Here is a 57,671-nt window from a genome sequence, read left to right as displayed (position 1 = left end):
CAACCAGTGGGGCATCATGCTGGAAGAGCTGATCACCGGTAGCCGCACTGACATCAAGGCGACGCTGAACGACCTAGAAGCCTTCGCAGCCAAACTCTGACGCCTCCCAAGCCGTCTGACGGGCGCGTCTGATGACGCGCCCCCTTTTCCCAATCCGAGGATCTGCCATGCGCCGAGGCCGCTCGCTGCCTTACGTCTTTCTTGGGCCCAGTTTGGGTATCCTGATCATTCTGGCGCTCGTGCCGACGATCTACGCTATCAATATATCCCTGCAGAACCGGACCCTTTCGGCACCCGATGCAGACTATGTCTGGTTAGCCAATTATCTGGCGCTGTTTTCGGATGCCCGTTTCCTGAACGCGCTCTGGGTATCTTTCAAGTGGGAGGTTATCAGCGTCTCGTTGACAATGGTGACGGGGGTTGCGCTCGGGATTGCCATGTTCGAGGCAGCGAGCCCCCGTATGCGCAACGTCCTTTGCGTGCTCTTCATCATTCCCGTTCTCCTGCCACGCGTGTGCGCCGCTTTTGTGTGGAAGTTCGCCTTTCATCCGCTCTACGGCGCGCTGACCTGGCCGGTCAGGGAGCTCACCGGCATCACGCCCGACATTCTGTCGACGCCGCTCGGCGCCCTCCTTGCTGTTGCTTTCGTCGACGTCTGGCAATGGGGCTTGTTCTTTGCAGTGATCATCTTGAAGCTTCTCGAATCCCTGCCGCCTCAGCCGCTGGAAGCCGCACGCATAGATCGGGCGACCCGCTTCGAAATCCATCGTTTCGTGACCCTGCCGATGCTGAAAGCACCCTTGATCAGTCTGCTGCTGGTCAAGGCGATCGAGAGTCTTCGCTCCTTCGACCTCGTTTACGTCATGACGCGCGGCGGTCCCGGCATCTCAACCGAGACGCTTGACATGTATGCCTATTCCCAAGGCTTCATAGAAGCCGGCAAGATTTCCTATGCGTCCTCCATGGCCGTCATCATGATGGTCCTGACCATCGTCACCTTTACCTTTACCTGGAAGAGGCTGAACCGATGAAGATATCCACCTTTCTGCTCAGGCTTTTGTTGGTTCTTGCCGCTGCACTTGTCGTGCTGCCACTCCTATGGACCCTGCTAAACGCCTTCAAGACCAATGCCGATCTGCTGGTGTCAACGCCAAAGCTTATCTTCCAGCCTGTCTTCGACAATATGAGTTATGTGCTCAATCGCCGCTCGGTGGCGCGCGCACTTACCAATTCGTTGATCATCTGCTCGAGTGCGGTCGTGCTTGGCGCCGTACTCGGTGTACCGGCGGCCTATGTGATTGCCCGGTTCAAGAACAGGATCACGGCGGAGGCGCAGTTCTTCGTTCTGTCGCTGCGCTTTCTGCCGCCCGTCGCGATCGCTATTCCCATGCTGGTCATCTGGCTCGGTCTTGATCTCTATGACACCCGGCTGTCGCTGATCGTGACCTATCTCATTGTGACAGCCTCGATCACCATCTGGCTTTCCGTGCCGGCTTTCGAGCGTGTCAGCCTTCACGTTGAAGAAGCTGCCCGGGTGGATGGGCTTGGCCCTTATGCGACCTTCTTCCGCATCGCCCTGCCGATTGCCCGTTTCCAGGTCTTCGGCGCCATTGCCTTCTCCTTCGTCCTTGTCTGGAACGAGTTCCTGCTTGCCATGATGCTCACGACCTCGAAGGCAAAGACCCTGCCGATCATCGCGTCCGAGATGTCACAGCTCGGCATGAATGTGCCCTGGGGAATTCTGAACGCCGCCGTCGTCCTGTTGTCGCTGCCACCGCTGATCCTGCTCGGAGTGCTTGCCGGTGGCCTCAACGCCGCATTTTCCAAGAAAACTGACCAAGGTTGACTGACCCATGAAAGCACTTGTCCTCGAACATGTCGGCGAACTTTCCCTGCGCGATATCGAAATTCCTCAAGAGTTGGGGCCGGATGACGTTCGCATTCGTATCCATACTGTTGGCGTCTGCGGCAGCGACGTGCACTATTACACCCATGGTCGCATCGGTGACTTCGTCGTGAACGCGCCCATGGTTCTAGGCCACGAGGCGGCTGGAACCGTCACCGAGACCGGCGCCAACGTCACCCATCTGAAGCCTGGCGACCGCGTGTGCATGGAACCGGGCATCCCCGATCCGAAATCGCGTGCGTCGCGGCTCGGCCTCTACAATGTTGATCCTGCCGTGACATTCTGGGCAACGCCGCCGGTGCACGGCGTCTTGTGCCCAGAGACAGTCCATCCGGCAAGTTTCACCTACAAGCTGCCTGACAATGTCTCCTTCGCGGAAGGCGCGATGGTTGAACCATTTGCCGTGGGCATGCAGGCGGCCGCCCGGGCGAAGATCACGCCCGGCGATACGGCGGTTGTTACAGGCTGCGGAACCATCGGCATCATGGTGGCACTGGCTGCCCTTGCCGGCGGCTGCTCGCGAGTGCTGATCTCGGACATTTCCGCAACAAAGCTTAAACTGGCCGAAAGTTATGGCGGCATCACTGGTATCAACCTCAAGGAGGTCGATCTCATTGAGACCGTCAACGAGGCGACAGAAGGCTGGGGAGCCGATATCGTCTTTGAATGCTCCGGCGCACCGGCCGCGGTCCGTGATCTCTTCAAGGTCGTGCGCCCGGGCGGGACAGTCGTTATCGTCGGTCTGCCGCCCGAACCCGTCGCGGTAGACCTTGCGGCGGCCTGCTTCCGCGAATGCCGTATTGAAACGGTTTTCCGCTACGCCAATGTGTTTGACCGTGCACTGGCACTGATCGCCGCAGGCAAGGTCGACCTGAAGCCATTGGTTTCCGGCACCTATGCCTTTGATCAATCGATCAAGGCCTTCGAAAGGGCGGCCGAAGGCCGGCCAGAGGACGTGAAGCTGCAGATCGTCGTGGACGGGGAGACGAAGTGATGGCCACTGTTGAGTGCCGCGGGATCAGGAAAGTCTATGGTTCGCTTGAGGTCATGCGGGATTTTGACCTGAAGATCGACAACCACGAATTCGTCGTCTTTCTCGGCCCGTCAGGCTGCGGAAAATCCACCATGCTGCGGATGATTGCCGGGCTTGAAGAGATTTCAGGCGGGGATCTGCTCATCGGTGGCGAGCGGATGAACGATCGCGATCCGGGTGACCGGGGCATCGCGATGGTGTTCCAGAACTACGCGCTTTACCCCCATATGAGCGTGCGGGACAATATCACTTTCGGTCTCGAGAGGGCCGGAATAGGAAAAGCCGCGATCGATCAGCGCCTGGCGCCTGTGGTCGACGCGCTCGGTCTTGGCGTCTATCTTGCGCGCAAGCCGACGGAACTGTCCGGCGGACAGCAGCAGCGTGTGGCCATCGCCCGCGCCATGATCAAGACCCCGGAGGTCTTCCTGTTTGACGAACCGCTTTCAAACCTTGATGCCAAGCTGCGCGGCAGCCTGCGGGTCGAGATCGCGCGCCTCCACCGCGACCTGAAAACGACAAGCATATATGTCACTCACGACCAACTCGAAGCCATGACGCTTGCCGACCGTATTGTCCTGATGAAGGACGGCCGTATTGAGCAGATGGGCACGCCCGAAGAAATTTATCAGGCGCCTCGGACAGTGTTTGCTGCCGGCTTCATAGGCACACCGAACATGAATTTTCTTCAGTTGCAGATGACGCAGGAGTGGCTGGGCGACAATCTTGTCAGGTTTACAGCTCCGGCAGGCCTCCGTTCCGGTGAGGTTACCGTTGGAATTCGGCCCGGATCATTTCGCATAAACCAGGATGCTCAAGCCTTTCGGGGCACCGTAGAGCGGAACGAGTTCCACGGTGAGACACGTCTGATCTGCCTGAAAAACGACCGCCACGAGATCAATATTTCTGTTCCAGCAGACATAAGACCCGCCATCGGCGAGGTGCTTGGTGTTGAAGTGGCATCGTCCGACCTACACGTGTTTGATCCCGGCACGGGACTGAGGTTGATTTAAGCCCACTCAGGTGGGACCTTCAATCACGTCGCGCAGGGCAACTGGACGCCTGCAATCTAACTGGCTTCCGGCAGGTGGCCGGTGATCTGAGCCGCAGAACGTCCTTTGAATCCTGGTAGGGTCGGTTGCTCTGAAGAGACGGGCAGCGCCAGGCATTCACCGACGAGCAGTTCATTGGGATATTGAAAGAGCAGGATAGCGGCTGATATCAGCCGTAAACACGCAATATGCAAGGCTGCTATTTATGACCGAACCGTTGCCATACCGAGCGGCCTTACCAGTGAGGTCGGCAAGCATGGTCTAAATTTCTCGGGCGGTGAAAGACGGCCAATTGCCACGGCAAGAACCTTCTTCTGGTCCTGCTCTTATTTTCCTTACTGAGGCCAGCCCAGCGTGAAACGACGGAACCGACAGCCCGTGCCGGCGACGTCACTATAACCGCGATCACCCATCGTACAGCATTAATCACTATGAAGGATCAAGTGATTAACTGAGGCGGCAGAGAGATGAGACCGCAGCAAAAATGCGGGCGGGCATGCACGAAATGGATCGGCGGATGTACTGCCCGCTGTTGATGTATTCACGCCGTCAAAAGAGCAAACGAAACATTCAGTTGAACTCTCGTGAGAGTTTCAATCCGGCGGCGCTTGCAATCATCGTCGCTGTCCGTTTCGGACACATCCTGACAACGGATCAGCATCCCGCGATTCAACGGCAGAAATGACCCCGTAATTTTAGCGATCCGGCTGGTCGCTTAAATCTTTCTCATTCGACCAATAAATGGTCAGATCCCACAAATTGCATCAGACTGAAAGCGCGATTCTTGCAGGAAATCGAGATTGGCACGCTGTTTGCTTATGACTGATTTGACCGTTTTGACTGATTTGACGGTTTATTCAAAATAGAAAAGGGGAACTCGATGGGTTCAGAATTCAGTCGTCGTCGCTTCCTGCAAGGATCCGCGGGCGCAGCCGCCGTCGCTGGCTACATGCAGATCAATCCTGACTTCTTCATCTCGCCGGCCTTCGCACAGGCCGGCAAGACCATGACGTTCCTGTCGGCCGAAAACATTACCGGCAACTGGGACCCGACCGCTCATACGACACTTTCTCAGAAGAATATCGAAGGTTTCGTCATGGGCTTTCTTACCCGCACGCCGATGAAACTCGATGATCCCGGCGCGGTGGTGTACGAACTGGCCACCGACATCAAGCTGCTTGACCCGCACCGGCTACAGATCAAGCTGCGCGAAGGCATCGTCTTCCATGATGGCAAGCCGTTCAAGGCAGAAGACGTCAAGGCAACTTTCGAATACGGCTCCAGGGCAGATCGTCCGGCGCAGTGGTATCCCGGCCCGACCGAGACGCTGACGATCGAAACACCTGACGATTACACCGTCATCGTCGACACATCCAAGGGCGGCTATCCGGCCCATCTCTTCATCTTTCTTGCATCCTTCCTGCCGATCATGTCGGCCAAGGACGTCGCCGGCGGCCCAGGCGGCCCGCTCTCCCAGCGGCTCAACGGCACCGGTCCTTTCAAATTCGTCGAACAGCGCGGCAACGACACCGTGATGCAGGCCTATGACGGCTACTTCAAGGGCAAGCCGGCCATCCCCGGCATCAACTTCACCTTCACCGGCGACTCCACCACCCGTATGTTGTCGCTGATGAACGGCCAGGCTTCGATCGTTGAACGTCTGGAGCCTGAACAGGTTGACACGATCAAGGACAATCCAGCGATTTTCATCAACAAGGTCGTTTCCGTCGAGAACAAGTATCTTTGGTTCCGCTGCTCGAAACCGCCTTTCGACGATCCGCGTATCCGTCTTGCCGCCTGCCATTCGATCGATCGCGACATGATCATGGAACTGATGGGCTCGGCCGGCCATGCCTCGTCGAACTTCGTCTCGCCGGTCAAATTCGGCTATGTCGATCTGGCGAACTACCCGAAATTCGACCCCGAGAAGGCCCAGGCCCTGCTTGCCGAAGCCGGTTTCCCAAACGGCAAGGGCCTGCCGCCACTGGAATACATCACGTCCGTCGGCTTCTATCCGAAGACCAAGGAATATGGCGAGATGCTGACCGCCATGCTGCAGGAGCAGGGATTTAACGTCAGCCTGACCGTGCTTGAACCTGCGGCCTGGAACGAGCAACTGTACCATCGCCCCGGCGGCGGCCCGGGCCATATGGTCGATTGCGGCTGGTCGACAGCGTCTCCGGAACCGGATCTGGTCCTGCGCACCCATTTCCATTCCACCTCGCACCGCATCTGCGGCATCGAGGACAAGGAGATCGATGCCAGCCTCGACAAGGAACGTTCGGCACCGACGCTGGAAGAGCGCAAGAAGATCCTTCAGGAAGAGACCATGCCTCTCATCACCGCCAAGATGCCGGCACTCTCGCTGTTCACATCCGTGATGATCCACGCAATGCAGAAGGACTTTGAGGGCATGTACATCTATCCCGACGGGTCGATCGACGCGGCCAAACCTGCTGCCTGACCGTGATCAGCCACACGCCGCGATCAGGTGGCGTGTGGACTTGCCCGTGACTTCTCGAGCGGAGTGACTGAATGTTTGCCGTGAACTTCCTGATGCGACGCCTGATGCAGGGCGCCATCATCATATTCCTTGTGTCCTTGCTGATCTTTACCCTCTTGCGGGTGGTGCCGGGTGACCCGGTACGCCTTATGGCGGGCGGCATGGCGCCCGAAGCACTGATCGAAAAGATCGCAACCGACATGGGCCTTCGCGATCCCATACTGGTGCAATTCGGTCGCTACATGGGCGGTGTGGTTCGTGGCGATCTTGGCCAGTCCTTCGTGCGCCCTGCAAACGGCGCCTCGACCGGTGGCGCGACATTCAACGACTCAACTCGCGGCGAACGAGCAAAAGTCTTCGACCTGATTTTCGATGCACTTCCAATGACGCTTCAACTGGCGGCCGTGACGCTGGTGATTGCACTGATCTTCTCGGCAATCATCGGCATTGCCGGCGGGCTTGCGATCGGCAGATGGCCAGACAAGCTTGCCTTCTACATCTCATCGATATTCATCTCGCTGCCAAATTTCTGGCTTGGCATCGTTCTGGCATTGCTTTTCTCGGTGAAGCTCGGATGGCTTCCTGCCATTGGCTATCAGGGCTTTGCCTACACAATCCTGCCGGCAATCGTGCTGGCGGTCGAATTGTCTCCGGTCCTGATCCGCACGCTGGTCAGTTCCGTATCCAGCCAGATGATGGAGCCCTATGTGGCAGTCGGACGCGTACGTGGCCTGAGCCGTTCGCGGATCATCTCCAACCATGCCCTGCGCAACGCCTCGGTGCCGCTTCTCAACCTGCTCGGTGTGCAATTCTCCAGCCTGCTCGGCGGGGTCATCATCGTCGAATATATCTTCGATTATCCCGGGCTCGGCCTTCTGACCATCAATGCCGTGCTGCAGCGCGACTTTCCGTTGATCCAGGGTATCGCGATCGTCACGAGCGCCATCTTTGTACTGATCAACATTGTCGTCGATCTCGTCGCAACAACCATCGATCCGAGGCTTGAATACTGATGTCCATCACATCCGCACTCGACACCCCGATCATTTCGAAAATGGCAAGCCGCTCGATTGCGCGCCGCATATTCGATCGCGCCGCATCGACGCCCGGTTTTCGCATTGGCCTTGCGATCTTCCTGCTGCTTGCGATTGCCGCCGCACTTTATCCGGAAATCAGTGGCGTCGACCCGACCAAGATGGATGTGAAGGCCCGCCTTCTGCCGCCACTTTTCTTCGGCGACAACTGGAGCTGGGGCCACCCGCTTGGCACCGATCAGATTGGCCGCGACATGCTGGTGAGGTCGCTTGTCGGCCTGCGTTATTCCTTCCTGATCGGGATTGCATCGGTTGCAGTGACACTCATCATCGGCTGCGCCCTCGGCACGATCGCCGGTTACTTCGGCGGTCGTATCGACATGCTGATCATGCGTCTGACCGATGCGCAGCTGTCTATCCCGATGATCATTCTGGCGATCGCCGTTCTTGGCGTGTCGCGCCCGACAATTCCGGCCATCGTCCTGGTGCTTGGTCTCTCAAGCTGGCCGGTCTATGCGCGCATCATGCGCAGCATTGTAATGACGGAAAGGCAGCGGGAATATGTGCGCGCTGCCAAACTTGGGGGCTCGACCGATTTCCGCATTATCGTCAGCCTGCTTCTACCGCTGCTCCTGCCGCCGGTGATCTTCACCTCGGTGCTTGATGTAGCACGCATGATGATCTTTGAATCGACACTCGGCTTCCTCGGCCTGGGTGTCCAGCCGCCGACGCCGACCTTCGGCAATATCATTGCCGATGGCCGAAAGTATCTTCTGAACGCCTGGTGGATCGCTACCATGCCCGGCATTTTCCTCGGCCTCACTTTAACCAGCATCAATCTCATAGGCGCCTCGCTGGAACGGGCCCGCAACACCATTCACGGAGGGTCCGAGTGATGATCAAGCCGCTTCTTGAGCTGAAAAACCTCACCGTTAATGCCGGTCGCTCGGACAAGGCGAAGATTATTCTGGACAATATCTCCTTCAGCCTCGCGCCGCGAGAGATCGTTGGTGTGGTCGGGGCCAGCGGAGCCGGCAAGACGGTGCTGTCCAAGGCAGTCGTCAACTGGCTGGAACCGCCGCTTTCTGTGCGTTCCGGCAGCGTCCTTTTCCAAGGCAAGGATATTTACGGCATCTCCGAGAACGAGATGCGTACCCTGCGCCGCCGGGTCGCCTATGTCGGCGCCAATCCGATGGGTGCACTCGATCCGACGCTGCCGGTCGGCGTCCAGATCGTCGAGAAGCTGCGTGCGGTCGTTCCAGGAACCTCGCGGAAAGAGGCGGAAAAGCGCACGATCGAGCTTCTGGAGGCCGTCCGCATTCCCTCGGCCCGCAGCCGTTTCAGCGACTACCCGTCGCAGTTTTCCGGCGGCATGATGCAGCGCGCACTGATCGTTGATGCGTTGGTGACGAACCCGGCGCTGCTGATTGCAGATAACGTCACACAGCCGCTTGACGTTACCGTCGCAGCCCAGGTCATCCGTCTGATGAAGGAACTGACAGATGGTTTCAATACCGCTGTGCTGTTCGTCTCCTCCTCCCTTCCCGTTGCCCGCGAGGCCTGCAACCGGATTTTGGTGATGGAGAAAGGTCGCATCGTCGAGGAACAGGAAACCGAAAGGCTGATCGCCGCCCCTGCATATGCCTATACGAAGGAGCTTGTCGAACAGACGCCGAAGATCTGGATCGAAAAGACCGAGATGCCGCGTCTCAACGACAAACGCGACGTTGTCTTGAGCCTGCGCGATGCCTCACAGGTCTACAGGGTAAAGAAGAAGACCGGCTTCGGTGGCTTCAACCATGTGCGTGCGGTTCGCAACGTCACCTTCGATGTCCGGCGCGGCGACAGTTTCGCGATCGTCGGTGAATCCGGTTGTGGCAAGTCGACGCTGATGCGGCTTCTGAGCAGGCTGGAACTGCCGAGCTCCGGCCAGGTTCTGTGCGGTGCCGACGATATCGCCATGCTCGGTGGCAAAGACCTTCTGACCTTCCGCAAGAAGCTGCAAATGGTACTTCAGGATCCGTTCGGTTCCCTGCCGCCACGCACATCGGTCGGGAAGATGCTGGAGGGCCCGCTTCGCACGCACGGATGGAAGGACAGTGCCAAAATTCGTGAGCGAGTTCTCAAGGTCATGGGCGAAGTCGGCCTCTCCGCCGATCTCTACGAGGAATTGCCGATCGGCCTGAGCGCCGGCCAGCGCCAGCGCATCAATGTTGCCCGTGCGCTGGTTCTGGAGCCTGAAATACTGATCATGGACGAAACGCTTTCTGCCCTGGACCAGACAGAACAGTTCAAGCTTCTCGATCTTTTCCAGAAGCTGCAGAAGGAATACGACCTCACTTACATCTTCATCTCGCACGACCTTGCGATGGTCCGCAAGGTCTGCAACCGGGTGGCGGTAATGTATCTCGGCGAAGTCTTCGAACTGGCTGATAACGAGCGGTTGTTCTTCGACCCCGGACATCCGTACACAATGGCGTTGCTCAGCGCGATGCCGACACTTGAAGAACGCCGCTACAAGGCGGAAGACTGCCTTTTGGAAGGTGAACCGCCAAGCCCGATCGATATTCCTCCAGGTTGCAGCTTCAAGTCGCGCTGTCCGCGTGCGATGGAGAGATGCGGCAGCCTGCAGCCCGCGCTTACCGCGCGTGGCAGCCAGGATTTCGCCGCCTGTCATCTCATCCAGCCATTGGCTCTCGATGACGCAACCCGTCAAATGGCTTTAGCCTGACCATGGTTGCGGCGCCACAGACGGGGCCGCGACGATCACTAGAATCCAGGGTGCATTCATGAGTTTCACCGAACATCGCCTCAAGCTTATACTCGACATGCTGAAGCAAACCCAGCGCGTCAATGTGAGGGAGCTTGCCGATTATCTGCAGGTCAGCCAGGAGTCGATCCGGCGCGACCTCAAGGAACTTGAGATGCGCGGTTATGCCCGCCGCGTCTATGGCGGCGCGGTCCTTGACCAGCAGGAAAGCGATCAGCCGTTTACCGACCGACTGCGTGTCAGCTCACGCGAGAAAGCCAAGATCGGCGAGGCCGCAGCGTCGCTGGTCGAGGACGGCATGAAGGTGTTCATCGATACCGGCACCACAACGATTGCCTGCCTGAAACATATCGAGACGCGCAAGGACTTGACCGTTGTCAGCAATTCGCTGGCGGTCGCAGCCCACTTCTTCAATCTGCCGCAGGCAAGTGTGCGCGTTCTTGGCGGTCGCATGCGCCCAGATTATCAGGCGACATACGGCCATGAGACCGTGGCCGCGCTGAAGGAGCATTTCTTCGATCTCGCGATCATCGCCATCAGCGCCATTCACGCCGAACGCGGGTTCATGGATTTCGGCGAGGACGAGGCGATCCTGCGCCGCGTCGCCAAGGCCCAGGCAAAACGTTCGATCATTGTTGCCGACAGTTCCAAGTTTGGTCGTCTTGGCTCCATCCACACATTCGGCCTCAGCGAAATCGACGCGGTGGTGACCAGCGGCGTCATCGCGCGGGAATTTTCAGATCAATTCAATCAATCCAAAGTGGAAATCATACATGCCTGACGTCTCCTCCTCCCCTGTCCCGATCAATGCCGAGCGGCTCCAGATGCTGATGGAGACCCTCTCCACTTTTGGCGGCGGCCCCGATGGCTCGATGACCCGCCTGACGCTTTCCAGGGAAGACGGAATGGCGCGCGACTGGCTGGGGCACTGGTTTGCCGAAAACGGCTTCGAGCAGGCCGTGGACTCGATCGGCAACCAGTTCGGCAAGATGACCTTGGCGGGCGCAAATGCGCCCGTCATCATGGTCGGTTCCCATATCGACAGCCAGCCGAACGGCGGTCGGTTCGACGGAGCGCTTGGCGTCATCGCCGCCTGCGAGGCGGTTTTGTCCGTCAGCGAACGTCTCAAGGCGGAAGGCAGGTTGTCCGCCTGCAACTTCCAGATCGTCAACTGGACCAATGAGGAAGGCGCCCGTTTCCAGCCGAGCCTGCTCGGCAGCAGCGTGTTTACCGGCGCCATTGACCTGGAATGGGCGCTCGAACGGGCCGACGGCGATGGCATTACGGTGCGCCAGTCGCTGGACGAGATCGGTTATGCTGGCAAGGAAAAGGTGGAAATTCCCGACGCATTGATCGAGCTGCATATAGAAGGTGACACGACGCTCAGCCGCGCCGGGGAGCGGTTCGGTATCTTCACGCGGTTCTGGGGCGCGACAAAATATCGCCTCGCCTTCCATGGACGCCAGGCACATACCGGCGCAACCCCGATGGCCGATCGCAAGGATGCGCTGCTTGCTGCTGCCTATCTGATCGCCGATCTCAAGCAGATATCGACCGAACACGGGCTGGACCTGCATACGTCGGTTGGCCGCCTGGAAGTCTTCCCCAATTCACCCAATGTCGTGCCGGCCGAAGCCGTGCTGTTCATCGAGCTGCGCTCGGGATCGCCAGACGTCCTGACGGAGGCGGAACGCAAGATGAAGATCAAGATCGAGGAAGCGGCGATGAAAGCCGGCGTCACCTCGGAGGTTCGCTCCATCGACCGCCGCAAGGCGGGAAGGTTCGCGCCGGGCCTGGTGACGCTTGCGCAAAGTGCTGCGGCGCATCTCGGCCAGAGCGCCCGTCACCTCGATACGATCGGCGGCCATGATGCCGTTGCCGTCTCCGATGTCTGCCCGGCGGTGGTGCTGGCGGTTCAGAGCCGTGACGGCGTTATCCACCACCCGACCGAGTATACCTCGCCTGAAGATCAGGCCCTTGGCACGCAGATAGTGGCGGACATGCTTTACAAGATCGCCTGCGAAGGTTTGAAAGTTGTCGAACTCAGCGAGGCTGCCGAATGAAGAGATCGGGCTCTCCTCAATCACCGATGGAAGCCCGCGCGGAGAAGGCGCTTTCAGTCTTTTCCGCAGTGATTGGCGACACCCCTTCCTATGCGCCGGCGACGGCAGCTGTCGCATCGCCGTCCTATCATGCCGTCGAATCCCGCGGTTTCGTGGTCGCGTCGACAGACGGGGAGGCACGTTATTTCCTGCGTCTCGGTGCCGATGAGGTAACCGATCTCGTGGATGCCGAGACCGCAAATGCTGCGGCACACCGTTTTCACAGCCTTGGTCTTTCTCCTGAGCCGATTGGTTACGATGCCGGGACGGCCAGCATGCTGTTTGCCCGACTTGGCGACGGCTGGCGAGCGGCAAGGATCGACGATCTGATGCAGCCGCAAACTGTTGCCCGCCTGATCGAGATGCAGACGACGATCGCAGGGGGTGTTCCCACCGGCCGAACATGGTCAGTCTTCGACGGCATCGATCAGCTCTGGGCGATCGTGAGTGCCGGTGACACCAGCCTGCCCGGCGATGTCGAATGGATGCTCTCCTGGATGACGCCGATCCGCGAGGCAGTTTCAGCGGCCGGCATGGACCTGAAACCGGCCCATGGTGATCCGCAGGCTTCGAATGTCATGCTGGGCCCTGACGGGAAAATGCAGCTCGTGGACTTCGACATGGCCGCCGACATCGACCCCTACTACCAGCTCGGCGTTCAGATGAACGAACTCTACCAGTTCGAAAGCCAGATGAGGCCGTTGCTGGAAATGCACGATGGAGGTTTCAGCGAAAGAAACTTCAACCGCTGCCGTGTCTATGCGGCGGCAGACGACCTCTACTGGGCGTTGCGCAGCCTCGTACTGGAGCTTCGTTCGCCGCCGCGGGGTGTCGAATTCCTGAAATATGCCGGCTGGCGGTTCCTGCGTTGCCGAATGCTGCTCGGCCAGCCGGATTTCGAGGCTAGGCTCAGAGCGCTCTAGGCATACGAGAACGATAACGGGCTAGAAACAATAACGGGAACAAGCCTATGAATGAACTGGGAATGGCACGATCCGATGCCGAACGGGCAGTTGAGGCTGCAATCATCCAGGTACCACCTTGGGAAGGACGGCGGCTGCGCTACAGTCCGGTTTCCGGCGGAATCAGCAACACCAATTTCCGCATCGAGGTCGAAGGTGAAGAGCGTGGCTATTTTCTAAAGATTCCCGGCCGCGGCACCGAGATGTTCATCGATCGCAAGGCCGCCGCTGCCGCCAGCAAGCAGGCGGAAGTGATCGGAATCGGCCCGAAGACATTCGACTATCTCGATCACCTCGACATCGAAATCGCCGAGTTCATCGACGGTCGCCGCGCCTCGACACATAGGGATTTTGCAGACCCGGCGATCCGCAACGAAGCGGTGCGCGTCTACCGGCAGTTTCACAATGCCCCTGCCCTGCCGCTGACAAAAACCGTCTTCGACATGGTCGAGGAACATTTCGACCAAGTGCGCCAGCTTGACGGCCACTGGCCGCTCGACCACGACTGGCTCTTGCGCAACTACAGACAGGCGCGCGCCGCGCTTGAGGCATCCGGGCTCGATCTGGTTCCCTGTTTCAATGACCCGATGCCGGGCAATTTCCTGATCGGTGACGACAAGTCGATCAAGCTGATCGATTTCGAATATGCGTCGAACAATGAGAGGCTCTACGATCTCGCGATCTGGAGTGGCGAGATGTTCTATTCCGAGGCGACCGACTGCGAGATAATCGAGGAGTATTTCGGTCGTTATGACAAGGCGCATCACGCTCGCTTCATCGTCCACAAGGCACTCGCCGACATCAAGTGGAGCACCTGGGCGATGGTACAAAACCGGATATCGACCCTCGATTTCGACTTCTACAAGTACGGAATCTGGAAGCATATGCGCGCCCGCTCGATCATCCACGACCCCCGTTGGCCCCTGTTCCTGAAAGCCCTTTGATGCCCGTCACCGATATCAGCCCGCAAGAAGCTGCGACCTATATCACCTTCGCCGCGGAACTTGCCGACGCCGCGCGTCCGCTGGCGCTCTCCTATTTCCGGACCCCGCTCGACGTGATCTCAAAACTCGACGATAGCCCGGTGACAATCGCCGACCGGACGATCGAAAAACATCTCCGCGAGATGATCGAGGCGCGTTTTCCCGATCACGGCATCCATGGTGAGGAGTTCGGCGTAAAGGAAGGTAACGCCTTTACATGGGTGCTGGACCCGATCGACGGCACCAAGAGCTTCATCACCGGTTTCCCGCTGTTTGGTACGCTTGTCTCACTGACATCTCAGGAAAAGCCATTCTGTGGTCTGATCGATATTCCGGCCACCGGCGAACGTTGGCAGGGCCGGCCGGGAGAGACACTCTTTGCTGGCAAGCCGGCCCACGCCAGCGGCTGCGAAAACATCTCCAGCGCCCGTTTTTATACGACTTCGCCGGATATGTTCGTGGACAGCGAAGCTGAAAGCTTCGAGCGTCTCTCCCGCAAAGCCAGGCTGCGGCGTTTCGGTGGAGACTGCTACATCTATGGTCTGATCGCTTCCGGCCATTGCGACATCGCTCTCGAGACGGGACTTCAACCTTACGACTACATGGCTCTCGTGCCCGTTGTGACGGGTGCCGGCGGATGCATTACGGACTGGCGGGGAAATGCGCTTTCGATCCATTCCGACGGACGGGTTCTGGCGTCGGCCACCCCGAGACTTCATGACGAAGCCCTGGCCCTCCTCAACCGGTGACATGAACAAATGCCCTATACGACGACAATCGAGCAGACTGTCTTCCGCTTTGATGACCTGAAAATGCTGCTGGCGAAAGCAACCCCGGAGCGCTCCGGCGACCAGCTGGCCGGCATTGCGGCGCAAGGCCCGGTCGAGCGCTTGGCAGCCCAGATGGCGCTGGCCGATCTACCTCTGAAAGCATTTCTCGGCGAGGAGCTCATTTCGTCGGAGGATGACGAGGTTTCCCGACTGATCGCGCAACGGCACGATCCGGCAGCCTTTTCCGCAGTTTCCTCGCTTACTGTCGGTGAATTGCGCGAATGGCTGCTCAAGCCAGAGACGTCGCATGAGCGGCTGGAGGCGGTGACCTTTGGACTGACACCGGAAATGGTCGCGGCCGTTTCGAAGATCATGCGCCTTCAGGACATGATAGCTGTTTCTGCCAAGCGACGTGTCGTGACGCGATTCCGCAACACGATCGGGCTCGCCGGGCGGCTTTCCACCCGCAACCAGCCCAACCACCCGACCGATGACAGCCGCGGTATCATAGCGTCTGCCATCGACGGGCTGCTGATGGGATCGGGAGATGCTGTGATTGGCGTCAATCCCGCGACCGATGCGACGGATGACTATATCCGCATTGTTTCCTTGCTCGACGAATTGCGGGAAAAGCTTGCGATCCCGACACAGACCTGTTGCCTTGGCCATGTAACGACGGCGATCCAGGCAATCGAACGCGGTGCGCCGGTCGATCTCGTCTTCCAGTCGGTAGCGGGATCGGAAAAGGCCAATCGCGGCTTCGGCGTCGATCTGGCGCTTCTAAAGGAGGCACATGAGGCGGGGCGGTCGCTTGGTCGTGGGATGCCGGGCGCAAACGTCATGTATTTCGAGACTGGGCAGGGCGCGGCGCTTTCGGCCGATGCGCATTTCGGCGTCGACCAGCAGACGATGGAGGCACGTGCCTATGCGGTGGCGCGCGAGTTCGATCCACTGCTCGTCAATACGGTCGTCGGTTTCATCGGGCCGGAATACTTGTTCAACGGCAAGCAGATCATCCGTGCCGGCATCGAGGATCATTTCTGCGGCAAGCTCCTTGGCCTGCCGATGGGCGTCGACGTCTGCTACACCAACCATGCCGATGCTGATCAGGAAGACATGGATACGCTGTTGACGCTCCTCTGCGCAGCCAATGTCAATTTCGTCATCACCGTTCCCGGCGCCGACGATATCATGTTGAACTACCAGTCGCTATCGCATCACGATGCCGTCTATTGCCGCGAGACGCTGAAGCGGCCACCCGCACCAGAGTTCGAGAAATGGCTTTTCGAAATCGGCCTGACCGATCCAGATGGCGCGCTGGTCGGCGAGCCTGTCGCGCTTTCCAATTATGTCCGCAACAGCGCATTGATCGGAGCCTGACATGGAAGAGGTGCGAGAACCCACTGCTGCCGGTAAAAACCTCACTATCAAGGATATGACCGATGCGCGTGTTTCGCTCGGCCGTCATGGCGCGGGTCTTCCGACACGCGCTCAACTTGCCTTCCTTCTCGACCACGCGCGCGCACGCGAAGCGGTCTGGACGAGCGTCGACCGGCCCTCGCTGGCAGACAGGCTCGATCGTCTCGGCCTTCCGGCTGTCAATGTCGATAGCATGGCAAGTGACCGCAGCACCTATGTTCGGCGGCCGGATCTTGGCCGGCGGCTTGCGGCGGAATCCGAAAAACGGCTGAAACATGAGAGAACGATCAATGGCTATGATGTCGCAATTATCGTCGCGGATGGCCTGTCGTCCCATGCAATCGATCTCAATGCCGTGCCGTTGATCGAGGCGCTTATTCCGAAGCTCGCTATCCTGAACCTGACGGCTGCACCAATTGTGCTGGCGAGCCAGGCGCGCGTCGCGCTCGGCGATCCTGCCGGTGAGGCATTAGGTGCAAAACTGACGATCGTGCTTGTCGGCGAACGTCCGGGACTTTCAGCTGCCGACAGCCTCGGTGCTTACATCACTTACGGTCCCAAGTCGGGAAACCTGGATTCCAGCCGAAATTGTGTCTCCAATATCAGGGATGGTGGTCTGCCGGTCTGCGAAGCTGCCGAGATCATTGCGACGCTGACCAGGGATATGATGAGAACCCGCGTCAGTGGCGTGGCGCTCAAGGCTGCCATGGTGGAGTTTCTCGAAAGACATGACAATTCGCTTCCAGCTAAAGACCTACTGACAATTTGAAGTCTTCGCGGTGCGAAGCCTTCGGGACGTGGCCCATCTGCTTTGGAAGGATTGCGGCCTGTCGTCGAAAGTCCAGTCGACTGCCTTGTGTTGAGTGCGGAGAGGCGGATGAAGGAAAGTTAGACATCGCTCGCTGGAGCAAAAAGGTGTGTGCGTATTCTCGATGCTCAGGCGAAAATGCGGAGGAATTTTGATCCCATGATTTTACATTTGCGAGTGTTTTCGGCTCTCCTCTGTGTTGCCACGGGACACGGAAACTGACATCATCGTTTTGCAGGCTTCAACGGGCCGCTGATATTCCATGAGCAGGGTAGCTCTCGACCGGAAACGGGCGGGAGCTTTTTTATTTTTTGGTGGGCGATGATGCATTCAGAAAGCTGGCGGGTCGGTGTGTTGTTCTCTGAGACGGGTGTGACCGGAGCCGTCGAAAAAACCCAGAGGTTCGCGACCTTGCTGGCGATCGACGAAATCAATGCGGCTGGCGGCGTCCTCGGCCGGATGATTGAGCCTGTCGCCTATGACCCTAAATCGACGCCCAATCTCTATAAGGAACTTGCGGTCAAGCTTTGTGACGAGGATCGGGTCCGGGTCGTTTTCGGTTGCCATATGTCTAGCACCCGCAAAGCCGTACTGCCCGTCATCGAAGCTCGAGAGGCCCTGCTATTCTATCCGACACTGTATGAGGGTTTTGAATACTCTCGGCACTGTATCTACACCGGGGCCGCACCCAACCAAAACTCCGTGCAGCTGGTCGACTTCCTCACCAAGCATTATGGAAAGCGGGTTTTCCTTGTGGGTTCGAACTACGTCTACCCTTACGAATCCAACCGGACGATCAGCGATCTCTTTCTTCAGCTGGGCGGTCAGGTGTTGGACGAAATATATGTTCCTCTCAACCTAAAGCCCGAAGATGTCGCCAAAATCATCCGGCATATTCGCGCGGCACGGCCGGATGTCATCTATTCGACCATCGTCGGCGACGGTATCATTCCCTTCTACACGGCGTTCAAAGAGGCAGGTTTTGATTCAGCGACGATGCCAATCGCCAGTCAGTCGACAAGCGAGGCCGACGTGATCCGGATGCGGCCGGAAGTGGCCGAGGGACATATCACCGCGGCCCCGTTTTTCGCTTCCCTGGATACGCCTCGCGCGCGTGCCTTCGTCTTGGCTTACCAACAGCGATACGGCCAGCAGATGCTGCCGACTGCGCCGGCCGAAGCGGCCTATTTCCAGGTCTATCTCTATGCGGGAGCTTTGCAGCGGGCCGGTGGCGATGGGCTGGAGCAGCTTCTTCCAGCCCTTTACGAGGTCGAGTACGACGCTCCGCAGGGCGCTGTGAAGATAGACCGGCTGACGAACCACACCCATCTGTGGCCAAGGGTTGCAAAAGTAAATGCGCAAGGCAGCTATGACATCGTCCATGACCCGTCGCTGCGCGTGGCGCCAGATCCCTTCATGCGAGAATATCGCCCGGACCTGACGCAGCCGTTCCCACATCGTGTTCAGGTCTGAGAAGGAGCGACGATGTCTTTCGCCCTTCTTAGAGATTTGCGGGACCTCAAGGTTCTGGTGATTCATCCCCGGACATCCGAAGGAGAGTTTCTCGTTGATCACCTGCGCCGTATCGGTTGTACGGTCAGTTGCCTCTGGCCGGTCCCTGCCGAGTTGCCACACGGCACGGATGTCGTCTTTCTCGCCATGGAAGACGAGGCGCGACCGGAAATCGAACGCCTGCTGAAGTGCCTCCCCAATCCCGCTCCGACCATGCTCGCCATCGTCGGTTACGAAAATCCCTCCACATTGCAGATCGTTCTGGAAAGCGGCGCGCTTGCCATTGTCGAGAGACCGATCAAACCGTTCGGCCTGCTGACAAATCTCGCTATAGCGCGCAGTCTCTGGCTTGAGCGCCAAAGGCTCGTCAAGGAAGCCCGTAAATATAAGCGCAAGGTCTTGGGAGACCAGAAGCTTGCCCGGGCAAAGGCCATTCTTATGGCCAATCGCGGCACGAGCGAGAATGAGGCGTATCGTGAAATGCGCGAGCAAGCGATGGCTCGGCGGGTCCCAATCGATGAAATCGCCAATTCGATTATCAACGCCGAACAGCTCTTGCGCCCTTCCCAAAAACATGATTAGTTTTTGATGTGTTCCAGATGAACACCTCCGGCACATCCCTTCGTTTCGCGAAGCCATGTGCCGCTGTTGCACGCGGCGCAGCCGTGATGCGATGATGGCAAGGGTGCCCGCAGGCTGTGAAAAGCCTCGCGGGTTTTTTGTTATCTGCTGACAGTGAAGTCGGCCTTCCAGTATTTTTTCGGCATGAAAGCCTCGCCGTAGAGCCGGGCAGTGCCGTCGCGTGCGCCAATCAAAAAAAGGGGAACCAAGATGGTGTTCAACAGACGTGACTTTCTGAAAACCGCAGCCACCGCTTCAGCCGCACTCGCCTTGCCGGCGCTGGGCGGCCGGGCCTTTGCAGCCGATGCTATAAAGGTCGGTGCGCTCTACTCACAGACGGGCGGGCTTTCTGTCGCCGAGAAGCTTCTCGCCAACGGTGTCATGATGGCCGTGGCCGAAATCAACGCAGCCGGCGGCGTTCTTGGCCGCCAGGTGGAAGTCGTCGTCGAAGACGGCGCTTCCGATCCGAAGACCTTCAGCGAAAAAGCATCGAAACTGATCCTCAAGGACAAGATTTCCACCATCTTCGGCTGCCACACCTCTGCCAGTCGCAAGGCCGTGCTGCCGATCTTCGAACGGCGCGGCGCGATGCTGTTCTACCAGACGCACTATGAGGGCTTTGAGTGCTCGCGCAACGTCGTCTATTCCGGCGCCGTTCCAAACCAGCAGCTCTCCAACTACATTCCCTGGATTGTCGAGAAACTGGGCAAGAAGAAGTTCTTCATCGTTGGCTCCAACTATGTCTATCCGCGCGAGATGGCCAAGGTTTCCAAGAAACTGATCGAGGCGGCGGGCGCAGAATGGGTGGCGGACGAATATCTGGAACTTGGACACTCCGAATGGGCTGTCATGGTCAGCAAGATCAAGGAATCGGGCGCCGACGTGGTTCTTTCCAACGTGGTTGGCGACTCGATCATCGCCTTCTACCGCGAGTTCAAGAACCAGGGCCTCTCGCAGGAGGTTATCCCGATCTGCGCGACAGTGACCTCCGAAATCGAGATCGCCGCCATGGGCGCCGAATATGCGGCGGGCAGCTACACATCATTTCCATATTTTATGTCGATCGAAACGCCGGCCAACAAGAGCTTCATCGAACGCTTCAGGACCTTCGTCAACGATCCGAAGGCAGTGACATACCATTCGCTCGAGGCCGCCTATTTCCAGGTATTCCTGTGGAAGCAGGCAGTGGAGAAATCCGGCGATCTGTCCGCCGATGCTATCCGGGCCGGCATTCGTGGCCAGACCTATGACGCGCCCGGCGGCAAGGTGACCACCGACCCCGACAACCTGCATTGCTGGCTGACGCCGCGTATCGGCCAATGGCAGCCGGATGGACAAAGCAAGGTCGTCAACGCCTACCCGGCACCGATCAAGCCGCTGCCCTATTCGGCCTATGGCGAGACGGAAAGCAATCTTTTCTGCACCAGCAACGGTCTCGACGCAGCAAAGCTCAAGGGCTGACCCCTCTTTCCGCGTCCTCCCGCCAGCCATGCCTGGCGGGACCATGTCTCGGCAAGGCGGATCTGCGTTTTTTCCTCTGCTCGGTGCCAACCCGATTTCGGGACAGGCAAGGAGCAGGACAAAGTCTGGTCCGCCCTTCTCACGAACGGTGGCGTTATGCTCGACATTCTCTTTATCGGCCTCAGTCTCGGCTCAATCCTTCTTCTGGTGGCACTCGGTCTTGCCATCACCTACGGCGCCATGGGCGTCATCAACATGGCCCACGGCGAAATGGTCATGATCGGTGCCTACGTCGCCGTCCTCTCGGGCATCTGGCTGAAAACAGGCCTTCTGTTCGCAATTCCCCTGGCTTTTGTCGTGACCGCCCTGCTCGGCCTGGTGATCGAGCGGGTGGTGGTGCGCAGGCTTTACGGCCGCCTGCTCGACACGCTTCTTGCCACCTGGGGCATTGCTATCCTTTTGCAGCAGGCCGTAAGGCTCGAATTCGGCCTCAGCTTTTTCGGCATTCATATCGAGGGCCTGGGAGCCGGACTGCAAAACGTCGCCGTGCCTTCGTATCTGCAGGGCACCTTCAGGTTCGCCGGCGCCGACATCAACGCGTATCGCACCTTCATCATCGCGGTGACGGCCGCGTTGACGCTGGCGACATGGTTCATTCTCTACCGAACGACAGCGGGCATGCAGGTGCGCGCCATCATCCGTAATCCAAAAATGGCTGCCGCTTGCGGCATCGATGTGAAACGCATCAATGCCCTGACTTTCGCCTTCGGTTCCGGCCTTGCGGGCGTCGCCGGCGTAATGATGTCCGGCTTCAAGACCGTTTTCCCCGACATGGGCACGACGATGGTCGTTGACGGTTTCATGGTCGTGGTAACGGGCGGGGTCGGCAGCCTTTTCGGCACGGCCCTGTCGTCAGGGCTTCTGGGCGAAATCAATGCGCTGGTGGCGATTGGAACGAACGACATTCTGGCGCGCGCCGTCGTCTTCGGGGTCGTCATCCTCGTCATTCTCGTCAAGCCCAGCGGGCTATTCTCGTTCAAGGGGCGCTAACATGAGCATCGAACGAAAATTCCAGATCGCCGCCTATGTGCTTTTCATCGCGGTGATTTTTGCAGCGCCGGTTTTCGGTGACGAATTCTGGCTGAACCGCATTTCGAAATATCTGGTCTACGGCATGCTCGGCGTCGCCATTGCGCTCACATGGGGATATGCCGGCATTCTCAATCTCGGCCAGGGGCTGTTTTTTGGCCTGGGCGCCTACATGCTCGCCATGTCGCTGAAACTGTCGAGCCTGACCAGCCTGCAACAGGGCTCCGACAGGCCGGTTCCAGATTTCATGCTGTGGAATGCCGAGCCCGGCGCGCCGACGGAACTTTGCTGTATCAACAAGGGCTCCTTCCTCTGGCTTCCGTTTCAGAGCCAGTCCGTAGGTCTCGTGCTTGGCATCGTGCTTCCCGTCGTGATTGCCGGGGCACTCGGCATGCTGGTTTTCCGCAAGCGCATTTCCGGTGTCTTTGTCTCGATCATCACCCTGGCGCTTGTTCTGCTTGTGCGTCTCGTCATGGTCGATGCGCAACCGGTGACGAACGGCTTCAACGGCCTGACCGATCTTGGCTGGCTGATGATCGGCGGCATCGAATTCGACCCCTACAGCCGGGCAACCTATTATCTGTGCGCCGCATGCCTGTCCCTGACGCTCATCGGCGCGCGTCTCATCGTGGAGACCCGTGCAGGCATGATCCTACAGGCGATCCGCGACGATCAGCTTCGCGCCCGCTATCTTGGCTTCGACGTCTCGCTTTACCAGGTGTTCTTCTTTGTCATTTCTGCAGGCATCGCCGGCGTTGCCGGTATGCTCTATGTGGTCGTCGCGGAGTTCGCCTCGCCGACCTTCATGGACCTGTCTTTCTCGGTGACGATGGTCGTCTGGGCTGCCGTCGGCGGCCGTTCCTCCCTGCTCGGCGCCTGCATCGGCGCGATCCTGATCAACATGATCGAGGCCGAGGTCAGCGAGACCGAAGCGCTGGTCGAGGCCTGGAAAGCGATCATCGGCCTCATCTTCGTCCTTGTCGTCCTGTTCATGCCGCGGGGCCTTGGCGGCGTCGCGCACGATGTGCTGCGGCAGTTTATCCGCCGTGTCAAACCAGGCCCGGCATCCTCATCGTTACAGCAACAGAGCGAGGCATTGTAATATGAGTGCAATCGCATTGACCATCGATGGTCTCAGCGTCGATTTTGGCGGATTCAGAGCCGTCAACAATGTCAGCATTACCGTCCGCGATGGCGAGTTGCGTGTGTTGCTCGGCGCAAATGGCGCCGGAAAGACAACTTTGATGGACCTGGTCAGCGGCAAGACCCGCAGCACAAAAGGCAGGGTCTTCGTCTACGACACAGACATCACCAACTGGCCGGAACACAAGATCGCCCGCGCCGGGATCGGTCGAAAATTCCAGATCCCCAGCATTTTTCGCGATCTCACCGTGCGGCAGAATCTGGAGGTCGCCAATTGCCGCAATCCATCGGTGTTTGCCAATCTCCGGTTTGGATTTTCGCGCGCCGAAGCCAAACGCGTCGATGAGGTACTCGCCCTCACCGGCCTCGAAGCGGAGGAGAATGTGACTGCGGCTTATCTCAGTCATGGCCAGACGCAATGGCTGGAACTGGGCATGCTCATCGTCCAGGATCCCAAGGTTGTTCTGCTGGACGAGCCGACGGCGGGCATGACCCAAGCCGAAACCCGCAAGACGGCCCAGATCATCAAAAATCTCAAAGGCCGCCACACCATCCTCGTCGTCGAGCACGACATGGGGTTCGTCCGTGAAATCGCCGAACGCATCACCGTTCTGCATCTGGGAGAGGTTCTCGCCGAAGGAAGCGTCGAGGATATCGAGAGCAATCCGAAGGTCCGCGAGGCCTATCTCGGTTCGAAAGGAATATCCTGATGCTGACATTGAAAAACGTACACAGCTATTACGGCCGCAGCCATATCCTGCACGGCGTCACGCTTGATATCCCGGCGGGAAAGGTAACCAGCATTCTTGGCCGCAACGGTACCGGCAAGACGACCCTGTTGAAAACCCTGATGGCGCTGACCGACCGTATGACGGGCGAGATGCATCTGCAGGGGAAAGACATAGGCTCATCTTCGACGCATATGAGGGCACGGGCCGGGATCGCCTACGTCCCCCAGGGCCGGGAGATCATTCCCGATTTCACCATCCGCGAGAACATCCTGATGGGCGCCTTTGCGCGCACCGATCGCAAACGCGAAATTCCGGCACTGGTGCCGGAGCTTTTTCCATACCTGATGGCCAACCTCGATCGGCCCGGCGGTGTGCTTTCGGGCGGCCAGCAACAGCAGCTCGCCATCGCCCGCGCACTGGCCGCGGATCCGAAGGTACTGCTTCTCGATGAACCCAATGAAGGCATCCAGCCCTCGATCGTCGAGGAGATTGAAAAGATCATCATCCGGCTCAATCGCGAGATCGGCATGACGATCATCCTCGTCGAGCAGAACGTCGCATTTGCGCGGCATGCCTCTCACCACTTCGCCATGCTGGAGAAGGGAGGTGTGGTCGCGGCCGGCGCCATCGACGCGCTCTCCGACGCGCTGGTTCATAGGCATATGGCTGTTTGAAAAGACACATCCTTTCATAAGACAATGGGAACAATCATGACACCAATACAAAGCTACATCGCCGCCGCTATCCAGTTCGAACCGACCATGTTCGAAAAGGCGCGCAATATCAGCCGGCTGAGCGCCCTTTGCGAGGAAGCGGCGCAGGCCGGCGCCCGCCTGATCGTCACCCCCGAAATGGGGACGACAGGCTATTGCTGGTTCGACAGGGCCGAAGTGAAGCCCTTCGTCGAGGCGATCCCCGGGCCGACCACCGATGTTTTCCAGGCGATTGCCCGCAAACACCGCTGCTATATCGTCGTGGGCATGCCGGAAGTCGATCCGGCGAGCGATCTCTATTACAATACGGCAGTTCTGATCGGTCCGGATGGCATCGTTGGTCGGCACCGCAAGTCGCATCCCTATATCGCCGAGCCAAAATGGGCCGCAAATGGCGACATCGTGCACGAGGTCTTCGAAACGGAGATCGGACGTATTTCAATGCTGGTGTGCATGGATCTGCACTTCTTCGAGACGGCGCGGCTGGAGGCTCTGGCCGGTGCCGACATCATATGCCACATCTCCAACTGGCTGCAGGAGCGCGCGCCCGCTCCCTACTGGATCAACCGCGCCTTCGAAAATGCCTGCTATGTCATCGAAAGTAATCGGTGGGGTCTGGAAAGAACCGTGCAGTTTTCCGGGGGAAGTTGCCTGATCGAGCCCGACGGAACGGTTGCCGCATCCATCGACACAGGCGACGGAATTGCCTATGGCAAGGTCGATCTTGCCCGTGCCCGTCGCCGCGAGGTCTTAAGCGAACCGGTCTTCAAGACGCGCCGCCCCGAGCTCTACATGAACATGATGACCAACAGTTTCACCTGGAACCCTGGCGATTATTTCCGCCTCTATGGCTATCAGCCAATCCCGCGCGGACGCAGATCGCGTGCAGCCGTTGCCCAGTTCGCGCCAACCTCGGTCATTGCAGACAATATTGCCCACATAACAAGGCTCGCAAACGAGGCTAAGGCGACAACGGCGCCGGACATTCTGGTGTTCCCGGAACTGTCGCTGACCGGACTTGAGGCCCCGCAAACGCGGGCGGAGCCGCTGTCTGGTCCAACCGTATCCGCCTTCGTTCGTCTGGCCATGAAGCTCGGCTTTTATCTCGTCGCCGGATTTGCCGAAGCGGACGAAGACAGGATCTATAACAGCGTGGTGCTTGCAGGGCCCGAGGGGCTGGTGGGCAGCTATCGCAAGACGCATCTGGGCGTCGCCGACAGTTGGGCAACGGCCGGCGACGAATGGAAAATCTACGACCTTGCCATTGGCCGGGTGGGCCTGGCGATTGGCCACGACGCGCTTTATCCGGAAGCCATCCGTTCGCTTTCACTCATGGGATGCGATCTTGTTGCCTGCCCTTCGGCGATCGCCGGCACCTTCACCGGCAGCCATGGCGGTACGAAAATCCCGCACAACTATCCGATCCCAAAGGGCGCCGATCCCTACCACTGGCATGCGCTTCGCGTTCGCGGCGGCGAGAACAACGTCTATTTCGCCTTCGCCAATGTGCTGGACCAGGAAAAGGGTTATCTGGGCAAGAGTGCGGTATTCGGGCCGGATTCCTTTGCTTTTCCACGTCAGGAATCGGCGATCCTGGATGAGGAGGGGATTGCCGCTGCGGCTGTCGATACCACCAATCTCGACACGCCATATCCGACGAACATCGTCCGGCGAAAAGACCTGGTCGTCATGCGTCAGCCGCATCACTATCAGCCTCTCGTCAAATGGCATCAGTAGAAGGCGGCACAATGTCGACGTCTTTCAGGTCATATCGGCTCATGTGAACCCCGAACCAGGAATCGGCGCGATGTGAAACCATAAAAGTGTCAAGCCGCAGACGACGATATGGCATTGGAGCAAGCCCAATGCTATCGTTCGTGCAATATAAAAGGGGGCAAGACAATCATGGATTTGGTAATTCCCAGCGCAACAAATCTCAGCCTGTTCGTCAGCGCTACACTGGTGCTGCTTCTCGTGCCGGGACCGGCAGTTCTCTACATCTTCGCGCGCTCGGTCGAGCAGGGTCGCTCTGCGGGGCTCGTTTCAATCCTTGGCATCCATACGGCCACGCTAGTGCATGTCACCGCTGCCGCTGTCGGGTTGTCGGCGCTCCTGGCATCATCCGCGCTCGCCTTCAGCGTCGTAAAGTATGCCGGCGCGGCCTATCTGATCTGGCTTGGCCTCAAAAAGCTCTTTGGCCCCTCGGATATTCCCGGCGTCGAGGGCAATTTACCCACACGGAGCCGCATGCGCCTCTTTCGTGAGGGCTTTATCGTTAATCTCCTCAATCCGAAGACCGCACTATTCTTTCTGGCTTTCTTGCCGCAGTTCGTTGAGGTCAACCGTGGCCATTTGGCTATGCAGATCGCTTTTCTCGGGCTTGTTTACACAGCGATCGGCGTTCTCACGGACAGCTCTTACGCACTTGCCGCCGGCACGGCCGGCAAGTGGCTGAAGCGCAGTCCCGCGTACCTGAAGGCTGAACGCTGGGTCAGTGGTTTCGTGTATATCGGTCTTGGCTTGACGGCCGCTTTTGCTGGCAATCAGAAGAAATAGGCCATCCTGTTGTACCTTGGGAGTCGCCCTGAACGGCTAACCTCTTAGAGCCAACGGGGCGTCCCTTATGTTCGATTTTTGTCGGCGTCGCTTTCAAATGAGATTTCGTAGCGAGCCGCGATTGGCTGTGGCGCCAGATCGGCGCCAAGGCCGTGAGCGATCTTTACTAAATTGACGTTTTTCAACCGTTCATTAGCTTGCTCGTTCCGCTCGAAACCCAGAAGTTGCGCCAATGACGTTCCCAGGTTGACCAACAGGGCAAAGGTGCGGTTGTAGCAATTGATATAACTCAAAAAACCTACGGAGACCGTTGGCCTCCGTAAGCATTTTGTCAGTCGTCGCCCGTGCACGATGCCGGTCAGGCTCCGTATGGCACCCAAATGTTCTTCACTTGGATCGCCCTGCGCAGATAATCACGACCCTGCGCTTCGGTGCGATTTAGCCAATCGGGGTGACGGCCATTATTGACCCAGGTGGCCTTCAGGTTGCCCGCAGAAGCCCGCTCGACCATCGCGCTTCCCTCGGTCGAGCCGAAATACCAGACAGCCGCAACGTCATCATGCTCGGCCAGTGTCTTTGCAAGCAGATCGCTTTCGCCGGTTACAATGTTGATGACCCCGTCGGGCATATCCGACGTGTCCAGCACCTGGTAGAAATCACCGGCAATCAATGGATGGCGAGACGACGGGACCGCCACAACGCGATTGCCCATGGCGATTGCAGGCAGAACCAGCGACACCAGCGACAGGAGGGGTGCCTCATCGGGGCAAACGATCCCGACGATGCCCCAGGGCTCGTTCATGGCAAGCGTGACGTGACGTGACTTGGTGGAGTGCACGGCGCCATCGAACTTGTCTGCCTGGGCGGCATAATAGGAAATACGGCGCAGAGATGCGTCGACTTCGTCCTTCGCCTTCTTTTCGCTGACACCGGTGCTATCGATGATGCGGGCGACAAATTCGTCACGCCGTGCATCAAGGTTCTCTGCAAGATAATAGAGCACTTGAGCACGGTTATGGGCGGTTGCGGAACTCCAGCTGCCTGCCTTGGACGCTGCTTCCACAGCATTGCGGATGTCCTTGCGGCTGCCTATTCCGGCCATGCCAATCACGGTGTTGCCCTTGCCGGTCACCGAATAACTGTAGCCACCGTCGGGGCGGGCTTGTTTGCCGCCGATGTAGTTCTTCATGGTTCGATCAAGGCCATCGATCGCCATCTTGCTGTCAGCGTTCGGCAATGCAGATGGCGTGAAGGCTTCAGCGGGCTTTGTGACCGGCAGGCTCTTTTCCCAGTCTGCCGCCAGATATTCGTAAAGCCCCTCGCGCGCACCTTCGCGACCGAAACCGCTTTCGCGGTAGCCGCCAAAACCTGCACCGGCATCGAGCATGTTGGTGCAGTTGATCCAGACCACACCTGCCTTGACGCGGGCGGCCAGATCAAGCGCTACGTTGATGTTTTCCGACCAGATGGAGGCGGCGAGGCCGTAACGGGTATTGTTGGCCAGCAAAACGGCTTCATCCGGCGTGCGGTAGGTGGTCGCCGCAGCGATCGGGCCAAAGATTTCCACCTGGCAAACCGTCGATGCCTGATCGACTTCGGTGAAGAAGCCGGGAGCGACGTAATTGCCGGTGGTCGGCAACGGGTTGGAACTCTGCCAGAGTTCACCGCCCTCTTCCACGCCCTGGCGTACCAGATCCGTGATGCGTTTCACCTGCGTGGCCGAAACAATCGCGCCGACATCGGTCGACTTGTCGAGCGGATCGCCGACCCGCAGGGTTTCCAACCGCTTTTTCAGCCGTGCATAAAATTTATCGGCAATACCTTCCTGCACCAGCAGGCGGGAACCGGCGCAGCAGACTTCGCCCTGATTGAACCAGATCGCGTCAACAACACCTTCAACCGCCGCATCGAGATCTGCATCCTCGAAAACGATGAATGGTGACTTGCCACCCAGTTCCAGCGACAGCTTTTTGCCCGAGCCGGCAATCTGCTCGCGAATAACGCGACCGACCTTGGTGGAGCCGGTGAAGGCAACCTTGTCGACGCCGTCATGGCCGCAGATTGCAGCGCCTGTCGAGCCATCGCCCTGCACGATGTTGACGACACCGGCGGGAAGGCCGACCTCGCGGCAGATTTCCGCAAAGGCGACAGCGGTCAGCGGTGTCAGGTCTGCAGGCTTAAGTACCACGGTATTGCCAGCAGCAAGCGCCGGCGCAATCTTCCAGGCCAACATCAGCAGAGGGAAATTCCACGGGATCACCTGACCGCAAACACCGACCGGCGAGAAACCACGGAACTCGTCTTCCACCATTTCGGCCCATCCGGCGTGATGGTAAAAATGGCGGGCGACGAGTGGGATGTCGATATCGCGGGTTTCGCGAACCGGCTTGCCGTTGTCCATCGTTTCCAGAACGGACAGGAAGCGCTCGCGCTTCTGTACATGTCGGGCAATGGCATAGAGGTAACGAGCGCGCTCGTGACCCGACAGCTTCGACCATTTTGCGAAGGCCGTGCGGGCGGCCTTGACCGCCTGATCCACGTCCTCCTCATTGCCGCAGATGATCTGCGCGAGATTATCCCCGTTGGCAGGATTTGAGACGGCAATGGTCGCGCGGCCTTCCGGAGAAACGAACCGGCCGTTGATATAATGTCCGAACGAGCGTCCATGCGCGTCGAGCCACTGTTTCACATCACCATTGGCTTCGGGGGAAGGTCCATATTCCATGGTTTCCAAAATGTCCTTGATGGGTCGCATTTTTTCAGTCCTTATGCGGCAGCGTGATGGTGAGCGCTGGAATAGCGACCGGTTACGAAATGTTCGAGCTGGCGCTCGATATCGCCAAGCATCGAGCTGGCGCCGATGCGGAACAGGTCCGGTTCCAACCAGCGATTGCCCAGCTCCTCCTTCATCAGCGTCAGCCATGACAACGCGTCCTTCGCTGTCTTCAACCCGCCTGCAGGCTTGAAGCCGACCATCTGGCCAGTCAGTTCGCCGTAGTCGCGCAGCGCACGCACCATGGTCAGACTGACCGGCAGAGTGGCGTTGACTTCTTCTTTGCCGGTCGAGGTCTTGATGAAGTCCGAACCCGCCTGCATCGCCACCATCGAGGCGCGATAGACATTGGTAAGCGTATTGAGATCACCCGTCGCCAGGATAGCCTTCATATGGGCGTCGCCACAGGCTTCACGCATCGCGGCGATCTCATCATAAAGTGCGGTCCAGTTCTGCGTCAGAACGAACTCGCGAGTAATGACGATATCGATTTCCTTAGCGCCCTGCTCGACGGCATAGCGGATTTCTGCCAGCCGCTGCGGTAGCGGAGTGAGGCCGGAGGGAAAGCCTGTCGCCACCGATGCGACCGGAATAGTCGTGCCTTCCAGTGCCTTGACGGCATGGGGCACCATGGTCGGATAGACGCAGACGGCACCGGTTGTGATGCCGGCGTCCGCAAGGCCGAGTGCCTCAAGAATGTCGTCCCTGACCGGACGTCGCGCTTTCGCACACAGGCGGCGCACACGACCGGGCGTGTCGTCGCCGGACAGCGTTGTCAGATCGATGCAGGTAATCGCCTTGATCTGCCAGGCAACCTGATATTCCTTCTTGACCGAGCGCCGGGTGGTGATTGTTGCTGCCCGCCGTTCGGAGGCACTGCGATTGACCGATACATCTTCAAACCATTCCGGTTTGAGAGCCGTGCCGTTGTTTCTGGGGAATGCTTCGCTCATTTTCTGTCCATTCTTCTGGTCAGGCTGCGGCATTGGCATGTTCGCGGCAGAATGCCTCGAACTCTTCGATGCTGGCATAGGCCTTCTGTGTTCCGGGACGGGTGATGGAATGCGCCGCATAGAGAGATGCCTTCTTCAGTGAAGACACGACCTCTCCCGTTTCGGCATAAAAGCGGGCAAAGGAGCCAATAAAGGCGTCGCCAGCGCCGGTGGTGTCTTTCGGCGTTACCTTGACGGGCTCGATATTGACGATCTCATCTGACGTAATTACGCGCGCGCCACGTCCGCCCAGCGTCACGATGACGGTACGGATACCGCGTGCGATCAGGGAACGGGCGGCAGTGATGATTGCTTCGTCGGTCTCGGTCGGCAAGCCGGACAGTAATGCCAGCTCGCTCTCGTTCGGAACGAGGAACGTTACCTGGCGAATACGCTCCGGATCGAGATTGGCAGCGGCGGGCGCAGGATTGAGGATCGTCTCGATACCGTTTTGGGCCGCAAGTTCGATGGTGTGATAGACTGTCTCAACCGGCACTTCCATCTGCATGAGGATCAGACCGCACTGTTTCAGATCGGCGGCCGCCTTGTCGACCTCTGCCGGCAGAAGATCGGCATTGGCGCCCTTGACGATGAGGATCGAATTCTCGCCCGACTGCTCGACGAAAATCGGCGCGACGCCACTGGACTTGCCGGCAACCTTCACCACGTGACGCGTATCCACGCCGAAGCTCTCGAGATTGCGAATGGTATTGTCGCCGAAGACATCGTCACCGACCCGGGTGACCATCATGACATCAGCGCCAAGACGCGCCGCAGCCACCGCCTGATTGGCGCCCTTGCCGCCGCAACCCATTTCGAAGGCGGGAGCTTCGAGCGTCTCGCCCGGTCCGGGCATACGGTTCACATAGGTGATAAGGTCGACCATGTTGGAGCCTACGACCCCGATTTTCTTGCTCATGCCGAAATTCCCTGGATATCCTGTTTCAAAGGGCGCTGATCCTGGCGCCGAACTGATCGGCGGCAGCGCAATCGAGATAGCCGAGCCGTACCGGAAACGCCCTGCGTTCGCCCGGTGCCAGGCTCTGCACGTTGTTCTTGGCCTTCTCCGCCAGATAGCCCTCCGGCTCGCAGGTAGACGGCAGGGCAAATGCGGCAACTTGCGAATCCCCATTGACCAGGATCCAGCGCACCGTCTTCGGGAAGGCCGCAAGCGGATAGGAGATGGCAAAGCCATCGCCCTCACGCCGCTGCATCATCAGATGCGTAAGCCCCTCGCCGTCCGTCGGCAGGCCGTTAATGTAAAACACCTGTTCGGGGTCGTAACGTTGCGGCTCGTTAAGCACTTCCATGGCTGAAGGCCGCTTTGCCAGCGTCTCCAGCAGGGAAAGATAATCGGGGTTTGGCGTCACATGGCCGGGCACGGCCGTGCGCACCTTCACCTGCTCCGGCGTATACCGCACGGGCTGAACGATGCGCGCACACTCGGCATAAGCAAAGTTCACATGGCACATATACATGAGGTCCATGGGCGCTGATGACAGGTTCTGGATATCCATGACCATGTCAAAAAGCGTGTCTTCAGCGTGCAAAGTCACGCTGGGGCGGGCGAGATAATTGGCGCCGAAGCCCATGACATATTCAACTTCGCCTGTTACCCGAACATAGGCGCCGCGCGCGTCGTGACCGATGACAAAACCGGCCTTGTCCATGGCGGCACAGGGCATTTCACCATGCAGGGGGTGATTGTCCTGCGGCGACGGGCAACCATTGCGCAGCATGCCGCTGTGGAACGCAAAACACCCATAGGTCTCGACGATTGAACCTGCCGGTCGTGGCATGGCAAAGCGGCTTCCCATGGTCAGGTCGACGCCGTTGAACGCCACGCTCCAGATCATCTGACCCATGAAGGGCAAGATGACGATCCGGCCGTGGCGATTGTCTAACTGCAGCGCCTCGATGCCGGTAGGATACCGGAAGGCTGTAATCTGCAACCCGCCCGTTGCCGCCAGAAGATACGGTACGTCTGTAAAGTCCTGCCTGCGGAGATGAAATTCCGTCGCCTGCATGAGATCACCTGCCGGGGTTGCGCCACGCATTGATGGCGATGACGAGAATGAGGAATGCCCCCCAGATGAAGTCGATAAGGTGGTTGGAGAACCGCATCATCTGGAAGCCGGAGGAAAGCAGCATGAGGGCGATCAGCGCGATGGCGATACCAAGAACCCGCCCCTTCCCGCCTGCGGGATTGGTGCCGCCAAGTACCGCGATCAGCACCGCCTGCAACAGATAGGACGCACCGTAGTCGGATTTCGCTGCGTTGGTTCGGCCGGACAGAATGATCCCCGCCAGTGACGCCAGAACGCCGGTCAGCATGTAGGAATACAGCATCATGCGATCTTTGCGGATGCCGGCAAACACTGCTGCCCGCGGATTGGTCCCGATCAGCATCAGGTTGATGCCAAGCGTCGAGCGCGTCAGCAGTATAGCCACGATAATGCACACGGCGACGAACAGCAGGAACGGAGTAGCGATTCCGAAGATTTTACCGTTACCGATCCAGTTCCATGCATCGGGAAAACCGACGAGTGCCGGTCCGCCGGTCATCACCAGTGCCAGTCCCATCAAGACCTGGCCTGTGCCAAGCGTGGCAAGGATTGGCGTAATGCGCAGTTTCGCGACCAGCAGGCCGTTGACCAAACCGGCCAGCAAGCCGACTGCCATGGCGAGCAGGATGCCAAGACCGGTGTAGAACACCATGCCCGACGTAGAGGATTGCCCTGCCTGAACCATGGTGGAATGGAAATAGACGCCGGCGATGATACCCGCCAGATTGGCAATCCCCACCACGGAAAGATCGATGCCGCCGGTCAGCATGGCGATCATCATGGCGATGGAGAGGATCCCCAGTTCGGGCATGATATAGCTGATGGACTCGAAGTTGTAATAATTCAGGAACTTGCCGGGGTTCATCCAGGTCATCAGCGCGAAGACGATGACGGTGATCACAAGGAGCTGAAGGATGTTGTTGTCGTTGCCGAGAAGCCGGCGCATATCGAACGAATTTTTCATGATGCGCTCTCCCGTTACGCTATGCTTTTGCGATCGCGCCATGCGGTGATGGCGGTGGCGACGATGATGATCAGGCCGACAACGACGCGCTGCCAGGTGGTGTCCACCTTCATGATGATCAGTGAGTTTTTGACCATCACCAGCATGAACACGCCCATCAAGGTGCCGAGAACCGTGCCGCGTCCTCCAAAGATCGATGCCCCGCCCAGAACCACGGCCGCTATCACGTCGAGTTCGAGACCGACAAAGTCACGCGGGTTGGCAAGCCAGATCATCGATGAGTGCAGCAGCCCTGAGAAACCTGCCAGCGCACCGGCAACGCAGTAGACAAAGAAGATCGTCGCGCCCGTATTGAAGCCAACGCGTTTTGCCGCTTCGGGCGAGCCGCCATAGGCATAAACACTGCGCCCGATCATGGTGTAGGTGAGGACGAGGTGGATAACCAATGCCAGACCCATATAGACCACAAACATCGCGGTCAGGCCGAAAGTCGATCCCGTGGCCGACGTCAGCGAGATGACGTCGGTTTTGCCGAACCCGATCAGTTCCTTTGGCATCTTGTTGATGTTGACGATGCTGGTGCCGACGAGGCCGAGAACCAGACCGCGCACGATCGATCCGGTTCCAAGCGTCACGATCAGCGGGATCATCCTAAAACGGTGGATAATGAACCCGTTGAACGCACCAAGAGCCAGCCCAATCAGCGTTGCCGCAACGAAGGGAACGAGCACGCCGTCATAACCGAGATAGACCATGGCGCGCACAGTCAGATACATCGCTGCAATGGCGAAGGCCGTGAACGAAACATCAATACCGCCGGAAATCATTACCAGCAGGACGCCGAGCGCCATAATGCCGATCACGACATTGGAACGCAGCAGCCCGAAAATGTTGTCCAGCGACCAGAATGCCGGGTTGATAGTACCAATAATGACCATGGCCGCCAGCAAGACGCCCGCGATAATAAACTCTGTGCTTCTGAAGAATTTCATGTTTTGCGGCCCCTCAATTCAGCGTCTTGAGCCGGTCATTAACGGCGTCTTCGGTCATGCCTTCTCCGGACAATTCGTCAACGAAACGGCCGCGGTGCATAACCACCACGCGATTGCAGTTCTGCACCAGTTCCGGGACATCGTCGGAAATCATCAGCACGGACAGGCCTTCCTTTTCGGCCAGTTTGCGGATGATGTTATGAATCTGTGCTTTGGAACCAACATCGACACCGACGGTCGGGCCGTTCAGGATCAGCACTTTGGCGCCCGTCAGCAGCCAGCGGGCCAGAACCACGCGCTGTGCGTTGCCGCCGGACAGATGGTTGACCGGCGTGTGCGGTCCCGGCGCCACGATCTGCATGGCCGAGAACATATCGCGGGTCGTTTCGTCGGCCTTTTTACGATTGATGAAAAGACCGCGGACAAATTTCTCAATCGACGTGACAATGATATTGCGCTCGATCGATTGTGTCAGGAATAGCCCCTCGGTCAGGCGGTCCTCCGGAACATAGGCGACACCGCAGGCAATACCTTCCTGAACGGTCCTCGGGTGAACCTCGCGGCCTGCAAGGCGCACTGAACCTGTAAAGTCAGGGCGCATACCAAACAGCGCCAGTGCAAGTTCGGTACGACCCGAACCGATCAAGCCCGAAATACCGACGATTTCGCCCGGCCTCAGCGTCAGGTCGGCATTTTCCACCGAACCCGGAACCGAGAGATTGCGCACTTCCAGCACCGGCATGTCGGCGCCCTCCCGAGGAGCCCACTGGTAGCTGTGGGCGGTCAGTTCCTGCCCCGTCATCGCGCGTGTGATTGCCGGCTCGTCGAATTCGGCAATCGGTCCTTCGGCAACCTTCTTGCCGTTGCGGAAAACGGTCAGGCGCTCGCTGATTTCGAGCATCTCGCGCATCTTGTGGCTGACAAAGAGAACGGCAATGCCCTGCGCCTGAATATCGCGCACGATCTTGAACAGGGCATCGACCTCGTGGCGCGTTAGCGCCGTCGTCGGCTCATCCATGATGATCAGGCGCGCATCGGCCATGAGAGCGCGGGCGATCGCCACGATCTGCTTACCCGACGTGGGCAGGCTTTCGACATCCGCATCAAGATCGATGCTCACGCCGAGGCGGTCCAACGCCTTTTGAGCCAGCTGACGAACCTGTCGCCAGTCGACCGTCTTGCGGCCTTCCATCAGGAAGGTATTGATCGCCAGGTTTTCGGCCACCGTCAGGTTACCGAACAGCGAAAAATCCTGATAGATCACCTGAATACCGTGGTGAACGGATTTTACCGGATCGAGTTTGCCAACAGGCTTCCCGTCGATCAGAATCTCGCCGTCCTCGGGCGTGTAAACCCCGGACATGATTTTGATGACGGTGGATTTACCGGAACCGTTTTCACCGGCAAGGCAATGGATTTCTCCCGGGCGAATACTCAGCGACACGTCGTCGAGCGCCTTCACGCCGCCAAACCGCTTGCCGATATGGCGCAGCTCGATCAGATTTTCAGTCATAATGGCCTCGTGCAAGGCTGGAAAACACGGGGTGTAAGGAGAGAGGGTTGCCCCTCCCTCCGTGGTTCGGATCAGAAGTCGTACTTGTCCATGTTTTCTTTGGTCACGCCGACCCAACCTGCGCCATAGAGCAGATGTGGCTTGGAGGCGTCAGGAACCAGCAGGCTTTCGTAACCGGGCAGGCCCATATTCAGGCCGGCCTTGATCTGCTCGTTCTTCTTCTCGAGAACCGCGACAGCTAGCATGTTCATGGCATAACCGGCAACGGCCGGATCCCAGAACTGAATGTACTGGATGTTATCGTTCTTGATGTATTCGCCGGCAACGGAAACCAGGCCCGTGCCCGAGAAGAAGACCTTGCCCGACAGACCGCCTTCGGCGATCAGGCGACCCGCGCCTGCCGATGTCGGCATCGGCGCGCCGAGAATACCGGTGATATCAGGATAGGCGGTCATCGCTTCCTTGAGTTTGGTATAGTCGGTATTGGCGTCGTCATAGGTTTCCAGCCGCTCGGTCGCCTGCGACATTTCCGGGAAGTTGGCCTTCTGGTACTCGACGGCGCCATCGATCCATTCCATCTGCGACTTGGACGTCAGACTGCCAACGGTGGCGACATATTTGCCCTTGCCGCCCATGGATTTGCCGAGCTCCTTCATCAGGTTCGCGCCATAGGCCTTGTTGTCGAAGGCTTCGATGTCGAAATCGACGTTCTGGATATTGGAAGCCTCATGGCTGATGACGACAATGCCGCGATCGCGGGCTTTCTTGAGCACCGGTTCCACCGCTTCCACCGAGAACGGCACGATGGCGATGGCGTCAACGCCCTGCGCGATGAGATTTTCAACAATCTGTACCTGGGCGGCGGCATCAGCCTGACTTGGGCCAACCATCCAGACATCGTTTCCGGTATCGCCCTTGAACTGCTCGACGCCATCGCGCATGCGGTCAAACCACGCGATGCCATCCACCTTCACGACGGTCGCAATGGTGTATTTCTTGCCACTCGCCGCGGTGATCAATTCGTTGTTGACCTTCGATGTATCGACGGCGCTCTGCGCAAAGACAGCCGACGCCGAAAGCGTGGCAGCAAGCGCGATGGTTGCGAAAATCTTGTTCACGGATAACTCCTCCCTTTGAAACTGCACTGTGCCGGACCTATTCCAGTCGCAGCACCCGACAATGGTCGATCCCTAACGCCGGTATCCGCTCCTCACGCGTCCGACGCCTCCTCATTCTCCCGGAAAAGGCTTCCCACGCCCCGGTAGATGGACCACGATGTGACCCAGAAACCTGTTGTCTTCCTCTCCCGATAATGCGAACTATTATGATACAATCCGATCATTATGTTTCGATCGTTTCATGTTTGTTGTTCTTCTGTCAAGCGTAGAGAGGGCGATTGCAAGGAAACTAACACCGAAATATGAAGCGCAGGGACAAACCGAAAGCGGAGATAAGGTGAGCAGAATAAGTGCACACAATGCCAGGTTGGACGCACTGGCCGGACTGGTTCAGGAAACGGGTGTCCTGAGGCTGCGGGACGCAGCGTCCCGGCTTGGCGTATCCGAAATTACCATTCGCCGCGACATTGCCGCCGACGGTCAGCGGCTTAGCTGTCTTGGCGGCTACATTATTCCGGTTCAGGATGGAGCCATCAGCAGCGACTATGTGCTCGAGCAGGAGAAGGACAGCCATGCAACTGCCAAGGCGCGCGCCTGCACGCAGGCGGCAGCTCTAATCGAACCATATGACACTGTATTCATCGATTGCGGAACGACGATGCCGCATCTGGCGCGGCAAATTCCGGCAAACGCCCATGTCACGGTCATCTGCTATTCCCTCAATGTTGCAGAGGAACTGGCGAGCAGAACCGATGTCCGCCTGATCATGCTCGGGGGCGTCTATCATCCGGAAGCGGCTTCGTTTTCGGGTGATGAGGGTATCGAGGTGCTGAAGCGCATCAATATCAACAAGGCATTTTTGTCTGCCGGTGGCGTGGACGAACAGCATGGCGTCACCTGCTCACATTTTCATGAAGTGCCGATCAAGCAGATGGTTATGCAACGCTCGGTTCAAAAGCATCTGGTGGTGGACAGCAGCAAATTCAGAAAGGTGCGAGCCGCACGCTACGCTGCCATAGGCGACTTCAACTCAGTTATTGCAGATCAGCCTTCACCCTGGGCTTGAGACAAACCGACAACGAGGGCTCCCAAATAAGCCTCGGGAGAGAGAGCTCAGCGATATCTTTCGCCCCAAGAGGGCGAACATCACCGCAGTCCGGCCAGAAAGCCGGCAGAACGCCCCTGCTGCTACACCATTCCTGCGTATCTTGATGGAAGATTTCAGCAATACGAAGGGAGAAGAAAGATCGGCTGATGTTCATCAGACTTGTCTTTCATGCCTCGTAGCAAGTTGGCCGAGTGAACGAGTGCCATCAATTAGCTGTTTGACTTGAACGCGCTCAAACACCATCTGTGCGACATGCCGAAGCATGAAAAACATCACATCGAACTGATCAGAACATGGACCCTGCCGGCTACCGTGACAATGGGGTCGGCCGTTCGCGCCAAAGGCGTCCTTCAAGAAATACAGGCAAGGCTGCCCGCTCATGCAAAAAAGTTGATCTCGCTCGAAGGAGTCGACCTCACCCTGGCGATGACGGCCAGTGAAAAGACCGCGTTCAATGCAGCAGCGACCATCGTCACAAAAGTGGTGACGGAGGCCGCTGCACTGCCGGTAATCCCGCGCGAAATCGAGGACATCCTGACTATCAAGACGAGCGAGCGGCATCGTTGGCTTGCCGACGGTCGCCTGCCGAGCGCGGGGACGCGAACGGTCAGACTGAACGGCCGCGCCCGTCAGATCACGTTCCATGTCTTTGACCCCAAGGTGGTCGAAGACCTTCTCGACCGTGGCGTTGTGGACGAATGGCGGGTGGAGGATGCAGAGGCGAAAGCCGAAAAGAGGCGGCGCGCGGCATATCAGGCGAAGCTGACGCGGTCGCTCAAAAAGAAGGTTGCGAAGCGGCCAACGACGTCTTGCGATGATCCGGCCTCGAAGCTCGGCGGCTGGGAGGAGTTCGACGTGGACGGACTGCTCCGTTAAACACTTATGCCAACACTCTTGGTATCACGCGCGATCACAGCACTTGGCCTGACATTTCATCGACAGGGTCAATGTTGCAGCGGTGATCTTTGCCGCGAAAGAACATTCGTCGGCAGGTTCAACGCCGGAGCATTTTAAGTTCATCGGTTTAGAAACAGGAATGTTGGGTTATACGACGGCCTACGCTGTAAACTATGCCGCTCTGCGGATCGGCATTGAAAACCACGTATCTTCGCTGCGGGCAGACCAGGTCAAAGGAGGTTTTATGGCATTCAAGGATATCTGTCTTGCGTTGGACGTTGTCTTTGGTCACGACTGTGCGGTTTCGATCAAGGCTTTGGTTGCATCGGAAGCCGTTTCGCGTCGCCATCGCTCTTGCGGCTTCCAGGCTGACACCTACTGCATCCAGCTTGCTCACGTCGCGATCATGCACAAAATCAGGTACCTTGGTTAGTCCGCATCCGCTGATACTCAAGCACGCAGCCACTATCACTGAAAAACGGAACATTTTCTCTCACTTTTTGTGCTTGCCTGATGGCTTGCTCCGATACGCATTGGCACAAACCTCAAAGCAGCGGCTCGGCCAACATTCTTGGCCGTTCTTCCACAATTACCGCAATCGACACAAGGCGGTGGGAAGCGTTGTCACGGCCTCACCGCAAACTCGACGCCCGAAAGCTGACAATTATTTCCGGTAGACCGTGAGTACCCCATGAGGCTGATCACTGCAGGTGTTGCGCGCGCTCAAAGAAGCGGCCAAGAACGCGCCTGCCAGATATCCTGACAGACGGCAAGCAGTACTTTCTCCACCGCGCTGAACGGGGGACATGGTGGTCTTAGAACTTCATTCATGTTTGAAGTCCTCCCAACTGTGCTCGCAAGGCTGCGTTTTCGGTTTCTAATTGCAGCAGTTTTTCACGAAGAGGAGCGACTGCCTGCTCGACCTGCTGTTGGGTGTAGCGCGGAGTAATATGCTGGGGACAGTTCCAGTCGTACGCTTCAAGCCGAAGCCTGAAAATCCCCTCCGCACGGCCTTTATATGTGGGGTCGGATACCAGATCGTTGAGCGTCGGGTCGGCATCAAGTGTCAGCCGATCTACATGGACATAGATTTTGAGCCTCGCTCTTCGCGCGTAATCCATCAGAAAAAGACAGGCCCTGTCGTTGGCAGCCAGATTGCCGGTGCTGATGTACTGTCGGTTGCCGCGATAATCGGCAAAGGCCAGAGTTCGTTGATCAACGACTTTGAGAAAACCGGCATTGCCTCCACGATGTTGAACGTAGGGCCAGCCCGTTTCCGAGACCGATGCCATATAGAAGCTGTCACGTGCGGCGATGAAAGCGATCTCGTCTTCTGTGAGGGTATCGGAGGGACGGCTATCATTACCCAACCAGATCTGGTCCACGCCCATGGCAGACTGAGCGGCTCTGACGCTTGGCGTCACGGCGACTTCAAGGAAATGATATGGCATGTCTCAATCCCCTGTTAACGCAGGCTCGCACCGCTGTCTCCCGGTGTGAGCCTGAGTTGTCTTATAGCAAGCCCGATTTTTTTGCGATGCTATATCCTTCAGATCTGGCGTAGACGTTAGTCCTGCCAGCCCTAGCCTGCAACTTGCCAACGCATCTCGCCGCGATCAGCGACGATCCGACCAAGGCCCGAGAGAGACGATCAACATAAAGCTCGGCATCGGGGTAGTTGTTTCTTACCACCAGGGACCAGTCCACCCATGTGGTTCTGGATCGTTCATGGCTAAAGCACCCGGTCTCCAGGCCAGGCTGGGAAGCCTTCACGCCATCTCAGGCTGCGCGGATCCCATTCCCGGCGCGATAAGCGGCGCGGAAGACTTTGAATGCGGGTGGGAAGCATTAAGTCGCCGAGCCACAATGTCATGGTTGAGCCACAGAACTGGACCGGAGGGTTCGGAAGATTCACCGAAGATTAGCTGCCCTGTTGCCGTCACAACGAGACTGCTCAACAGATCGCTGATCATCACCTTGCTATCCCGATGCATCTGGGTGATTTCGTTGGACGTGCCGATGGTGAGATCAGCCTGCGCCTGGCTGTTTGCCATGGGCCATGCCGAAAAGTCATAGAACGGACGCATGACATCGCTGGCCTGCATGGCGGCGATCTTGCCGAAGACGTCTTCCATAGTTAGGCCATCTACCAGCAGCTGCTGGCAGGCCTGCCACTGGTCATCTGCCCATTGGCCGCCGTTTTCTTTCTTCAACGCAAGCAGCAGCGGTATCAGGGGCAGCTCGATACCGGTGAACACGTCGGACGAATTGGTCCGGATTTCGGGGCAATTATAAACTGTTGCCTTGATCCCTTCAGCCCAGGCTTCCTCTGCAATGCCTTCGAGCCGCATCTTCGCGTAACCCTGGGTGTAATTGGTGTAGGTCTGCCAACGATAACTTCCGTCGATGAGGACCGCCGATCCGTGATAACCATAGGCCGTATATCGCACTTGACCGCCTGAAGCTTCAACGCGCTCGCGGATCGCCGCACTGAAATCGATGAGATGGCGAAAGGTGTTTGCGGAGACGTCGTCAAAATTCTGCAGGATGAGTTTTCCCATGTCACTGTCGAGCAGGGTCTGCGAGGACATGTGGCGGGTTCCGGTTCCCTTGTAGATCCGATTGGCGATGACCAGGAACACCTTCGCCTTCGGGATGCCGCCTGCCATTGTGTGAGCGAAGAAAACATTGCGGCCATCGGCGATCATACCATCGAGAACGGTCATGACTTTCGAAAGCGATTCCGTAAAACGCGCATTGGCAATGTCGCGGCATTGCCTGACATAGTCCCAGTCGAGCTTGTCGTGCTCCCAGCTCTCAAGTGTCATTTTTGCCAGGAGATCGGTGGGAGTCGGCCCGTCTGCGGGCGCATCGCGATCGAAACCCGCCATAAGAGGTATGTTGATGATCCTGCCGCCCAGCTGGGCCTCCGCCGAAGACAGTTCATCGGCGTCGAGCGGCCGCAGCGTGTTGTTCTCGTCACGCCGCCCGACGGTGATTCCCACAATCTCCATTCCAGCCCGTCTCGCTTCGTCGAGCAAGCCGGTGGCGTATCCGCGGCCGAACAGTTCGCCGAAGAGTACGAAAACGTCGCCTTTACGGAAGACCGTGTTTTCAGAAAGGCGATTCAATGCAACCGGATTTTCCATGCTGTCAACTCTTTAAAGTTTGTCATCGAACACTGGCTCGTACAAGTTTTGCAAAGACATGACCGCATTGGCACGGAATGGGAACTCATTTTCGGTGACCGTTCATTTCAAAACGTGAAGTCGGTCTCTGTTCGCCCTACAATACAGGGGATGCCGAGGCCGGGGGATCGGCGCGCCGATACCAAAAAGAGCTCGCTGGAAACATCGCGCCTCTCCAGTGGCGCACCACGCCGAATCTTGTCGCGTCGAAGACTGTTCAGACTGCCTTCTCGCAAGTTTGCAAGAAGACCGGTATCGACAAAATATGCACCAACGACCAGGCTTACGACGAAGATAGGCATCCTCGTTATCAATTGTCGCCAGTCGAACGCTCTCGGATCAGCTCGATGAAGGCACGCAGTTTGGCTGGCATGTGTCGCCGTTTCGAGAAATAAAGGCTAAGTCCCGGATATTCGGGAGACCAGTCTTCCAAAACAGGAATGAGATCGCCTGAGGCAATATGGGGCGCAAGTGCATGTTCACCCAGATAGGCGAGCCCAAATCCGGCAAGAGCGGCCTCCAGAATAAGGTCAGACCCATCAAATGTCAGATGGCCGCTGACATCGATCAAGTGTGTTTCCCCGTGCTTCTCAAACTCCCAGCGATAGAGTCTCCCGCTTGTCATGCGCATCTGGATACAGACGTGCCGGGCGAGATCGGCTGGGACGACAAGCTTTGAACGGCCGTCGAAGTAGCGCGGCGAGCCGACGACGAAAGACCGCATTTTCGGAATGATCGGTACGGCCACCATGTCCGGCGAGATAGCCTCGGCGAGACGAATGCCCGCATCAAAACCTTTGCCGATCACATCCACGAGCGCATTTTCGGTCACGATCTCGATGTCGACATCCGGGTATCGACGGCTGTACTCGAGGATGAGCGGCTGCAGCAGAATGCGCGCCGCGCCCGGCGCCATATTCAGCCGGAGTCTCCCGGAGGGCCGATCTGAATGTTCACCGACATTTTCGATCGCCTTCTCGAGCGTCTGCAGGGCAGGTGCGATTTCAGATAGGAATTGCTCACCGGCTGCAGACAAGGACACGCTACGCGTGGTGCGGTTGAAAAGCCTGACGGCAAGGCGCTCCTCAAGTGCGGCGATCGCATGGCTCAAAGCCGATGACGACATACCGAGTTCGCGCGCGGCAGCCCGGAATCCACCGTGACGCGCGACTCCGGCAACCGCTTCAAGCTCGATCAGGCTTGCCCTCATTGCGCAATCCAGTTCATCAGGCTGTCCGATTTTGTCCTACTACACGCAACACTTACCGCATGCCATTTTTGCTGTGAAGCCATCACAGGAGAAGAAACATGCACATCATCGATCGGATCTATATCAACGGGGCGTTTGTCACGCCGCACGGCGATCAATGGGCGCCGCTTTTCAATCCGGCAACCGAGGACCAGATCGGCAGCGTGCGGCTCGCAGATGAGCGGGACGCCGACCGCGCAGTTGCTGCCGCCAAACGCGCTTTCCCAGCCTTTTCGAATACGACCAGAAAAGAGCGGATCGACATGCTGAACCGGCTGCATGCCGCGGTGTCCGCCCGAACCGACGATCTGGCGTCCGCCATGCGTGAAGAATACGGTGCGCCATCGGGCTTCATCGGCTTTTCAGCGTCACGCGCAGGTAGCGTCTTTCTCGACATGGCAAGAACGCTGAAGGACTACGAGTTCCAACGCCGCATGGGCAGCGCCGATGTCGAGATGCGACCCTCGGGTGTTGCCGTGGCGATCACGCCCTGGAACAGCAATTACAGTTTTATCTGCGGCAAGCTCTCCGCCGCCATTGCAGCCGGAGCAACGATGGTGATCAAACCTTCGGAGATGAGCGCCCTACAGACACAGGTGATCACTGAATGTCTGCACGCGGCCGGTCTTCCCGATGGCATTTTCAATATCGTCACCGGGTATGGAGGCGTCGTTGGTGCGGCACTGACGGCTCACCGCGACGTGTCCAAGATCACCTTCACCGGTTCCACTGCCACAGGTCGCGGCATTGTTCAGGCGGCCGCGGCCACTATGAAGCGCGTCACAATGGAACTTGGCGGCAAAAGCCCCAGCATCATTCTGGACGATGCCGATCTTGAGGTCGCCATCCCGCAGGTGCTGGTGGCAGGGTTCCGCAACAGCGGTCAGGCCTGCATTGCCGGAACCCGCATTCTTGCTCCAGAAAGCAGGTTCGGTGAAATCGAGGAACGGCTAAGCCACACCATCAAAGACTTCAGGTCGGGAGAACCGGCCGACGAACAGGTTCAGGTTGGTCCGATGGTCAGCCAGAAGCAGTGGGATCGCGTGCAAAGCTATATTCGCTTGGGACAGGAGGAAGGCGCCAGACTGCTGGCAGGCGGCGAAGGTCGTCCGGAAGGGCTGCAGCGCGGCTGGTTCGTCAAGCCCACCATCTTTACCGGCGTCCGCAACGACATGCGCATCGCGCGCGAGGAGATATTCGGCCCCGTGCTATCGCTGATCTCCTACCGCGACGAGGAAGACGCCATCACGATCGCGAACGACACCGATTACGGCCTGCAGGCGCACGTCTTTTCTTCCGACGTCGCGCGGGCAAAACGCGTCGCAAACCAGATCGAGGCAGGCCGCGTGTTCATCAACGATGCGCCGCATGACCCAATGGTACCATTCGGCGGATTCAAGCAATCCGGCTTCGGGCGGGAATTCGGCGTCTTTGGGCTCGAGGCCTTTCTCGAACCCCGTGCCGTACTGTCGTGACATTTAAAGGCCACGCAACTTTTTAGCTGCGTGGCCTGATGCCACATACCGTCGAGCGAACCCTGTTGGGCGGCCATTGTTGCACCTGGCGTAATGATGAAGTGTGAAGCGCGATCGTTCTCATCACCACGTAATAATAGCAATCTGCAGGTGCGGATCGGGAATTGACCCGAACGATACTCGCAGGAGCGTACAATGAAACTCTATCATCATCCTTTGTCGGGCCACTCGCATCGGGCCCGTCTGTTCCTTTCACTGATCAACCTGCCGCATGAGCTGGTTGAGGTGGACCTCATGTCCGGCGCGCACAAGACGCCCGATTTCCTCAAGATGAACCCGTTTGGCCAGGTTCCGGTTCTCGACGACGACGGCGAATACGTATCGGATTCTAACGCGATCCTGGTCTACCTTGCCAAGAAAGCCGGACGCACGGACTGGCTGCCCGATGACCTGAAGAGCGCCGCAGCGGTCCAACGCTGGCTGTCGGTAGCTGCCGGCGAGATCGCTTATGGTCCGGCGGCGGCCCGCCTGGTCACCGTCTTTGGTGCCAAGTTCAATCCGGACGAAGTCATTGGTCGCGCCCATGCGGTCCTTGGAAAACTCGAAACTCAGCTTTCCGACCGAGAATGGCTGGTTGGCGAACGCCCGACGATCGCTGACGTCGCAATCTACAGCTACGTGGCCCGCGCCCCTGAAGGCAACGTGGATCTCTCCACTTATCCTGCGGTCAACAGGCTGCTTCGTCGTATCGAAGCGCTTCCGGGCTTCGTGGACTTTATCGGGACTCCGGTTGGCCTTGCCGCCTGATCCGCATTCGGGTGCGCGCCGAAGCGTGCCCGATCCCTTCTTAGGAGAGCTGACATGACCGACACTTTGACAAAACTGCCGACATGGCACGAAGGCGAGAAGTTCATCCAGGAAAAAGTCGGTGTCGCCGAGCGTATGGAGGTCGTCGGCCAGCGGGGCGTTCGCGATTTCATGCCGGATCAGCATCGGGACTTCTATGCCCAGCTCCCGTTCATCGTCCTTGGCAGTGTGGATGGCCACGATGACGCATGGGCCACTTTTGTCGAGGGCCGACCCGGCTTCATGTCCTCTCCTACGCCGACCACGCTCGATATCCGCTCTACCTTGGAGCCAAGCGACCCCGCCAGCGAAGGAATGGCGGACGGCAAACCGATCGGCCTGCTCGGCATCGAGATGCACACGCGTCGCCGCAATCGCATGAACGGCTTTGTCTCCACCGCAGCGAACGGTTATCGGATCGATGTGGATCAGAGCTTCGGCAACTGCCCGCGCTACATACAATTGCGGGATTTCCAATTCGAGAGGGCACCCGGCCAACCAAGCCAGAACCAGCGTGAAGACCTGTCCGAGCTTGACGACCTTGCTCGCTCCACGATCAAGACTGCGGACGCGTTCTTCGTTGCCTCCTATGTCGACCGCGAAGACAGGCGCCAGGTTGACGTTTCGCATCGCGGCGGGAATGCCGGCTTCGTCCGCGTTGGCGATGATGACGTTCTCACAATTCCCGATTTCGACGGAAACCTTTTCTTCTCGACACTGGGGAATATTCTGCTGAACAAGAAAGCAGGTCTGCTCTTCGTAGACTTCGCGACGGGCGATGTGCTGCAGATGACAGGCGAAGCCGACGTCATCCTGGAATCACCCGAGATTGCGGCCTTCCAGGGCGCGGAACGGCTCTGGACGTTCAGGCCAACCCGGATCGTCCGGAGACCGAATGCACTCGCACTCCGCTGGGCATTCCAGAAGGATGGATGGTCGCCGAATTCTCTGATGACCGGGAACTGGGCGCAGGCAGCAGACCGGATGCGTGCCACCGGACTTTCAGACACATGGCGGTCGATGACGGTCACCAGGATCGTCGAGGAAAGCACGACGATCCGCTCGATCCATCTCCAGCCAAGCGACGGCGCGGGGTTGCTGCCGCATGCTGCCGGGCAGCACCTCCCGATCCGGCTGGTGCTGCCGGGAAGCGAGCGGCCTGTTGTCAGGACCTACACCCTGTCTGTCGCACCGTCCGATGGCATCTACCGCATCAGTGTCAAACGCGATGGGCTCGTGTCGCAGTTTCTGCACGACAGCATCTCCGTTGGCGACGTGATTGAGGCGCGGCCCCCCGCAGGGGAGTTCGGTGTTGACGCCCGTGCCACGCGCCCTGCAGTGCTCCTTGCCGGTGGTGTCGGCATCACGCCGCTGCTCGCCATGCTCCGTCATGTCGTCTACGAGGGAATTCGCAAACAGCGAATCCGGCCGATCACGTTGTTCCACGCTGCCCGCACGAAAGCCGAGCGACCTTTCGACAAGGAGATCGCCGAACTCGTGGCTGCGGCCAAGGGCGTGGTCCGGTTAGTGCGAGTTCTCAGCGACATCGGCGATGCCACAGAGGGCTCCGACTACGATACTGCCGGCCGTATCGACATGGCTATGCTCACCAAGCATCTGCCGTTCAACGACTACGACTTCTATCTGTGTGGTCCGCCGCAGTTTACGCAGGCGCTCTATGACGGTTTACGCGGCTACAACATCGCAGACGATCGTATCCACGCGGAAGCGTTCGGGCCCTCGTCGCTGGTTCGGTCTGTAGGCGCCAAAGATGCCAGGGCCACCCCTTTGCGTGCGCTGCCGTCCGACAAGCCGGTGCCTGTCATATTCACGAACTCGCTGAAGGAGGCCCGCTGGGCACCCGGCTCCGGAACGCTGCTGGAACTTGCAGAAGCACGCGGTCTTCAGCCCGAGTTCAGTTGCCGTGAAGGCAATTGCGGTACGTGCAAAACAAAACTCGTCAAAGGCGCTGTGACGTACCTGAAGGAGCCGACAGCGAAGGTTGACGATGACGAGATCCTCCTTTGCTGTGCCGTTCCAGCGAGCCAGGAAGGCGGCATCCAGATCGCCGTCTAAACCAACATTACTACGCCTGACGCAACAGTCCCTTCCTGCTTTTCGACGTTCAACAACAACCGGTTACCAATCATCTTGAGGATCAGAGAGCGACGTCTCTCAAAACCATTAAAGGAGAATACCATGTCACGCATTCCTACCCCCGCCACGATTGAGGAGGCGCCCGAAGCCTCACGGCCGATCCTGGAGACCATCCAGAAGCAGATCGGCTCGGTGCCGAATATCTTCCGCCTCGTCTCCAACAGCCCAGCGGCCCTCAGCGGCCTCGCCTCGTTGCAGGGAGCGCTCGGCAAGGGCAAGCTTGCACCCGCCACTCGGGAAAGGATCGCCCTGGCTATGGCCGAAGCCAACGGTTGTGACTACTGCCTTTCGGCGCACACCTTCACCGGAGCGAAGTTCGCCAAGCTCGATGAAGCGGAGATCGCTTCGAACCGCCGCGGAACATCGAACGACGCCAAGGCTGCGGCAGCCGTCGAATTCGCCCGCGCCCTGACGACCGCGCGTGGCTCGGTGGCACCAGGGGAAATCGTAAAAGTTCGGGACGCCGGCTACAGCGACGCGGAAATCGTCGAGATCATTGCGCATGTCGCGCTCAATACCTTTACAAACTACGTCAACGAAGCCCTCGATACCGAGATCGATTTCCCGCGTATCGATCGTCTTGCGGCATGACATTCAGGACGGGGTGACACGAGAGCCGTCATCCTTCCCTCCCCCTTACGAAACCTGGAGCCATCACAATGTCCCGTCCCCCGCTTCCCCCTTTCACTGAACAGAGCGCCATCGAAAAGGTCCGCCTTGCGGAAGATGGCTGGAACAGCCGCGATCCTGCCAGGGTAGCGCTCGCCTACACGGTGGATACTCGCTGGCGCAACCGTGCCGAATTCGTAACGAGCCGCGATGAAGCCGAGGCCTTTCTGGGCCGCAGTGGAACAGGGAACTCGACTACCGCCTGATCAAGGAACTCTGGGCATTCACGGGCAACAGGATCGCGGTGCGCTACGCCTACGAATATCATGATGACAGCGGCCAGTGGTTCCGGGCCTACGGGAACGAGAATTGGGAGTTTGCCGAAGACGGCCTGATGCGGGCGCGTCACGCCAGCATCAACGAACACCCGATCGCTGAAGCCGACCGCAGGTTTCACTGGCCGCTCGGCCGAAGGCCTGACGACCATCCCGGTCTCAGCGACTTCGGCTTTTGAGCCGGGCGTCGGTCCGTTGGCCTCGTCAATGCCGTCGTTCAAACTCAACGAGCGAGTTCGAGTGTCCGTTGAACTCGCTCTTACCGCATCGAGCGGCGACCTGTCGCGGAAGCGCAAGCAGGAAGACGATAGCCGTGCGCTTGGGCTGACGGGTGCGGAAATCGATCTGGCACGCCGTGGCCTGAGCTTCGATCTGAAAATAGCGCGGGCCATAGCGTTTGCGCTCGCGGTCAATGAGCACACACGTGCACGTGCAAGCGCCGCTGGCCTTTGTGAGCGAAGCTGCGTCGAAATCGAGCACCTTGCTGCTGCCAACCGACAGGTCGCTGGCAGCTAATCCATGCCGCGGACGGCTTGCGGTCTTGTCGTCCAGGATTCTACTATGGACACCGTATCGAGGGCATGGGGGACCGGATGGATCGTTGGCAGGCAATGCGGATTTTCGTGAAAGTAGCGGAGACCGAAAGTTTCGCAGATACCGCCCGCCAGATGCACATGAGTGCTCCTGCCGTCACACGGTCTGTTGCAGCCCTGGAAGATATCATCGGAGCACGCCTGTTCGTGCGAACGACCCGTTCGGTAAAAATGACCGAGGCGGGTGCCCGGTATTTCGAGGACTGCCGCAAGATTTTGTCAGACATTGCTGAAGCAGAGGCGGCAGCGGGAGGCTCCTACGCTACACCGACAGGCACCCTGTCCGTAACTGCTTCGGTCATGTTCGGGCAGATGTATGTGCTGCCCGTCGTGACGGGCTTTCTGGACGCATTTCCAACCATGAAGGCGCGAACCCTGTTTATCGACCGGCCTGTCAATATTGTCGATGAAGGCATCGATGTCGCTGTCCGCATTGGTCACCTCCCCGACTCCGGCCTCTCCGCCATAAAGGTCGGGAGCGTCAGGCGTGTCGTGTGTGGTTCACCGGCATACTTTGACCGACATGGCATTCCGACAACGCCATCCGACCTCAGGGATCATCGCATCGCGGCGTCCACCAGCGCCTGGGCCTCCCCTGAATGGCGCTTTTCCGACGATTTCCGCGTGACGATAGACGCTGCTCTTCAGTGCAACACCAACGAAGCGGCCATAACCTCCGCACGCGAGGGCTGGGGACTGACGCGCGTGCTGAACTACCAGATAGGCCCTGACCTTATGGCGGGCGACCTTCAGATCGTGCTCAGCGAGTTTGAAGAGCCGCCCCTGCCTATCCACATCATGCATCCAGAGGGTCGGAATGCACCCGCAAAGGTGCGGGCTTTCGTTGACATGGCAGTTGCCCGCCTGCGTGAGAACCGTCTCCTGAACTGATCCGGGCGCAGCGGGCAGATCAAAAACCAATCAGAATCTTGCCAATGGCCTTGCCGCTTTCCTGCAGTTCATGGGCCTCGGCAATCTGATCAAGCCCGAGCGTTACGGCGATCTTGGGAACGTAGGCTCCCGAAGCCGCGCAGGCCGAGACTTCCTCGACAGCATCGCGCATCGCTGTTTCCGGCATCGTATAGACGTAGACGAAACGGAAAGAAAAGCCACCAACGAGCGCCGGAAAGAACGGGATCGAGAGCCTGGCTTGCGGCGATCCCGTGGAGTAAGCCGACACGCCCCCGTCACGCGCAAGGCAGGCGATTGCCGTATCGATGTTGGCGGAGATGTCCACGTCGACGATACGGTCGACGCCGTGACCATCGGTCGCCGACCTTATTTTCACAGCAACATCACCGGCATGCCTGTTGACGACGAGATCGGCTCCGGCTGCGCGGGCAACGTCTGCCTGTTCGTCGCGGCTCACCGTTGCCGCCACCCACGCCCCTGCCCACTTTGCAAGAAGAATGGCGGCGTTACCGACCGCACCGGCGCCACCGTGCACGAGAACCCGCTTACTTCGCAGGTTTGTATCGGCAAACAGGCATCGATGCGCCGTCATCGCGGGGACGCCGAACGACGCACCGACCCCGAAGGGGACGTTGTCGGCCAGCCTGACTGCCTGCCTCGACGGCACCACGACGAATTCCGCAGCCGTCCCGAACGCCCTCCCCGTCTGGGCCATGTAGACCCACACCCGCTCGCCTATACGTTCCTGCGACACGCCGGGGCCGACACTGTCGATGACGCCCGACCCGTCCTGATGCGGAACGATTCTGGGAAATGGCATGGCCTTACCGCCGAAGCCGACACGCGTCTTGATGTCCGAAGGATTGATGCCCGAGACCACGATCCTGACCCGGACTTCCCCCGCCTCGGGCTGGGGATCGGGAAGCTCTCCAACGGTCAATACTTCTCTCGCAGTTCCTTGCCGTTCGTAGAACGCAGCTCGCATAACACACCTCTCCTAAATGTGGCTTCCATCTGGGCGTGACACAGGCAAACTTGCAAGTAGGCAACAGTTTTGCCTATAGGAATAAAAAGTACACTAATGGAGAACTGAATGGCTGTTGGCCCAAAATGCCCGGTAGAAGTTACCGTCGATGTCACGGGCGGCAAGTGGAAGCCGATGATCATCTATCGTCTACTCGACGGTCCGTACCGGTTTGGAGAGCTGCGCCGCCTGGTCGGCGATCCGAGCCAGCGCTCGCTCACGATGCAGCTCCGCGAACTCGAGGCCGACGGGATCGTGAGCCGCGAGGTCTTCGCCGAGGTCCCTCCGCGCGTCGAATATTCCCTCACCGAATTCGGAAAAACGCTGGCCCCCGTGCTGATGGCGATGCGCGACTGGGGAGTTTCCTTCCAAGGTCGCTGTCAATCCACGAAGGCATGACCGGTCGTCCGCGTCAGGGACCGGGCTTTGCCGCGAAGCGCTGCACGAAGAAGTCGATTAGCACTCTGACCTTCCGGGACACGTGCGATCCTGGCGGACGCACGATGTAAACGCCGATCTCCGGCAGGCCGTAGTCCGACATAATCGGCACAAGGGTCCCTGCGGCAACATAGCTTTCCGCGATCACAACCGGCAGTGCAGCGATGCCCAGTCCGGCTGCCGTCCCTTCGGCAATGCCAAGGGCACTATCCGCCTTGAACCTTCCCTGCGCATTGATGACGATGGTTCGGCTGCCATCGGACACCTTCCAGCTCTCGGTGCCCTGCAGGATCGCCTGATGGTCAAGCAGATCGGAAGGCTTTCGCGGGACGCCATGCTTCCGGAGGTATTCGGGGTTGGCAAACAATCCAGCCGCGAATGCACCGATCTTCCTCGCCGTCAGGTTCGAGTCCTGCAGATAACCGGCACGTATCCCGCAATCAAAGCCTTCCGCCACCAGATCGACGTAACGGTCGCTGTAGTGCGCATGGAGCTGCAAGAGCGGATGCTGGCGGGCCAGTTCGGCGAGCGCTGGCGCAAAATGCCGCGGACCGAAGGATGACGGAACGGCGACGCGCAGCCGTCCCCGAAGCTCCCCGGTCGGCGCAATCTCCTCGCGCGCAACCTCCATTTCCAGGCACATGCGCGCGGCATGCTCGCGAAACGACGCTCCAGCCTCCGTCAGCGATGCACCTCGTGTGGTCCGGGCGAGGAGCTGGACGCCCAGCTCGCTCTCTAGACGAACGAGGCGACGGCTGACGATGGATTTCGGCAATCCGAGACGTCGCGCCGCAACCGTGATCCCGCCGCCATCGGCGACCTCAACGAAAGTCTGCATATCTTCGAAGCTGACCATTATTGCGTTCCATTTTCCGTTCCACAGAGTGGCTCATCCTAGAGCTACCGTGCCGTCTATCGCAACGCTAAATTCCACTCATCGAGCGGACCTAAATCCAACCCGACAGCCGCCGACAACGCAAAAAGGAATACGACAATGCATAAGGACGTCTTTACTCCCGAGAATTCCGCCATGCTGCTGATCGACCATCAGATCGGCACGATGGCCTGGACCCACTCCCACGACATCAACCTAGTCAAGCAGAACGCACTCAAGCTTGCCCGGATCGCCAAAGCCGCCAACATCCCGACCATCCTGACGTCCAGCATGGAAGAACAAATCCAGGGGCCGCTGATTCCGGAACTCAAGGAAATCCTGCCCGAGGCGTTCGAAGCCCGCATCAAGCGCCCGGGTATCGTCAACGCCATGCACCACGACGGCTTCAACCAGGCCGTCAAGGCGATCGGCCGCAACAAGCTGTTCGTCGCAGGCGTGACCACGGAAATCTGCGTCACCTTTCCGGTCCTCCAGATGCTTGACGAAGGTTACGAGGTGCAGGTCTCGGCGGACGCATCCGCCTCTTACACCAAATACGGCGACGATATCGCCCTGAGGCGCATGGAAAAGGCAGGCGCAATTATCACCACTGTCGACCAGATCATCTCGGAACTCGCCGTCGACTGGACGAGCCCGCTCGGCCAGAAGCTCGTCGGTATCCTGAACTACCACTGACAGCGCAAGTCGCTGCGTTCGGCGCGGGCGATTGTCGCCCGCGCCCGAGATCGAAGGAAACAATCCAATGACCATCACCAAAATCCCTGCAGGACGTATGCGCGGCAATATAGGCCAGGGCTTCGGCGTCGAGATCATGTATCCGGGGCTGTCACTGACAACCGACGACAGCGGGATCGGTCCCATCGGCAGGATTGACCGCGCCCAGGTTCAGCCGGGTCATCTCATAGGCATGCATCCGCACAAGGACGACGAAATACTGACCTACATGCGCGGCGGCGAGATGCTGCACCGAGACACCGTCGGAAACGAGAAAAAGCTCGACAAGACACGTTTCATGATGATGAACGCCGGCCATCACTTCCAGCATGAAGAGCTTATGCTTGGGGAAACACCCGTCCGGGCCCTACAGATTTTCCTGCGTCCTAACGCTCAAAATCTTGAGCCAATGGTGCAGTTTCATGATTTCGTCGATGAATTCAGTGACGATAGCTGGAGACTGATTGCAGGGCCACGAAAAGCGCCATTGACGGTAAGATCCGATGTCTGGGTCTTTGACGTGCGCCTCAGAGCAGGCACGACGCTGAGATTGCCAACTGATGATAACTCCGGGTTGGCTTGCCTGCTCTTTGTCTTCAAGGGGAAAATTCGATTTGGAAACGAGACGGTCTGCGACGGAGAGAGCGTGTTCGTGACCTCGTTCGAACAACATCCAACGGCATTGACCGAGACCGATATCGTCTTGTTCTCGTTCGACACTGACGTCCAGGTATTTCGCGGCGGCATGTTCAGCGGCAACCAGAAACGGGGCCGCTGAAGTCGTTGCTCGAGCGGCGCAAACGTGAACCAGGGCTTTCTCGCGCCAACTCTCTTCCAACGTTTCGGTGTCTCCCACCGATGGTGTTTTTATGCATAGCAAAGGGCACCACTAGATCGGTATCATCGCCAGCGCCTTCCGTGGCCATCCTCGATGAACGGAAGAGCAGTTCTGGCTAATCGTCGCTACCCTCCCAATCTTCATAGCGATCGCTGATGCGGATCACGAAGACCGTAGCATCCGGGCGAACACAAGGCGCGTGCCATTGGAAACACGCAACTGAGGAGGGTTTGCTTCAGTGCTTAAGGTTGATCCAGTCTTCGGAAGAAGAACGTTCTTCCACTGGGACGCAATCGAGATCATGCTGTTTGTGACCTGACCTCCGCAGATTACTCCCGAAAGAGCCACGCGCACACGGCGAAGTCAGCTTCCGGCCTCTACAAATTACGGTGCCAACCGTCGCCAAACGCTGCGCGCTGCGGCGCTGCGGCGGGCGCCGTTGGTAGTCCGGACTCAGACACTCCCGCGCCTACGCCCTTGATTCTCCTGAGGTCGCGCCCTAGATGTTTTAGAAAGTCCGGAGGAAACATGCATCAGGTTTTAAGTCAAAAAGCAGAAACTGGCGTCAAGGGACTGGATGATGTTCTTTCCGGTGGCTTTACGCGCAGGCATGTCTTTTTACTTGAGGGCTCTCCAGGGACGGGCAAAACAACGATTGCTTTGCAGTTCCTTATTGAAGGAGAAATACGCGGCGAGCGCTGCCTTTACATCAGCCTGTCGGAAACGGACGAAGAATTGCGCGATTGCGCCAGATCGCATGGCATGGAGATTGGTAGCGGGATCGAGATATTTGAACTCGTCCCCCCGGAAAGCCTTCTCGACGCCGAACAACAGCAAAGCCTGCTCTATTCCTCAGATCTCGAGTTGGGTGAAACGACAAAACTGATTTTCCAAGCCTTTGAGCGGATCAAACCTCAACGCGTCGTAATTGATAGTCTCTCTGAAATTCGCCTTCTAGCGCAGAGTTCGTTGCGATACCGCAGACAAATCCTCGCATTGAAACACTTCTTCGCTCGCTCCGATGCAACGGTGCTGCTGCTTGATGACATGACGTCGGAAAATTTTGACAAGACGGTCCATAGCGTAGTCCACGGTGTCATTCATCTCGAACAGCTTGCTCCCGATTACGGCTCCGAGCGGCGTCGGTTGAGAGTGATCAAGTATCGCGGTCAGTCGTTTCGCGGCGGCTATCATGATTTCACTATCAAGACTGGCGGCGTTGCGGTTTTTCCGCGCCTGCGCGCGATTGAGCACAGAACCGAATTCGAACGAACGACCCTCTCGAGCGGTCTTTCCGAATTCGACGGCCTGCTCGGTGGGGGCGTGGAGCGTGGATCAAGCACTCTCCTCATCGGCCCTGCTGGAACCGGAAAGAGCTTGTTTGCTCTGCAGTTCGTCAACGCCGCAGTCGAGCGTGGGGAAAAGGCTGCGGTCTTCATTTTCGATGAGGAACTTGGTCTCCTTTACGCACGCACCAGATCAATGGGTATCGACTTGGAGAAGCTGCAGGCAGATGGGCACATCCACATCGAGCAACTCGATGCCGCCGAACTATCACCGGGGGAATTTGCACAGCGTGTGCGCGACCGGGTATCAACTTTCGATGCCAAGACAGTGGTGATCGACAGCATCAATGGCTACCAGGCTTCTATGCCGGAAGAGAATGCTCTCATCTTGCACATGCACGAACTGCTACAGTACCTCAACAGGCAGGGAGCCAATACATTCCTGACGGTCGCCCAGCATGGCCTCGTCGGGGACATGAAATCGCCCGTCGATGTCACTTATCTGGCAGATAGCGTCATCCTTCTGAGATATTTCGAGGCGCTCGGAAAAGTGCGTCGCGCCGTATCAGTGATCAAGAAGCGCACAGGCCCTCACGAAGACACGATCCGTGAGTTCAGAATATCCGGCAACGGACTGACCCTCGGAGAACCACTCTCCGACTTCCAGGGCATCCTTCGCGGCGTTCCGAACTTTGTCGGCGATCAACACCCGCTTCTTCCTCTCAACGGGGAGGGTAGCAAGAATTCCTAACGGCGACACACGCGCACTTGTCTATGCTCCGATCGGCCGCGATGCGCAAATTGCAGCGTCACTCCTGAAGGAAGCTGGTGTATCTTCCACCACCGTGGCTGATATTGCGTCGTTTGTCGCAGGCCTGGGGACAACATCGCCTTCGCTGTGGTGACCGAGGAGGCGTTTCGTTCAGCGGACCTGAAAGGGATTTTTGCTTGGATCGCAGCGCAGCCCAGTTGGTCTGACTTGCCATTCATTATCCTGACAAACCGCGGCGGAGGACCTGAACGCAACCCGACTGCGGCGAGGCTCTCTGAGGTTCTGGGAAATGTGAGCTTTGTCGAGCGACCTTTTCATGCGACGACTTTCATAAGCGTTGCCAGGTCGGCCATGCGCGGTCGCCGGCGGCAGTTCGATGCCCGGGCCAGAATGGAAGCACTCGATGAAGGCGAGCGTCGCCTCCAGACGGCCCTTGCCGCCGGCCGACTTGGCGCGTGGGAGCTCGATCTTGCAACCAATGAACTGACCACTTCGGCAACATGTCGATTAATTTTTGGCCGCGGTCCCGACGAAGAGTTTTCCTATGCGGACCTCTTAGCATCGGTCCATCCTGATGACTTCGAGCGCATGCAGTTGGCTGTTCGTGCAACGATCGAAACGGGCGCCGACTACGCGATAGAATACCGAACGGTCTGGAATGACGGGTCTACCCACTGGGTGGAGATCCGTGCCCAGCTCTACAGGGACCGCACTGGCAAGGCCATCAAGCTTGTTGGCGTATCGGCCGACAT

53 protein-coding genes and 2 pseudogenes (2 of these 55 running past the window's edge) are annotated in these 57,671 nt (G+C 58.4%); 41 read left to right on the top strand and 14 right to left on the bottom strand.

Annotation, left to right across the window (positions count from 1 at the left end):
* The 26 genes from ACZ5A6_RS26620 to ACZ5A6_RS26495 form a co-directional block, all read left to right on the top strand.
* Positions 1 to 100, top strand: partial view of an ABC transporter substrate-binding protein gene (locus ACZ5A6_RS26620; RefSeq protein WP_013637578.1) — the 3' portion only. It extends 1,151 nt beyond the left edge of the window; only the last 100 of its 1,251 coding nucleotides appear in the window; its start codon lies beyond the left edge, outside the window; the stop codon is at positions 98 to 100.
* A 67-nt stretch (positions 101 to 167) separates the two neighbouring features.
* A complete protein-coding gene (locus ACZ5A6_RS26615) occupies positions 168 to 1,031 on the top strand; it encodes a carbohydrate ABC transporter permease (RefSeq protein ID WP_141194257.1) in 864 nt (287 codons plus the stop codon).
* Positions 1,028 to 1,846, top strand: a complete 819-nt coding sequence (locus ACZ5A6_RS26610) for a carbohydrate ABC transporter permease (RefSeq protein ID WP_003516943.1) — start codon at positions 1,028 to 1,030, stop codon at positions 1,844 to 1,846. Before ACZ5A6_RS26615 ends, ACZ5A6_RS26610 begins: the two co-directional genes overlap by 4 nt.
* Positions 1,847 to 1,853: 7 nt before the next feature.
* A complete protein-coding gene (locus tag ACZ5A6_RS26605; RefSeq protein WP_003516944.1) occupies positions 1,854 to 2,900 on the top strand; it encodes an NAD(P)-dependent alcohol dehydrogenase in 1,047 nt (348 codons plus the stop codon).
* Entirely contained in the window at positions 2,900 to 3,949 is a 1,050-nt protein-coding gene (locus ACZ5A6_RS26600) for an ABC transporter ATP-binding protein (protein WP_003516945.1), read from the top strand. Before ACZ5A6_RS26605 ends, ACZ5A6_RS26600 begins: the two co-directional genes overlap by 1 nt.
* Positions 3,950 to 4,484: 535 nt before the next feature.
* A complete protein-coding gene (locus tag ACZ5A6_RS26595; RefSeq protein WP_244517151.1) occupies positions 4,485 to 4,673 on the top strand; it encodes a hypothetical protein in 189 nt (62 codons plus the stop codon).
* 195 nt (positions 4,674 to 4,868) lie between these two features.
* Positions 4,869 to 6,452 carry an ABC transporter substrate-binding protein gene (locus ACZ5A6_RS26590; protein ID WP_025591696.1) on the top strand — a complete coding sequence of 528 codons (1,584 nt, stop codon included), beginning with the start codon at positions 4,869 to 4,871 and terminating at the stop codon, positions 6,450 to 6,452.
* Between the two features lie 71 nt (positions 6,453 to 6,523).
* Positions 6,524 to 7,504, top strand: coding sequence for an ABC transporter permease (locus tag ACZ5A6_RS26585; RefSeq protein ID WP_013637573.1), 981 nt, complete (start codon positions 6,524 to 6,526; stop codon positions 7,502 to 7,504).
* Complete coding sequence (locus tag ACZ5A6_RS26580) at positions 7,504 to 8,421, top strand: ABC transporter permease (protein ID WP_003516951.1); 918 nt, start codon at positions 7,504 to 7,506, stop codon at positions 8,419 to 8,421. Before ACZ5A6_RS26585 ends, ACZ5A6_RS26580 begins: the two co-directional genes overlap by 1 nt.
* The gene (locus tag ACZ5A6_RS26575; protein WP_464111508.1) at positions 8,421 to 10,256 is read left to right on the top strand and encodes a dipeptide ABC transporter ATP-binding protein; all 1,836 of its coding nucleotides are present in this window, start codon (positions 8,421 to 8,423) and stop codon (positions 10,254 to 10,256) included. The genes ACZ5A6_RS26580 and ACZ5A6_RS26575 overlap by 1 nt, the downstream gene beginning before the upstream one ends.
* Positions 10,257 to 10,314: 58 nt before the next feature.
* Positions 10,315 to 11,076, top strand: coding sequence for a DeoR/GlpR family DNA-binding transcription regulator (locus ACZ5A6_RS26570; RefSeq protein WP_013637571.1), 762 nt, complete (start codon positions 10,315 to 10,317; stop codon positions 11,074 to 11,076).
* The gene (locus ACZ5A6_RS26565; RefSeq protein WP_065660534.1) at positions 11,069 to 12,358 is read left to right on the top strand and encodes a Zn-dependent hydrolase; all 1,290 of its coding nucleotides are present in this window, start codon (positions 11,069 to 11,071) and stop codon (positions 12,356 to 12,358) included. Before ACZ5A6_RS26570 ends, ACZ5A6_RS26565 begins: the two co-directional genes overlap by 8 nt.
* Positions 12,355 to 13,320 carry a phosphotransferase gene (locus ACZ5A6_RS26560; protein ID WP_464111507.1) on the top strand — a complete coding sequence of 322 codons (966 nt, stop codon included), beginning with the start codon at positions 12,355 to 12,357 and terminating at the stop codon, positions 13,318 to 13,320. Before ACZ5A6_RS26565 ends, ACZ5A6_RS26560 begins: the two co-directional genes overlap by 4 nt.
* A gap of 47 nt (positions 13,321 to 13,367) precedes the next feature.
* Positions 13,368 to 14,303 carry a phosphotransferase gene (locus tag ACZ5A6_RS26555; RefSeq protein WP_464111506.1) on the top strand — a complete coding sequence of 312 codons (936 nt, stop codon included), beginning with the start codon at positions 13,368 to 13,370 and terminating at the stop codon, positions 14,301 to 14,303.
* Complete coding sequence (gene hisN, locus ACZ5A6_RS26550) at positions 14,303 to 15,091, top strand: histidinol-phosphatase (protein WP_111802237.1); 789 nt, start codon at positions 14,303 to 14,305, stop codon at positions 15,089 to 15,091. Before ACZ5A6_RS26555 ends, hisN begins: the two co-directional genes overlap by 1 nt.
* Positions 15,092 to 15,100: 9 nt before the next feature.
* Complete coding sequence (locus ACZ5A6_RS26545) at positions 15,101 to 16,492, top strand: ethanolamine ammonia-lyase subunit EutB (RefSeq protein ID WP_065687654.1); 1,392 nt, start codon at positions 15,101 to 15,103, stop codon at positions 16,490 to 16,492.
* 1 nt (position 16,493) lies between these two features.
* Positions 16,494 to 17,300 (top strand): ethanolamine ammonia-lyase subunit EutC, encoded by an 807-nt coding sequence (gene eutC, locus ACZ5A6_RS26540; RefSeq protein ID WP_065703937.1) that lies wholly within the window; start codon positions 16,494 to 16,496, stop codon positions 17,298 to 17,300.
* Between the two features lie 360 nt (positions 17,301 to 17,660).
* The gene (locus ACZ5A6_RS26535; protein WP_019565875.1) at positions 17,661 to 18,812 is read left to right on the top strand and encodes a transporter substrate-binding domain-containing protein; all 1,152 of its coding nucleotides are present in this window, start codon (positions 17,661 to 17,663) and stop codon (positions 18,810 to 18,812) included.
* A 12-nt stretch (positions 18,813 to 18,824) separates the two neighbouring features.
* Positions 18,825 to 19,433: an ANTAR domain-containing response regulator gene (locus ACZ5A6_RS26530; RefSeq protein ID WP_003516987.1), complete on the top strand. Its 609-nt coding sequence runs from the start codon at positions 18,825 to 18,827 to the stop codon at positions 19,431 to 19,433.
* A 249-nt stretch (positions 19,434 to 19,682) separates the two neighbouring features.
* On the top strand, positions 19,683 to 20,933 hold the full coding sequence (locus tag ACZ5A6_RS26525; protein ID WP_003516989.1) for a transporter substrate-binding domain-containing protein: 1,251 nt from the start codon (positions 19,683 to 19,685) through the stop codon (positions 20,931 to 20,933).
* Positions 20,934 to 21,089: 156 nt separating this feature from the next.
* Positions 21,090 to 21,983: an urea ABC transporter permease subunit UrtB gene (urtB, locus tag ACZ5A6_RS26520; protein WP_019565873.1), complete on the top strand. Its 894-nt coding sequence runs from the start codon at positions 21,090 to 21,092 to the stop codon at positions 21,981 to 21,983.
* Between the two features lies 1 nt (position 21,984).
* Positions 21,985 to 23,124 carry an urea ABC transporter permease subunit UrtC gene (gene urtC / locus ACZ5A6_RS26515; RefSeq protein WP_464111505.1) on the top strand — a complete coding sequence of 380 codons (1,140 nt, stop codon included), beginning with the start codon at positions 21,985 to 21,987 and terminating at the stop codon, positions 23,122 to 23,124.
* 1 nt (position 23,125) lies between these two features.
* Positions 23,126 to 23,875 (top strand): urea ABC transporter ATP-binding protein UrtD, encoded by a 750-nt coding sequence (gene urtD / locus ACZ5A6_RS26510; RefSeq protein WP_003516994.1) that lies wholly within the window; start codon positions 23,126 to 23,128, stop codon positions 23,873 to 23,875.
* Positions 23,875 to 24,570 (top strand): urea ABC transporter ATP-binding subunit UrtE, encoded by a 696-nt coding sequence (urtE, locus tag ACZ5A6_RS26505; RefSeq protein WP_003516996.1) that lies wholly within the window; start codon positions 23,875 to 23,877, stop codon positions 24,568 to 24,570. The genes urtD and urtE overlap by 1 nt, the downstream gene beginning before the upstream one ends.
* Positions 24,571 to 24,594: 24 nt before the next feature.
* Positions 24,595 to 26,346 (top strand): nitrilase-related carbon-nitrogen hydrolase, encoded by a 1,752-nt coding sequence (locus ACZ5A6_RS26500; protein WP_464111504.1) that lies wholly within the window; start codon positions 24,595 to 24,597, stop codon positions 26,344 to 26,346.
* A 168-nt stretch (positions 26,347 to 26,514) separates the two neighbouring features.
* Complete coding sequence (locus ACZ5A6_RS26495) at positions 26,515 to 27,165, top strand: LysE family translocator (protein WP_464111593.1); 651 nt, start codon at positions 26,515 to 26,517, stop codon at positions 27,163 to 27,165.
* Positions 27,166 to 27,230: 65 nt separating this feature from the next.
* Here ACZ5A6_RS26495 and ACZ5A6_RS26490 read toward each other — a convergent pair whose 3' ends face one another.
* From ACZ5A6_RS26490 to ACZ5A6_RS26450, 9 genes are all read right to left on the bottom strand, one after another.
* Positions 27,231 to 27,458, bottom strand: a complete 228-nt coding sequence (locus ACZ5A6_RS26490; protein WP_464111503.1) for a hypothetical protein — start codon at positions 27,456 to 27,458, stop codon at positions 27,231 to 27,233.
* Between the two features lie 65 nt (positions 27,459 to 27,523).
* Entirely contained in the window at positions 27,524 to 29,920 is a 2,397-nt protein-coding gene (locus ACZ5A6_RS26485) for an aldehyde dehydrogenase family protein (protein WP_464111502.1), read from the bottom strand.
* Between the two features lie 11 nt (positions 29,921 to 29,931).
* Positions 29,932 to 30,891 carry a deoxyribose-phosphate aldolase gene (gene deoC / locus ACZ5A6_RS26480; protein WP_111783853.1) on the bottom strand — a complete coding sequence of 320 codons (960 nt, stop codon included), beginning with the start codon at positions 30,889 to 30,891 and terminating at the stop codon, positions 29,932 to 29,934.
* Between the two features lie 19 nt (positions 30,892 to 30,910).
* Positions 30,911 to 31,849: a ribokinase gene (gene rbsK, locus ACZ5A6_RS26475; RefSeq protein WP_112236428.1), complete on the bottom strand. Its 939-nt coding sequence runs from the start codon at positions 31,847 to 31,849 to the stop codon at positions 30,911 to 30,913.
* A 25-nt stretch (positions 31,850 to 31,874) separates the two neighbouring features.
* Positions 31,875 to 32,957: an aldose 1-epimerase family protein gene (locus ACZ5A6_RS26470; protein WP_464111501.1), complete on the bottom strand. Its 1,083-nt coding sequence runs from the start codon at positions 32,955 to 32,957 to the stop codon at positions 31,875 to 31,877.
* Between the two features lie 4 nt (positions 32,958 to 32,961).
* Complete coding sequence (locus tag ACZ5A6_RS26465; RefSeq protein ID WP_464111500.1) at positions 32,962 to 33,960, bottom strand: ABC transporter permease; 999 nt, start codon at positions 33,958 to 33,960, stop codon at positions 32,962 to 32,964.
* 14 nt (positions 33,961 to 33,974) lie between these two features.
* A complete protein-coding gene (locus tag ACZ5A6_RS26460; protein WP_003517007.1) occupies positions 33,975 to 34,952 on the bottom strand; it encodes an ABC transporter permease in 978 nt (325 codons plus the stop codon).
* Between the two features lie 13 nt (positions 34,953 to 34,965).
* Complete coding sequence (locus ACZ5A6_RS26455; protein ID WP_003517010.1) at positions 34,966 to 36,465, bottom strand: sugar ABC transporter ATP-binding protein; 1,500 nt, start codon at positions 36,463 to 36,465, stop codon at positions 34,966 to 34,968.
* Between the two features lie 71 nt (positions 36,466 to 36,536).
* Complete coding sequence (locus ACZ5A6_RS26450) at positions 36,537 to 37,583, bottom strand: autoinducer 2 ABC transporter substrate-binding protein (RefSeq protein WP_421446003.1); 1,047 nt, start codon at positions 37,581 to 37,583, stop codon at positions 36,537 to 36,539.
* A 337-nt stretch (positions 37,584 to 37,920) separates the two neighbouring features.
* Between ACZ5A6_RS26450 and ACZ5A6_RS26445 the strand changes: the two genes are divergently transcribed.
* From ACZ5A6_RS26445 to ACZ5A6_RS26435, 3 genes are all read left to right on the top strand, one after another.
* Positions 37,921 to 38,649: a DeoR/GlpR family DNA-binding transcription regulator gene (locus ACZ5A6_RS26445; protein ID WP_013637539.1), complete on the top strand. Its 729-nt coding sequence runs from the start codon at positions 37,921 to 37,923 to the stop codon at positions 38,647 to 38,649.
* A 294-nt stretch (positions 38,650 to 38,943) separates the two neighbouring features.
* Positions 38,944 to 39,567, top strand: coding sequence for a hypothetical protein (locus ACZ5A6_RS26440; RefSeq protein WP_113292218.1), 624 nt, complete (start codon positions 38,944 to 38,946; stop codon positions 39,565 to 39,567).
* A gap of 82 nt (positions 39,568 to 39,649) precedes the next feature.
* Positions 39,650 to 40,021 (top strand): hypothetical protein, encoded by a 372-nt coding sequence (locus tag ACZ5A6_RS26435; protein WP_464111499.1) that lies wholly within the window; start codon positions 39,650 to 39,652, stop codon positions 40,019 to 40,021.
* Between the two features lie 394 nt (positions 40,022 to 40,415).
* On the opposite strand, the gene ACZ5A6_RS26430 is transcribed toward ACZ5A6_RS26435, so the two are convergent.
* The 3 genes from ACZ5A6_RS26430 to ACZ5A6_RS26420 form a co-directional block, all read right to left on the bottom strand.
* Positions 40,416 to 41,039 (bottom strand): pyridoxamine 5'-phosphate oxidase family protein, encoded by a 624-nt coding sequence (locus tag ACZ5A6_RS26430; protein WP_003517021.1) that lies wholly within the window; start codon positions 41,037 to 41,039, stop codon positions 40,416 to 40,418.
* Positions 41,040 to 41,357: 318 nt separating this feature from the next.
* Positions 41,358 to 42,737 carry an enoyl ACP reductase FabMG family protein gene (locus ACZ5A6_RS26425; RefSeq protein ID WP_464111498.1) on the bottom strand — a complete coding sequence of 460 codons (1,380 nt, stop codon included), beginning with the start codon at positions 42,735 to 42,737 and terminating at the stop codon, positions 41,358 to 41,360.
* A 349-nt stretch (positions 42,738 to 43,086) separates the two neighbouring features.
* The gene (locus ACZ5A6_RS26420) at positions 43,087 to 43,986 is read right to left on the bottom strand and encodes a LysR family transcriptional regulator (RefSeq protein ID WP_464111497.1); all 900 of its coding nucleotides are present in this window, start codon (positions 43,984 to 43,986) and stop codon (positions 43,087 to 43,089) included.
* 98 nt (positions 43,987 to 44,084) lie between these two features.
* Here ACZ5A6_RS26420 and ACZ5A6_RS26415 point away from each other — a divergent pair, with 98 nt between their 5' ends.
* The 7 genes and pseudogenes from ACZ5A6_RS26415 to ACZ5A6_RS26385 all read left to right on the top strand — a co-directional run bounded on the left by ACZ5A6_RS26415 (position 44,085) and on the right by ACZ5A6_RS26385 (position 50,931).
* Entirely contained in the window at positions 44,085 to 45,500 is a 1,416-nt protein-coding gene (locus ACZ5A6_RS26415; protein WP_003517028.1) for an aldehyde dehydrogenase family protein, read from the top strand.
* Positions 45,501 to 45,695: 195 nt separating this feature from the next.
* Positions 45,696 to 46,307, top strand: coding sequence for a glutathione S-transferase family protein (locus ACZ5A6_RS26410; RefSeq protein WP_003517029.1), 612 nt, complete (start codon positions 45,696 to 45,698; stop codon positions 46,305 to 46,307).
* A 54-nt stretch (positions 46,308 to 46,361) separates the two neighbouring features.
* Positions 46,362 to 48,422 carry a 2Fe-2S iron-sulfur cluster-binding protein gene (locus ACZ5A6_RS26405; protein WP_464111496.1) on the top strand — a complete coding sequence of 687 codons (2,061 nt, stop codon included), beginning with the start codon at positions 46,362 to 46,364 and terminating at the stop codon, positions 48,420 to 48,422.
* A gap of 123 nt (positions 48,423 to 48,545) precedes the next feature.
* Complete coding sequence (locus tag ACZ5A6_RS26400) at positions 48,546 to 49,094, top strand: carboxymuconolactone decarboxylase family protein (RefSeq protein WP_003517035.1); 549 nt, start codon at positions 48,546 to 48,548, stop codon at positions 49,092 to 49,094.
* A 68-nt stretch (positions 49,095 to 49,162) separates the two neighbouring features.
* Positions 49,163 to 49,626: pseudogene (locus tag ACZ5A6_RS26395) on the top strand (nuclear transport factor 2 family protein).
* A 61-nt stretch (positions 49,627 to 49,687) separates the two neighbouring features.
* Positions 49,688 to 49,963 carry a hypothetical protein gene (locus ACZ5A6_RS26390; RefSeq protein WP_003517039.1) on the top strand — a complete coding sequence of 92 codons (276 nt, stop codon included), beginning with the start codon at positions 49,688 to 49,690 and terminating at the stop codon, positions 49,961 to 49,963.
* Between the two features lie 77 nt (positions 49,964 to 50,040).
* Positions 50,041 to 50,931, top strand: a complete 891-nt coding sequence (locus ACZ5A6_RS26385; RefSeq protein WP_003517041.1) for a LysR family transcriptional regulator — start codon at positions 50,041 to 50,043, stop codon at positions 50,929 to 50,931.
* Between the two features lie 19 nt (positions 50,932 to 50,950).
* Here ACZ5A6_RS26385 and ACZ5A6_RS26380 read toward each other — a convergent pair whose 3' ends face one another.
* A complete protein-coding gene (locus ACZ5A6_RS26380) occupies positions 50,951 to 51,937 on the bottom strand; it encodes an NADPH:quinone reductase (RefSeq protein ID WP_464111495.1) in 987 nt (328 codons plus the stop codon).
* Between the two features lie 108 nt (positions 51,938 to 52,045).
* Between ACZ5A6_RS26380 and ACZ5A6_RS26375 the strand changes: the two genes are divergently transcribed.
* The gene (locus tag ACZ5A6_RS26375) at positions 52,046 to 52,375 is read left to right on the top strand and encodes a winged helix-turn-helix transcriptional regulator (RefSeq protein WP_003517048.1); all 330 of its coding nucleotides are present in this window, start codon (positions 52,046 to 52,048) and stop codon (positions 52,373 to 52,375) included.
* A gap of 13 nt (positions 52,376 to 52,388) precedes the next feature.
* Here the strand turns inward: ACZ5A6_RS26375 and ACZ5A6_RS26370 are convergent, their stop codons facing one another.
* Positions 52,389 to 53,270, bottom strand: a complete 882-nt coding sequence (locus tag ACZ5A6_RS26370) for a LysR family transcriptional regulator (protein WP_003517049.1) — start codon at positions 53,268 to 53,270, stop codon at positions 52,389 to 52,391.
* A gap of 138 nt (positions 53,271 to 53,408) precedes the next feature.
* Here ACZ5A6_RS26370 and ACZ5A6_RS26365 point away from each other — a divergent pair, with 138 nt between their 5' ends.
* From ACZ5A6_RS26365 to ACZ5A6_RS26350, 4 genes and pseudogenes are all read left to right on the top strand, one after another.
* Positions 53,409 to 53,984 (top strand): isochorismatase family protein, encoded by a 576-nt coding sequence (locus ACZ5A6_RS26365; protein ID WP_003517050.1) that lies wholly within the window; start codon positions 53,409 to 53,411, stop codon positions 53,982 to 53,984.
* A 67-nt stretch (positions 53,985 to 54,051) separates the two neighbouring features.
* A complete protein-coding gene (locus tag ACZ5A6_RS26360; RefSeq protein WP_464111494.1) occupies positions 54,052 to 54,801 on the top strand; it encodes a pirin family protein in 750 nt (249 codons plus the stop codon).
* Positions 54,802 to 55,389: 588 nt separating this feature from the next.
* Positions 55,390 to 56,898, top strand: coding sequence for an ATPase domain-containing protein (locus ACZ5A6_RS26355; RefSeq protein WP_111801289.1), 1,509 nt, complete (start codon positions 55,390 to 55,392; stop codon positions 56,896 to 56,898).
* Positions 56,840 to 57,671: pseudogene (locus ACZ5A6_RS26350) on the top strand (ATP-binding protein); it runs 1,273 nt beyond the window's last position. Before ACZ5A6_RS26355 ends, ACZ5A6_RS26350 begins: the two are co-directional and overlap by 59 nt.

The sequence above is a fragment of the Agrobacterium sp. 6Ca8 genome (genome assembly GCF_055382765.1).
This window is presented reverse-complemented; position numbering and strand designations above follow the sequence as displayed.

Coding starts and splice junctions, on each gene's coding strand:
- ACZ5A6_RS26560 (WP_464111507.1), top strand. CDS start 12,355: ATGAAGAGATCGGGCTCTCCTCAATCACCGATGGAAGCCCGCGCGGAG.
- ACZ5A6_RS26495 (WP_464111593.1), top strand. CDS start 26,515: ATGGATTTGGTAATTCCCAGCGCAACAAATCTCAGCCTGTTCGTCAGC.
- ACZ5A6_RS26545 (WP_065687654.1), top strand. CDS start 15,101: ATGCCCTATACGACGACAATCGAGCAGACTGTCTTCCGCTTTGATGAC.
- ACZ5A6_RS26360 (WP_464111494.1), top strand. CDS start 54,052: ATGACCATCACCAAAATCCCTGCAGGACGTATGCGCGGCAATATAGGC.
- ACZ5A6_RS26355 (WP_111801289.1), top strand. CDS start 55,390: ATGCATCAGGTTTTAAGTCAAAAAGCAGAAACTGGCGTCAAGGGACTG.
- urtE (WP_003516996.1), top strand. CDS start 23,875: ATGCTGACATTGAAAAACGTACACAGCTATTACGGCCGCAGCCATATC.
- ACZ5A6_RS26535 (WP_019565875.1), top strand. CDS start 17,661: ATGATGCATTCAGAAAGCTGGCGGGTCGGTGTGTTGTTCTCTGAGACG.
- ACZ5A6_RS26575 (WP_464111508.1), top strand. CDS start 8,421: ATGATCAAGCCGCTTCTTGAGCTGAAAAACCTCACCGTTAATGCCGGT.
- ACZ5A6_RS26605 (WP_003516944.1), top strand. CDS start 1,854: ATGAAAGCACTTGTCCTCGAACATGTCGGCGAACTTTCCCTGCGCGAT.
- ACZ5A6_RS26440 (WP_113292218.1), top strand. CDS start 38,944: ATGCCGAAGCATGAAAAACATCACATCGAACTGATCAGAACATGGACC.
- urtC (WP_464111505.1), top strand. CDS start 21,985: ATGAGCATCGAACGAAAATTCCAGATCGCCGCCTATGTGCTTTTCATC.
- ACZ5A6_RS26465 (WP_464111500.1), bottom strand. CDS start 33,960: ATGAAAAATTCGTTCGATATGCGCCGGCTTCTCGGCAACGACAACAAC.
- ACZ5A6_RS26580 (WP_003516951.1), top strand. CDS start 7,504: ATGTCCATCACATCCGCACTCGACACCCCGATCATTTCGAAAATGGCA.
- ACZ5A6_RS26375 (WP_003517048.1), top strand. CDS start 52,046: ATGGCTGTTGGCCCAAAATGCCCGGTAGAAGTTACCGTCGATGTCACG.
- ACZ5A6_RS26365 (WP_003517050.1), top strand. CDS start 53,409: ATGCATAAGGACGTCTTTACTCCCGAGAATTCCGCCATGCTGCTGATC.
- ACZ5A6_RS26500 (WP_464111504.1), top strand. CDS start 24,595: ATGGGAACAATCATGACACCAATACAAAGCTACATCGCCGCCGCTATC.
- ACZ5A6_RS26430 (WP_003517021.1), bottom strand. CDS start 41,039: ATGCCATATCATTTCCTTGAAGTCGCCGTGACGCCAAGCGTCAGAGCC.
- ACZ5A6_RS26405 (WP_464111496.1), top strand. CDS start 46,362: ATGACCGACACTTTGACAAAACTGCCGACATGGCACGAAGGCGAGAAG.
- ACZ5A6_RS26370 (WP_003517049.1), bottom strand. CDS start 53,270: ATGGTCAGCTTCGAAGATATGCAGACTTTCGTTGAGGTCGCCGATGGC.
- ACZ5A6_RS26380 (WP_464111495.1), bottom strand. CDS start 51,937: ATGCGAGCTGCGTTCTACGAACGGCAAGGAACTGCGAGAGAAGTATTG.
- ACZ5A6_RS26420 (WP_464111497.1), bottom strand. CDS start 43,986: ATGAGGGCAAGCCTGATCGAGCTTGAAGCGGTTGCCGGAGTCGCGCGT.
- ACZ5A6_RS26400 (WP_003517035.1), top strand. CDS start 48,546: ATGTCACGCATTCCTACCCCCGCCACGATTGAGGAGGCGCCCGAAGCC.
- ACZ5A6_RS26425 (WP_464111498.1), bottom strand. CDS start 42,737: ATGGAAAATCCGGTTGCATTGAATCGCCTTTCTGAAAACACGGTCTTC.
- ACZ5A6_RS26570 (WP_013637571.1), top strand. CDS start 10,315: ATGAGTTTCACCGAACATCGCCTCAAGCTTATACTCGACATGCTGAAG.
- ACZ5A6_RS26600 (WP_003516945.1), top strand. CDS start 2,900: ATGGCCACTGTTGAGTGCCGCGGGATCAGGAAAGTCTATGGTTCGCTT.
- ACZ5A6_RS26410 (WP_003517029.1), top strand. CDS start 45,696: ATGAAACTCTATCATCATCCTTTGTCGGGCCACTCGCATCGGGCCCGT.
- rbsK (WP_112236428.1), bottom strand. CDS start 31,849: ATGAGCAAGAAAATCGGGGTCGTAGGCTCCAACATGGTCGACCTTATC.
- ACZ5A6_RS26585 (WP_013637573.1), top strand. CDS start 6,524: ATGTTTGCCGTGAACTTCCTGATGCGACGCCTGATGCAGGGCGCCATC.
- hisN (WP_111802237.1), top strand. CDS start 14,303: ATGCCCGTCACCGATATCAGCCCGCAAGAAGCTGCGACCTATATCACC.
- urtD (WP_003516994.1), top strand. CDS start 23,126: ATGAGTGCAATCGCATTGACCATCGATGGTCTCAGCGTCGATTTTGGC.
- ACZ5A6_RS26530 (WP_003516987.1), top strand. CDS start 18,825: ATGTCTTTCGCCCTTCTTAGAGATTTGCGGGACCTCAAGGTTCTGGTG.
- ACZ5A6_RS26615 (WP_141194257.1), top strand. CDS start 168: ATGCGCCGAGGCCGCTCGCTGCCTTACGTCTTTCTTGGGCCCAGTTTG.
- ACZ5A6_RS26525 (WP_003516989.1), top strand. CDS start 19,683: ATGGTGTTCAACAGACGTGACTTTCTGAAAACCGCAGCCACCGCTTCA.
- eutC (WP_065703937.1), top strand. CDS start 16,494: ATGGAAGAGGTGCGAGAACCCACTGCTGCCGGTAAAAACCTCACTATC.
- ACZ5A6_RS26595 (WP_244517151.1), top strand. CDS start 4,485: ATGCACGAAATGGATCGGCGGATGTACTGCCCGCTGTTGATGTATTCA.
- ACZ5A6_RS26590 (WP_025591696.1), top strand. CDS start 4,869: ATGGGTTCAGAATTCAGTCGTCGTCGCTTCCTGCAAGGATCCGCGGGC.
- ACZ5A6_RS26555 (WP_464111506.1), top strand. CDS start 13,368: ATGAATGAACTGGGAATGGCACGATCCGATGCCGAACGGGCAGTTGAG.
- ACZ5A6_RS26415 (WP_003517028.1), top strand. CDS start 44,085: ATGCACATCATCGATCGGATCTATATCAACGGGGCGTTTGTCACGCCG.
- ACZ5A6_RS26385 (WP_003517041.1), top strand. CDS start 50,041: ATGGATCGTTGGCAGGCAATGCGGATTTTCGTGAAAGTAGCGGAGACC.
- ACZ5A6_RS26460 (WP_003517007.1), bottom strand. CDS start 34,952: ATGAAATTCTTCAGAAGCACAGAGTTTATTATCGCGGGCGTCTTGCTG.
- ACZ5A6_RS26610 (WP_003516943.1), top strand. CDS start 1,028: ATGAAGATATCCACCTTTCTGCTCAGGCTTTTGTTGGTTCTTGCCGCT.
- ACZ5A6_RS26455 (WP_003517010.1), bottom strand. CDS start 36,465: ATGACTGAAAATCTGATCGAGCTGCGCCATATCGGCAAGCGGTTTGGC.
- urtB (WP_019565873.1), top strand. CDS start 21,090: ATGCTCGACATTCTCTTTATCGGCCTCAGTCTCGGCTCAATCCTTCTT.
- ACZ5A6_RS26485 (WP_464111502.1), bottom strand. CDS start 29,920: ATGCGACCCATCAAGGACATTTTGGAAACCATGGAATATGGACCTTCC.
- ACZ5A6_RS26470 (WP_464111501.1), bottom strand. CDS start 32,957: ATGCAGGCGACGGAATTTCATCTCCGCAGGCAGGACTTTACAGACGTA.
- deoC (WP_111783853.1), bottom strand. CDS start 30,891: ATGAGCGAAGCATTCCCCAGAAACAACGGCACGGCTCTCAAACCGGAA.
- ACZ5A6_RS26565 (WP_065660534.1), top strand. CDS start 11,069: ATGCCTGACGTCTCCTCCTCCCCTGTCCCGATCAATGCCGAGCGGCTC.